The organism is Exiguobacterium sp. s70 (assembly GCF_018618315.1).
In the GTDB taxonomy this organism is placed as follows: Bacteria; Bacillota; Bacilli; order Exiguobacteriales; family Exiguobacteriaceae; genus Exiguobacterium; species Exiguobacterium chiriqhucha.
In genome coordinates, this window is the sequence record NZ_JACSLV010000002.1 from 1 (window position 1) to 56714 (window position 56714).

The following is a 56714-nucleotide window of genomic DNA, read 5'->3' on the forward strand; positions in this document are numbered from 1 at the left end:
AGACGATGAGGTAGATAGGTCATGGGTGGAAGCACGGCGACGTGTGGAGCTGAATGATACTAATCGGTCGAGGCTTTGATCTAGTCTAAGGTTTGTGTGAATTGATGAGTCTTCAGTTTTGAGAGAACAATCTCTTAAAAATTATTGACGTTATGACTAAATAATGTTAATATAATACTTGTCTGGTGGCGATAGCGAAGCGGCCACACCCGTTCCCATGCCGAACACGGAAGTTAAGCGCTTCAGCGCCGAAAGTAGTTGGGGGTCTCCCCCTGTGAGGATAGGACGCTGCCAGGCAAGATCGTTCCGCAATAGCTCAGTGGTAGAGCAACCGGCTGTTAACCGGTAGGTCGTAGGTTCAAATCCTACTTGCGGAGCCACTTTTCTCTTTTTGGAGAGCTGTCCGAGTGGCCGAAGGAGCACGATTGGAATTCGTGTAGGCGGCAAAACCGTCTCAAGGGTTCGAATCCCTTGCTCTCCGCCAGTTTTTCAATCAATAGTATGGCCCGTTGGTCAAGCGGTTAAGACACCGCCCTTTCACGGCGGTAACACGGGTTCGAATCCCGTACGGGTCACCATTTAAATTTTATATCGTCGCGGGGTGGAGCAGTCTGGTAGCTCGTCGGGCTCATAACCCGAAGGTCGTTGGTTCAAATCCAGCCCCCGCAATTAGTGTGGTCCTGTGGTGTAGCGGTTAACATGCCTGCCTGTCACGCAGGAGATCGCGGGTTCGAATCCCGTCAGGACCGCCATTTTTTAAATTAAATTACTACATACATGGCTTTGTAGCTCAGTTGGTAGAGCAAAGGACTGAAAATCCTTGTGTCGGCGGTTCGATTCCGTCCAAAGCCACCATGTGGGGGGGTAGCGAAGTGGCTAAACGCGGCGGACTGTAAATCCGCTCCCTCGGGTTCGGCGGTTCGAATCCGCCCCCCCCCACCACTTAGGGGCATAGTTTAGCGGTAGAACTACGGTCTCCAAAACCGTCAGCGCGGGTTCGATTCCTGCTGCCCCTGCTTTCTAATATAATTATGGCGATTGTGGCGAAGTGGTTAACGCACCGGATTGTGATTCCGGCATTCGAGGGTTCAATTCCCTTCAGTCGCCCCATTTTATTGGGCTGTAGCCAAGTGGTAAGGCATCGGATTTTGATTCCGACATGCGTAGGTTCGATCCCTTCCAGCCCAGCCATTATGCGGAAGTAGTTCAGTGGTAGAATACGACCTTGCCAAGGTCGGGGTCGCGGGTTCGAATCCCGTCTTCCGCTCCATTAAATTTGGCGCCATAGCCAAGTGGTAAGGCAGAGGACTGCAACTCCTCTATCGTCGGTTCGATTCCGACTGGCGCCTCCAACATAATATGCCGGTGTGGCGGAATTGGTAGACGCGCACGACTCAAAATCGTGTTCCTCTGGAGTGTCGGTTCGACTCCGACCACCGGTATCCGTAGATCCTAGCTGAGGCTAGGGTCTTTTTTTGTATGTGAAAGTTTAAAAATAAAGGGAAGTGAGCGATGCGTAAGGAATAAGCAAGGAGTGTACGATTGTGCAAGGGGACGAAGGGGGAAGTACATTGACGACAAATCAAATCGCTCAAGCTTTTATGAGGTTTGCTGCAAACGAGTGTAGAGGTTCGAGTGTTCTTTATGAATCATTGTCGAACGAGATAGCGACAGACGTATCGATTCTCACATTATGTCAGCAAGCCAATCCAGGACAGCCTATTCCGAACCTGTTGTTTGGGGCAGTCCATTATCTGCTCTTGAGTGGGCACCAGCATCCATTAGGCGACTATTACCCAAGCGTGGCCATTGAAGCGAAAGAGGTAGATGAAGGACTATTTCCGAGTTTTCAGCAATTTTGCACAACTTATGAAACTGAGTTGGTTGCTCTCTTACAGACTAGGCTCGTTCAAACGAACGAAGTGAGACGGTGTGCGTATTTATATCCAGTGTTCGGTATGATTTCTAGATACTCAAAGCAACCGTTATCTTTAGTGGAGATTGGTACGAGCGCCGGTCTACAGCTCCTATGGGATCAGTACAGCTATCGATATGGCGACAGCGAACTGGTCGGGAACGTCACGTCATCTCTCGAGATTTCAGCGGAGGTGATTGGCGAAGGAAGACCTCGACTGAATCTACCGCTTCCTCCAGTCTGGGAACGAATCGGGTTCGATTTGAATATCGTCGATTTGACCGATGCAGATGAAAAATTGTGGTTGAAGGCTCTCATCTGGCCGGAACATGAAACTCGTCTCGAGCTATTTGAACAGGCGAGTGCGTTGATCGGGTCACACCCATTGGAGTTGATTCAAGGGGATGGAGTTCAATTATTAAAAACACGAGTCGATTCGATTGAAACGGACAGCATCGTCTGTATCTTCCATACACACGTGGCGAATCAAATGCCACTTGAAACCAAGTATGAGCTTTTGCGTCAAGTCGACTGGATCGGGGAGTACCGGGACGTCTGTCACATCTATAATAATGTCCAAGACAAGCTACTCCACCTCGATCTTATTATCGACGGCAGAAAGAGTGAGTTCGTGCTCGCCGAAACGGATGGGCATGGACGTTGGTTCAACTGGTTGTTACTGCCAGAAGCGCAAGAAAGTCTTAAGCGAAGACTCAGTAAGCTCTAACCTCGGTTAGAGCTTTTTAGGATCCATGAAAAAAAGAACCATCATGGAGATGATTCTTCATATGACGTATACGTCGCTTCGTCCAAAGTATTTAAATAATCAGGTCCGAAATTGTTCAGGATAAAGAGTTCTTCTTCGTTCTCAGTCGCCAATCCGTTCGAGAATCCTCTGTTTGCTTGGAGGAAGTGCAACAAACGATCTTGTTCCTTGTCCGCTTGAGAGAAGTCACCTTGTGACCAGTGATCGAGCATCGTTTTCAATTCCGAGTACATACTGTCACCAATTTTGAATTTAGTTTTTAGGAGCTCCAAATAGTCAGTCGACTGTTGTATATTGTCTGGTGTCATTGGAATCGCACCCCATTTAGAACGGGCTGATATTTTTTGGTGTGTCATCAAGTGCATGCTTTTGATCAATTCAGTTCGACTTGGTTTCTCTTCATTGAAAGAGACCTCTAATTCAACACGAGTCTTTGCGGTGGAGTTGCCTCTCCGGTCTAATGGGTCTTCTTTAGATACTTCGATTTGTAATTCTTTGACGCGTTTGGCGTATTTGTCATCAAGATTCTCATTCTCGACACCTTGACTTAAGTTTTTATAAAACGTGTAGCTGATCCAAAAGACTGGAATGAGCAAGATGAGGACGCTCGTCGTGATGATGAGTCGCTTCGGGGTAAATACCTGTTTCAGTTTTTTGAACAATATCATTGCCTCCTATCTGTACATAGTTGGATTTTAACATACTTCAAATACCATTAATCCCATATAAGGAATTTATATGGAAAAATAGATAAAAGAAACAAAAAAATGATTTGATAACTCATTTTGAATGAACGTTTTTCCATCTGTGATGTGATATAATTACCTGGTAATAATATTTTATGATGAATAAATTCTAATGACGGTCACGTTGCTCGTCAATCTCATAGTGTATTTGGTTTCATATTTCATTTTTGTTGTCGTCATCGCTATTTGCAATTGAGGAGGAAGTTCTACATGAGTAAAGAAAAAATCGCCCAGCTCCGAAAGCATGTCTCGCCGTTTGAAAAGGCCGATGTGAAGAAGAGCGTCCGGCAGATGATCAACACGATCTTGCCATTTCTTGCCGCCTGGATTCTTGCCTATCAGGCGCTCCAAATCTCGGTCTTCTTGACCATTCCACTTGCCATCGTCGCAGCTGGCTTCGTCGTCCGGATGTTCATCATTTTCCACGACTGTACGCACGGTTCGTTTTTCAAGAATAAAAAAGCGAACGCTATCGTCGGGACGATTATGGGGATTCTAACGTTGTTCCCATATGAGAAATGGAAACGAGAGCATTCGATTCACCATGCTTCGAGTGGTAACTTGGACAAACGTGGCGTCGGTGACATTTGGGTCATGACGATTGAAGAATACGTCGAGGCATCGAGATGGACTCGATTGCAATATCGTCTATACCGTAACCCGCTCGTCATGTTCGGTCTCGGCCCGTTGTTCTTGATTCTTATCACGAGCCGTTTTAATCGGAAAGATGCGCGTAAAAAAGAACGGAACAACACATATCTCATTAACTTGTCGCTCGTCGTGCTCTATGCGCTCGTCATCGCGCTCGTCGGTTGGAAAGCGTTCTTGATCGTTCAAGGCACGACGATGTTCACAGCCGGTGTCCTTGGAATCTGGTTGTTCTACGTACAGCATACGTTCGAAGACTCATATTTCGAGGACGAGAGCGAGTGGGACTATGTGAAGGCTGCCATCGAAGGAAGCTCGTATTACGAGTTGCCGAAAGTGTTGCAGTGGGTAACCGGGAATATCGGTTTCCACCATGTTCATCACTTGAGCCCGCGTGTACCGAACTACAACCTTGAACAAGCCCATACGTCGACGCCGCCGCTCCAAAAAGCGACGACGATTGGTCTATGGTCTAGTTTGAAGTCGCTACGCTACAAACTGTACGATGCTCAGAACAAGACGTTCGTCACGTTCCGCGATATTAAGCACTTGCTTCGGGAACCGAAGACGTCATCGTTGTGACGCACATTCCTGCCGACTTTGTCGGCAGGATATTTTTATATCGCCACAGCTATCTTATATTGAGATATGATTTATAGAAGATAAATAAGGGAACTAGATGTACTCAGACAATAAACGTATAGACTTGATAAGCCATCAAAGAAATTTCTTTAAAAGTGTTGACTTCCGAAAGGTATAGATGTATATTGATTGTAGTCGCTTTTACAGCCGACTCATATGAACCATGCGGGTGTAGTTTAATGGTAAAACCTCAGCCTTCCAAGCTGATGACGAGAGTTCGATTCTCTTCACCCGCTTCATCATCTCTCTGCCGACTGGCGGGGAGATTTTTTGTATGCGAAAATAGGCATGAAAGAGGTGATTCGATGAATGGGATGACCCCGGAAACACTTAAGCAGAAGATTGTGGCGTACGCAACGACAATTGGGATTGACGAGTTGAAAGTGACGACGGCCGACCCGTTCATCGTCATGAAGCAACGTCTCGTGAAGCAGCAAGAAAAGGGATTCGCTTCGGGGTTCGAGGAGCCTGACTTGGACAAACGGACGACACCGACGCTGCTACTTGAAGAAGCGCAGTCGATTATTGCAATCGCTATCCTGTATCCGAGCAAATTGAAGGACGCGCCGCGAAGTGTGGCCGATGAGCGCCGCGGTTTGTTCGCCCGGGCATCGTGGGGGCTCGACTACCATCGCGCTGTCGGCTCGAGACTCGAACAGTTGCAGGCGTATATTGAACAGCTCGTCCCGGGCGTCCGGACACGCTCGATGGTCGATACGGGAGAGCTTGTCGATCGAGCGGTGGCCGAACGGGCCGGAATCGGCTTCAGCGGCAAGAACTGTTCCATCATTTCGCCCGAGAAGGGGTCGTACCTCTACCTAGGCGAGATGATCCTGGACACATACTTACCACCGGATGAGATGATTGAGGACGGGTGCGGAGAATGCACGAAATGCATGACGGCATGTCCGACGACGGCGCTCATCGAACCGGGTGTGCTCGACGCAAAACGTTGCATCGCCTATTTGACGCAAATGAAGACACTCATGCCACGTGAGTTCCGCTCGAAGCTCGGCGGACGGCTATACGGCTGTGACACGTGCCAACAAGTCTGTCCGTATAATCGGAAGAAGGACTGGCGTCATCATGAAGAATTGCTTCCGGAAGCGGAAATCGTCAAACCGTTGCTCGTCCCGCTCTTGAATATGAGCAATCGCGAGTTCAAAGCAAAGTTCGGTCATCTGTCTGGCGCATGGCGCGGGAAAAAACCGATTCAGCGAAATGCAATTCTAGCGTTGGCCCATTATCGGGAACCGTCAGCCGTGCCGGTGCTCGAAGACTTCATCCAACAGGATGAGCGCGAAGACATGCGGGCGACAGCCGTCTGGGCGATCGGGGCGATTCTCGGAGCCGAAGCCGAGACGATTTATCAACAGATTGAGTCGACGGAGACGTCGGAGCTCGTACATGAAGAGATTCGATTATTCCGAGAGGAGTGGAGTCATGAAGACCGTGTCATCTAAGTGGGGAACGTTAGCCTATGAATTGAACGCCGATGGAAAGCTATGTGCGTTAGACTTTGCGGAGACGGAAGCGGATGATGGTTCGGCACCAGCTTGGCTGACCGAACTGATTGAACGTGTCGAACAATACGGGCTTCAATCGTCTGACCGCGAGTGGATTGAGATGCATGGGACCGTCTTTCAGCAAGAAGTATGGGATGCGCTCTTAACGATCCCGTTCGGAGAGACGCGGACGTACAAACAAATCGCCGAACAGATCGGACGACCAAAAGCGGTTCGTGCGGTCGGTCAGGCACTGAACCGGAATCCGTTGCCTGTCATTTTCCCGTGCCACCGGGTCGTCGGTAGCGGGGGGCAATTGACCGGTTTCGCAGGCGGTATTCATCAAAAACAACGATTACTTGATCTCGAACAAGTGAAGTGAGGAGTAGATTATGGCAATCCATGTAGTAATGTTCCAACCAGAAATCCCGGCGAATACAGGTAACGTCTCGCGCACATGTGCCGCGACGAATTCGGTGCTTCATTTGATTCGTCCTTTAGGTTTTTCGACAGACGATAAAATGCTCAAACGCGCCGGGCTCGATTATTGGCAGTTCGTAGACGTACGGTATCACGATTCGCTTGACGAACTGTGGGCCAAGCACCCGGACGGAGAGTTCTTCTACATTACCAAGTACGGGGAACAGTACCCGAGTGACCTCGACGTGTCTGCGGTCGACAAAGACTATTTCTTCGTCTTCGGACGCGAAACGAAAGGGTTGCCGATGGAAGTCATCGAGAATAACCTTGACCGTTGCATCCGCTTGCCGCAATCGAACCTCGTACGATCGCTCAACGTCTCGAACACGGCGGCGATTATCGTCTATGAGGCGCTCCGCCAACAAGGATATGCTGGGTTGAAATAAAAAAGAGCCGGATTCGTGAGAATCTCGGCTCTTATTGATTACCTTCAGGTTTTCTGTTGTATCCAGCTGTAAAGATAGCTGCGAGGAAGACGACACTGATTCCGACCATTAGTAACAAACCCATCTGAAAATCCCCCTTTTGTTCTCCGTGACTACGAATATTATAATATACTTGATAATAGATTTGCACTGAATATGAGAAATTCTTGTGAAATTGGAGCCGATATGAAAACAAACGTGTACTTGTTAAGCTATGCCCCGTTGATTGGGATTATTCTGTTCTCGATGTCGCTTGCGATCGCCACGAGCGAGTATGTGATTCAATGGCTGACCCGTGTCGGTGTCTACAGCGAGATTATCGCCCTGTTGTCCGTACAGGAGTCAAAAGTGCTCGTGCTCGTCGTGTTCTTTACCATTTACTTTATGCTGTTCAGCGCCTTCAAGCTCGTGGCCGACACGTTCAATCAACTCGGATTCGCCTTCTTCGCGCGTGAGACGAACGGCAGCTCGCTTCATCGTCTCAAGCCAGGGGCGACGATTTTCTTGGTCGGATCGGGAATCAGCTTCTTGTTCCTGAACTCGCTCCTTGCCGTCATCGCGGTATTGCTCGGCACATTCGTCCTCTATTTGTTCTATTACATATGGCAAGTCAGTCAGTTGATGTCGACGTTTCGGGCAATCGGTCTGCTCTTGATTCAAGCGATGATGTGGGCCATCCTGTTGAGCGGCCTCGCTTGGGCGATGCTCCGCTTATTTAACTCGGTCGGGGACATCATCCTATGACGGTGAATGCGACGATTCCCCTCATCCCGACCGAAGAAGTCGTTCAGGCATGGATAGCGTCACTGATGCCACCGATGGACTTATTCATGGCAGATACGAGACTCGTGACGCGACTCGGTGCGGATGCGAACGTCTTGATGATCCCACGAGCAGAATTCGACGTGCATCCGTCTTATCGGGACATCCGCATGGCCAACGCCTATACGTATTGGACCATCGACCGCGAGGCTGTTGTCGTCTTGCATGCGCCACCTGGTTGGATCGCGACATTATTGCCAGAAGTGAGACGCGAGTTGCTTGCCTATCAAGTCACGGTCGGACGGGGGCTCGTTTTCCCGGCGACTGACATGGAAATCGATTCGTTGGCGACTTCGATTGTGACGGTAGACGATGTGCCGTATCTCATCTTACATCAGTCAGCCTTTCAGGTGATGCCAGACGAGATGCGTCGTCAACTGACGTTCGAGTACGCCAAAGCTTGGGACGAGTGGACGGCGAGTTCTATTCCCGATACTTGCCCTGACCATGTGCGACGCCTTGCTAACACCTTCCCGGTCACGTCAGGCAGCAATTGCCTCGCGGCCACGCTGTTCGCAGTGACAGGTGCGGAGTGGATGGCGACGCAATGGGTCCATCCTGGCACATTCCTCCAGACGCTCGGTCAGGCTGGTTACATGAGAACCGAGTCGGAACTGACCGAACGAGGGGATGTGCTCACGTTCGTCGATGAGGCAGGGCGTGTCCAACACGCGACATACTGCATCGGCGCCGGACTCTTCTTCAACAAGAACGGACAGACGCTGTTCAATCCGTGGAAACTGATTCAACAACATGAACTGTTCGAGGCATGGGGGGACTACACGTGCCAGACGTATCGACGATCATGAAAAGCCAGGGACAACGATGTCCCTGGCTTTTTAGCGATGTGCTTCCGTCCAAACGATAGCAGGATAGGCCCGGTTGGCGAGCTCCGGGAACGGCCGCGGCGTGTCGGCGCCGAGCCAGATGGCCGTGATTGACTCATCGGTCAAACCGACGTACCACATGTCTTTATGCGAGTTCGTCGTACCGGTCTTCCCGCCGATATAAGGCCCTTTGATTTGGTTGGCGTAACGTCCCGTCCCGTAAGTGGTGACAGCGGACAACGCCTCCCGCATCGTCGCGACGGTCGCTTTCGACCAGACAGCTTGCTTCGTCATGCTTGGCGTGATCGTAGCTGCGCCCGACTCGAAGCGAATCTGTTTAATCGTCTGGCCGGACACGTACACGCCTTGGTTGAGAAACGGGGTATAGGCGGCGGCAAGCTCTTTGGGCGACACGCCTTGGGTCAAACCGCCGAGTGCGCTGGCGAGACTGTTATCGCTCTTAGCGTCCCACTGGCTGAACATCATGTCCGCCGTCGTATACGCTGCCTCTTGATCGATCGCGGTGAAGGCGGCGAGCGCCGGCGTGTTGTAGGAATACGCGACCGTATCACGGAACGATACATCACCGAGGATACGATTTCCGCTGTTCGTCGGACAATACGTCCCGTAACAGACTGGCCGACCGTCGAGGATGGTATCGAGTTTCGCTCCGGTCTCTTCTATATAGGGCGCGAACACGAGGACAGGTTTGATGGCCGATCCAGGTTGGCGGAACGCTTGCGTGGCCCGATTGAATTCACCCGATTGGGTCATCTCTGAATCGACGAGGGCGATGATGCGTCCGTTCGGCGTCAGCTCGGCATAGCCGCCGTTCAAACCGTTCGGCAGTTTTGTCATGACTTGTTTCGCCTGTTGTTGCCGGGCGACGGACAGATGCGTCTCGATTGTCGCTTGATTGGTCGCCAAGTAGTCTCTGGCGGCCTCTTCATCGAGGTCGTAACGCGAGCGAACAAGTCGGATTGCCTCTTTCATGACCGTATCCATATAATCGGGATATCGGACGACGTGTTGACGATACGTCGCCGTCAGCTTCACTCCGTGATGCGTCTCATACGCTTGTCTCGATATGACGCCGGCATCGCGGAGCTGGGTGAGGATTCGATCTTTGCGCTCATAGAACGATTCCGACGGATCGAGCGGATCATATAAAGATGGATTGTTCGGGACGGTTAACAGGAACGCGATTTGATTCCAGTTCAAATCTTCGAGCGGACGAGCGAAATATGTCTCGGCCGCCGCTTGAATCCCGTAAACGTTATGTCCGAAGAAGATGACATTGCTGTATGCTGTCATAATTTCTTTTTTACTATATTGTTTTTCAAGCGCCCGGGCGAGCAATAATTCCTTTACTTTGCGCTCGTAAGTCCGCTCGTGCGTCAAATAGACGTTGCGGGCGAGCTGTTGGGTGATGGTGCTCCCGCCTTGGCGCGAGGATTCATTGGCGTTATTGATGAACGCCCGAGCGATACCGCCGAGGTCATATCCCGGATGGGCGTTAAACTTGCGGTCTTCGATGGTCATGATGGCTTCACGGAGGTGGGCCGGAAAGCGCGCGACAGAGACGTCATCGCGTCGACCGTTCAAATAGAGCCGTTCCGTCCCGCCTTTGTACGTCAACGTGACGGCATGTTTCGACGCGAGCGGGGTAGCGTTGACCGTCTTTTCACCCCACGTCATAATCTGTTTCGCTTGCTCAATCTCTTCTTTTAACGCTCCGCTAATCGTTCCGCCGACAGCTAACAGTCCTGCAAAAAATAGGGTCCCAATCCACGCTCGCATCGTCTCACCTCTCTCTTCATACATTATATCGTCAATCTTTCAAAAAAATTCAAAATGTAAACGTTATCATATAATAATTTGGGCAGGAATACATTAGGAAATAGAGAAAGAGGGTAATAGATGTTTATATTATGAATTTAGGAGGCTGTACTATGAAGCAAGAAATGGTTGCGATGCTCCTCGCAGGAGGAGAAGGGAAACGACTCGGGCCTCTCACACGGAAGACGGCAAAACCTGCTGTCAACTTTGGAGGGAAGTACCGGATCATCGATTTTCCATTATCGAACTGTACCAATTCGGGAATCACGACGGTGGGCGTGTTAACACAATATGAGCCGCTGGAATTGAACCGTTACCTAGGCATCGGGTCAGCCTGGGATTTGGACCGACGCAATGGAGGCTTGGCCATCTTACCACCATACCAAGCGCAGTCGGGGAAAAACTGGTACGAGGGTACGGCCAATGCGATTTATCGGAACTTGAGCTATATCGACGACTACGATCCGGAGTACGTGTTGATCCTATCGGGGGACCACATTTACAAGATGGACTATGAGAAGATGCTCGATTTCCATAAAGAGAAACAAGCCGATGTCACGATCTCAGTCATGGAAGTGCCATGGGACGAGGCGCCACGCTTTGGGATTTTGAATACGAGCGACGATCTTCGCATCAATGAGTTCGACGAGAAGCCAGAGAAGCCGAAGAGCAACTTGGCCTCGATGGGGATTTACATCTTCAACTGGAAAGTACTTCGGGAGCATTTGATTCAAGACGCGGAAGACGAGACATCAAGTTTCGACTTCGGGAAAAACATCATTCCGAACACGCTTCTCGACGGCTTAGACGTGTTCGCTTATAAATTCAAAGGCTACTGGAAAGACGTTGGAACGATTCAATCGCTTTGGGAAGCCAACATGGACTTGCTCGAAGAAGATCCACCGTTCGACCTTTACGATCCGAACTGGAAAATCTATTCGGTCAACCCGAACCAAACACCGCAATTCATCGGGAAAGATGCGTGTGTCGAACAGTCGGTCATTAACGAAGGCTGCCAAATCGAGGGCGAGGTCCAACATTCGGTCTTGTTCTACGATGTACGTGTCGGTGAAGGCTCGCTCGTCAAAGACTCGGTCATCATGCCGGGAGCACGGATTGGAAAAGATGTAACGATTCATCGAGCAATCGTCGCGAGCTGTGCCGTCATTCAAGACGGGGCGACAGTTGGCGAGCCGGGTGGTGAGATCGTTGTCATTGAACCACATGAAAATATCGAGAGCGGCACAGTCTTCAAACAACGTGTTTGATTTAAAAAAAGACCGACGCAAGGAGGCGTTACTGTTGACGAATGATTTGTTAGGAATCATCAACTTAGGAACTGAAGAGGGTTTATTTCCTGAATTCACGGGGCACCGCAATTTAGCGGCTGTCCCGTTCTCAGGGCGTTATCGCCTAATTGACTTTACATTGACGAACATGATCACTCAAGGCATCAACCAAGTTGGTATTTTCACACTTGATAAATACCGCTCACTCATGGACCACTTGGGATCAGGGAAAGAATGGGATTTGGACCGCTCACAAGGCGGCCTGCACATCTTCCCGCCGGCACTCAAACCTGACGGAGAAGCCTACCTCGGCGATTTGGCCAACTTCTCGATGCACCGCGAACATTTCGTGCGTAGCAAGCAACCGTATGTGGTCATCACAGGGTCGAACGTGTTGACGACGATCGATTTCCAAGACATGCTCGATCACCACAAATCGATGGGGGCGGACATCACCCTCGCCTATACAGGACATGAACAGAAATGTGGCTATTGCCGTCCAATCCGCCTCGGCGAGAATGACCGTGTCGTCGGCATCGGTGAGCGCGGATACAGCCCGAGCGATGAGTATACGTATACGGAGACGATTGTCATGTCGAAAAACCTGTTCCTTCGTCTCGTCGATGAAGCGACATCAAAAGGAGAGTACGACTTGCTCGACGGTGTCATCCGTCCGCAGCTGCACCGCCTTCACGTTCACGGGTATCACTATACTGGCAAAATGCAGGTGATTCACTCTGTGCTTTCATACTATAATGAGAGTATGCGCTTACTTCGTCATGAGGGAATCATTTACGACTTCCCGCACATCTATACGAAGATTAAACATGAGCCGCCGACGCGCTATTTGAACGGGTCGAAAGTGAATGAGGCGCTCGTCGCGAACGGGTGTAAAATCAGCGGCGAAGTCCAAAACAGTATTCTCTTCCGCGGTGTCGTCGTCAGCGAACACGCCCGCGTCAAAAATTCAATCATTCTATCCAAATCGATCATTGAAGAAGGTGCTGTCGTCGAGAACGCCATTTTAGATAAAGAAGTGGTCGTCAAACGAGGACAAGTCATTCGTGGTACGGTCGATGAGCCGATCGTAATCGGAAAACGGACAACGGTGTAAGGGGGATATTATGAAAATATGGTATGTCGCTTCAGAAGCGGCACCGTTCATGAAAACGGGGGGGCTTGCCGATGTCATCGGCTCGCTCCCTCAAGCGGTGTCTAGCCTTGGTGAAGAAGTGAGTGTCATCATGCCGAAATATGGCACGATCGCTCAAGAATACGTAGATGAGATGGAGTACATGTTCGACCTGATCGTCCCGGTCGGCTGGCGCAAGCAGTTCGGTGCCGTCCTCAAGCTTGAACGCGATGGAATCACGTATTACTTCATCGACAACGAATATTACTTCAAACGAGAAGGCGTGCTTTATGGCCATTACGATGATGCCGAGCGCTTCGCATTCTTCTCTCGTGCCGTGCTCGAGATGATCGGGAAGCTCGAAGCGGAAGACGTGCCCGACGTGCTCCACTGTCATGATTGGCAGACCGGTGTCGTCCCAGCCTTCTTGCGGATCCATTATCAACATATCGAGGCGTATCAACGCATTCGTACCGTCTTTACCATCCATAACCTGCAATACCAAGGCATCTTCCCGGAAGCGGTCCTCGGCGAGCTGTTACAGTTCGGTCCGGAACACTTCACGGCGGAAGGAATTCAACATAACGGTCTCGTCAACTACATGAAGGCGGGCATCGTCCATTCAGACCAAATCACGACGGTCAGTCCGTCGTATCGTGACGAAATCATGGAACCGTACTACGGGGAAGGGCTCGACGCGACACTCCGTTATCGGTCTGTCGACGTCCGAGGGATTTTGAACGGCCTCGATTTGGCGACGAATGACCCGAGCACGGACAAGCGCATCGCCCAGACGTACAATCTCGATACGGTCAAAGAAGGGAAGCTCGCCAACAAGCGTGTGCTCCAAGAACGGTTCGGCCTCGAGGTACGTGACGATGTCATGTTGATCGGCTTCGTCAGTCGACTCGTCGAACAAAAAGGTCTTGATTTGATTGAAGCGGTGAGTGAGGAGCTCGGGAACTTGGACTGTCAGTTCGTGTTCCTCGGATCGGGCCAACCGGAGTATGAAGGCATCGTCCATCATATGACGGCGTCACACCCTGGCAAGGTCGGGTCATATATCGGTTTCGATATCGAACTCGCCCACTTGATTTATGCCGGATCGGACGCATTCCTCATGCCATCCCGCTTCGAGCCGTGCGGTCTCAGCCAACTCATCTCGATGCGTTACGGGACGCTTCCAATCGTACGCGAAACGGGTGGACTGCGCGATACAGTCAAACCGTATAACGAATACACACAAGAAGGCACAGGTTTTGGTTTCTTGAACTATAACGCTCACGAGATGCTCGCGACGATCGAGAAATCGATTCGCGTCTTCTACGAGGACAACACGTGGAACGCGCTCGTCCACCAAGCGATGACCGCGGACTTTAGTTGGAAACAATCTGCGAAGCAATACCGTGAGTTGTATCACCTATTTGCATGACCGGAAGGAGTTTTACACACATATGTTTACAGACAAACAGAGCTTCGTCACTTCATTCCAAGAGAGATTTGTCGCATTAAACGGGAAGTCGTTTGATGAAGGGACCGAGCAGGAAGTGTATCAAACGTTGGCCACGATGGTGCGCGAGCAGGCAATTCCGAAATGGATCAACACCCGCGACAAGCATGAAGAAAAACAAAGTAAACAAGTCATTTATTTCTCACTTGAATTTTTGCTCGGTCGTTTTCTGTACAACAATTTACTCAGTATGGACGTCCTCGAAGTCGTGCAAGAGGGACTCGATGAGCTCGGATTCAATTTCACCGATATTACCGAATATGAGCCGGAACCAGGTCTCGGTAACGGCGGTCTCGGCCGCCTAGCCGCCTGCTTCCTTGACTCGCTCGCAGCGCTCAGTCTCCCAGGACACGGGAACGGAATTCGCTACCGTTACGGCTTGTTCAAACAAAAAATCGTCGACGGCTATCAAGTCGAGTTGCCAGACAACTGGCTTCGTGACGGGAACATGTGGGAAACACGCCGAGCGGATCGCGCCATCGACGTCAATTTCGGCGGCTGGATTGAGATGCGTCAAATCGGTGACCGGCTCCGGGTCGTCCACCATCCGGACGAAGTCGTAAGGGCCGTCCCTTACGATATGCCAATCATCGGGTACAAGAACGACGTCGTCAACACGCTCCGACTTTGGAACGCCGAGTCGCCGTTTGATGATGAGGAGTATATGGAACGGACGAAAGGGTCGTATAAAGATTTGTTGAAGTATAAGCAGTCGATTGCGACCATTTCTGAATTCCTGTATCCGGACGACACGACGTACGAAGGAAAAGTGCTTCGTTTGAAGCAGCAATACTTCTTCGTCTCGGCGGGCGTCCAGTCGATGATCGCGTCTTACTTACGTCATAATAAATCCTTGAAGCACTTAGGCGACCATTATGCGGTCCATATTAACGACACGCATCCGGTCGTGGCCATTCCTGAACTCATGCGGATCTTGATGGACGATCATGGTTACGGCTGGGACGAAGCGTGGCGTGTGACGAAGAGCGTCATGTCGTTCACGAACCACACACTCCTCGCCGAGGCGCTCGAGAAGTGGCCGGTCGAGATGTATGAACGGTTATTGCCACGCATTTATCAAATCATCACGGAAATCAATCGCCGTTTCTGTAAAGACGTCCTCGTCAACTATCCGCATCTCGAGCCACATATGGGCGAGATTGCAATCGTATCGAACGAACACATCAACATGGCAAACCTTGCCGTCGTCGGTTCGCACTCGACGAACGGGGTGGCCCGGATTCATACGGACATCTTGAAGCAACGCGAAATGCGTCATTTGTACGAGATGTTCCCGCTCCGGTTCAACAACAAGACGAACGGCATCACGCATCGACGCTGGCTCCTCAAGTCGAATCCACGCCTCTCGAATTTGATTACGGATGCAATTGGTCCATCATGGATTGAACATCCGAACGATCTCGAGAAGTTGATGGGTGTCTCGAAAGATGCGAGCTTCCAAGAACAGGTCATGAACGTGAAGCAACAGAACAAACTGGATTTGGCAAGTTATATCCAAGCCGAGACGGGCATCGCCGTCGACCCGGACTCGATTTTCGATGTCCAAGTCAAGCGACTGCACGCCTATAAACGTCAATTGATGAACGCGATGCACATTCACGCGCTCTATCAAAAGATTCAAGCCGATCCGACGTTCACGATGGTCCCACGTACGTTCATCTTCGGGGCGAAGGCGGCACCAGGGTATTATTATGCCAAAGAAGTCATTCGCTATATCAACGCCCTTGCGTCGATGATCAACAATGACAAACGGGCGAGCCGCTTCATCAAAATCGTTTTTCTTGAGAACTATCGCGTCTCGATGGCCGAGCGCATCTTCCCAGGTTCGGACTTGAGTGAGCAAATCTCGACAGCGAGCTACGAGGCGTCAGGTACCGGCAACATGAAGTTCATGATGAACGGGGCGCTCACAATCGGGACGCTCGACGGCGCCAATATCGAGATTCGCGACGCGGTCGGCGACGACCACATCTTCATCTTCGGATTGACGCCGCAAGAAGTCATGAACTATAAGAAGTTCGGCGGTTACCATGCGGCCGACATCTACCATGCGAACACGGACGTGCGCAACGTCGTCGACGGACTCGTCAACGGGACATTCGACAAGGTCGGGGAATACCAATTCCAAGCGATTTTCGATTCGCTTCTCGTCTATAATGACGACTTCCTCGTCTTGAAAGATTTCGCGTCATACATGCAGGCACAGCGTCGTGTCGATGAAGTATTCGCCGACAAGGCACGCTGGGCCGAGAGTTCGATCGTCAATACGGCCAAATCGGGTATCTTCTCGAGTGACCGGACGATCACAGAATATGCGAACGCCGTTTGGAACATTAAACCGACGAGCGTCAAATAAAAAAATCCACCCGTTACGGGTGGACCTTGTTTTCTGGATAACTAATCCAATCAGAGTAAGAGCCGGGGTACAGACGCACATCGTCTTTACCGAGGGCGTGTAGCGCCAAAATGTTGACGCAGGCGGTGACCCCGCTCCCGCAATAAAAGATGGGATTCGGGACATCGAGGACGTCGGCGTAATGCTCTTTCAAATCGTGGAAGTCTTGAAGCGTCCCTAAGTCGGTGACGGCCTCGGTATAGGGACAGAGCACGGCGTTCGGGATATGCCCGGGCTTGCGGTCAATCGGTTCATGGCTGCCGTCGTAACGGTCGGCCGTTCTTGAATCGTATAACCCACCAGTGACGGTGGCGGCGCGCACGTCTTCAATCGTCGCGATCATCTCGTCTTGGAAGACGGGTGTATAGTCGGAAACGGGATAGGACGGGACGTCTGTCGTCGTCTCCCCGCAGTAAGTGATGCCGGATTGGATGCCGCCTTCGAGCACGATGACGCGCTCATGGCCGGCCCACTTGAATAACCACCACGCACGAGCGGCGAACGGGAAGCCGTCGTCGTAGATGATGACCAAGTCATCGCGTTGAATCCCGATGCGGCGGAGCGTTTCGGTCCATGCCTGTTTAGACGGCAGCGGATGGCGTCCGCCGTGCTCGGACAACGGTCCGGACAAGTCTTCCATCAAATCAAGGAAGACGGCGTTAGGCAGATGTCCTTGTCGATACGCATACTTTCCGTATGAGGCGTCGTTTAATGAATAGCGGCAATCAATGAAGCGGATCGAGTCCGTATGGACGATGTGTTTCAATTCTTGGGCACGCATAGTTGGAAACATAGTATCACCTCGAAGTTTCGTTACTCCCATCGTATACAAGATGGAACAAATTGGCGAGTACTTCGATTGAATTTTTGAATGTCGAAAGGGGAACTGACCATGACATGGCAACAGACATATGACCGATGGAAACAACACGAGGCGCTCGAGCCGCATTTGCGCGCCGAACTCGAGGTGCTCGAGCAAGACGAGACATCACTCGAGGATGCCTTCTATAAGACGCTCGAATTCGGGACGGGCGGTATGCGCGGTGAAATCGGTCCAGGGGCAAACCGGATGAACATCTATACGATTCGCAAGGCATCGCAAGGCTTTGCCGATTTTATCGCCGCGTCAGGGGAAGAAGCGAAACGTCACGGCGTCGTCATCGCCCACGACTCGCGTCACTTCTCGCCAGAGTTTGCGCTCGAGGCGGCACGCACACTCGCTTCGAACGGGATTAAGACATACTTGTTCCCGAGTTTGCGGGCGACGCCAGAGTTGTCATTCGCCGTCCGTCATTTGAACGCCTTCGGCGGCATCGTCATCACGGCGAGCCACAACCCGCCGGAATATAACGGCTTCAAAGTGTATGGCGCCGACGGTGGACAATTGCCACCGGCCGAAGCCGATGAGCTCGTCTCGTACGTCAATGCCATCGAAGATGAATTGAAGATTGACGTTAAAGATGAGGCACCGCTTCGGTCCGAGGGCACACTCGTCACGGTCGATGCGTCGGTCGATGCGGCATACATGGAAGCTCTCCAATCGATTCGGATTCATACGGACGTCCAAGGCGATCCGCTCAAAATCGTCTATTCACCACTTCATGGGACGGGACGTCGCCCGGTCATGGAAGGATTGAAAGCATATGGGTTCGAACACGTCACCATCGTCGACGAACAGGCTGAGCCGGACGGGGCATTCCCGACGGTCAGTTATCCGAACCCGGAAGAACGAGCTGCCTTCGAGCTCGCGATGCAGTACGGCGACCGCGTCGGGGCCGACTTGCTCATGGCGACGGACCCAGACGCCGACCGTGTCGGCTTCACGGTCCGTGACCGCAATGGCGAATGGTTCGTTTTGACGGGGAACCAGACCGGGGCGCTTCTCATGGATTACATTCTGTCTCAAAAAGTGGAGACGGGGACGCTTCCGACGAACGGCTTCGTCGCGAAGACGATTGTCACATCGGAACTCGGGGCGGCCATCGCCAAGGCGTATGGGGTCCACCTCGAGAACACGCTCACCGGTTTCAAATTCATCGGCGAGAAAATCAAGCAGTATGAAGAGTCGGGCCAGTACCAGTTCTTATTCGGTTACGAAGAGAGCTACGGTTATTTGATTGGAGACTTCTGCCGTGACAAAGATGCCGTCCAGGCGTGCTTGCTCGGCGCCGAAATGGCGGCTTTCCATAAACAGCACGGACGCACGTTGTACGATGCCCTCCAAGCCGTCTATGAGAAGTATGGCTTCTACGAGGAGTCGCTCCAATCGATGACGTTGAAAGGGAAGGCCGGTCTCGAACAAATCGGTCGAATGATGGAGGCGTTCCGCGCCAATCCGCCACAAGAAGTCGGCGGCTACGAAGTCGTCCGCTTCGAGGATTACAAGCAACAAGTCGCGAAAAACTTGCAGCAAGGCGAGACGGAAGCGATCGAGTTGCCATCGTCGAACGTACTCAAATTCATCTTCGAGGACGGCTCATGGTTCTGCCTGCGTCCGTCTGGGACCGAACCGAAAATCAAATTCTATTTCAGTGTCCACGCCGATAGCGCGGAGAAAACGACAGTGAAACGGGAAGCGATTGAACGTGATGTTATGAAGCAAGCGAAAGCAATCGATTAATCGACGACACCGCCCTGACGAGGGTGGTGTCTTTTGTTTGACAAGATATGCCCCCCTCAGTATGATGAGTGTATTGTTCATAACCATGTAATCATATACGGATTATCAGGAAGGCGGAAATTACCATGAAAAAATCATTAACAGCAGTACTTGCAATCGGAGCATCGTTCGGGGTGCTCGCGGCTTGCGGGACAGAGACAGACAGCGGCTCAGAAGAAGCCGTCATCACAGTCGGGACAGAAGCGACGTACCCGCCATTCACGTACAAAGACAAAGGTGAAATCACAGGGTATGACATCGACGTATTGAACGAAGCGGCCGAGCGTGCCGGTTACACGGTCGAATACGAGCCAATGGACTTCAAAGGACTCGTACCGGCCCTCGACGCAGAACGCATCGACATGATTGCCAACCAAATGAGTATCACGCCAGAACGTGAAGAGAAATACGCGTTCTCAACTCCGTACGCGGTATCAGGTGCGCAAGTCATCGTCGCTTCGGACAACGAAGACATTCAAAGCATCGATGACCTCGACGGCAAAGTCGTCGGCTCGACACAAGGTTCAGTCTACGCGCAGCTCGCTGAAGAAGCCGGTGCTGAAGTGAAGTTCTACAAAGGCGCGAACCAAGTGCTCCAAGACCTTCAAGTCGGACGTCTCGATGCGGCACTCAACGACCGTCTCTTCATCTTGACAGAGCTTGAGAAGACAGGTTACGACGTGAAAGCGGTCGGAGACGTCTTCAATAAGAGTGAAGCGGGCTACATGACACGTCAAGACTCAGACGTGCTCGACAAGTTGGACGACGCGTTAGCTGAGATGCAAGAAGACGGTACGATGGCTGAAATCGGTGAGAAGTACTTCGGTGAGGACATCAGTCAATGAGTGAACTGATCACGACCGTCATCGAGAACCGTTCGGCCTATATCGAAGCCGTACAATTGACGTTGATCGCCAGTATCCTGTCGATTCTCCTCGCCTTGGTGCTCGGTCTGATCATCGCTGTCTTACACAGCAGCCCTGTCAAAGTCGTTCGTTTGTTCACTCGTACGTATATCTCGTTCTTCCGGGGCACACCGCTCCTCTTGCAACTTCTCATCCTGTACGTCGGTCTGACCGGTTTCGTCCAGTTGAGCGGGATGCAGGCACTTATCTTTGGATTAGGCCTTCACTTTGCGGCCTATATCTCGGAAGCGTTCCGCGCGGCCATCAATTCGGTCGATCGTGGGCAAGTCGAGGCGAGCGTCGCCCTCGGGATTCCGCGTGCGAAGCGCTTCAAGGATATCATCTTCCCACAGGCGTTATCGCGTGCGATCCCACCGGTGTCCAACTCGGTCATCGATATCATCAAATCGACGTCACTCGGTTCGGTCATCGCCGTCCAAGAGTTGACGTACGTGTCAGACCAAATCGCCGCGACGACGTATCTCGTCATGCCGCTCCTCTTGTTCTCGGCATCGATCTATTGGATCTTGTCGACGCTCATCCAAGCGGGGCAGCATCGTCTCGAACGTCGGTATGCGATTCGCTAACACAAAGAAATCCCTTCGATTGGTTGCAATCGAAGGGATTTTTGTATTAACGGATGACGAGTTCTGTCTCCGTGTCGAAGAAGTGAGCTTTCGTCATATCGAGCGCGAGTGTGACGTCGTCACCCATGTGGATGTTCGAACGTCCATCGATCCGTGCCGTGAACTGGTGGCCACCGAGTTCAGCGTACAAGTACGACTCAGCGCCCATGAGCTCGGCAACGTCGATGTGCGTGCGGAACGTGTGCGTCGTTGGCGAGTCGATATAGATTGGCTCATCGTGAATCGATTCTGGACGGATTCCGAGCACGAGTTCTTTGCCGACGTAACCGCGGTCACGAAGACCTTTCATTTTGCCTTCAGGGACGTTGATTTCTTCGCCGCCGACGAGGAACTTCCCATCAGCCAATTTTCCGCGGAAGAAGTTCATCGAAGGTGATCCGATGAAGCCGGCTACGAAGATGTTGTCTGGGTTTTCGTATACTTCTTTTGGCGAACCGACTTGTTGGATGATTCCGTCTTTCATGATGACGATCCGAGTCGCGAGTGTCATCGCTTCCGTTTGGTCATGGGTAACGTAAATCGTCGTCGTGTCGAGACGGTTGTGCAACTGGATGATTTCTTTACGCATTTGAACGCGAAGCTTGGCATCCAAGTTTGAGAGCGGCTCATCCATCAAGAACACTTTGGCATCACGAACGATGGCACGGCCGATGGCGACACGTTGACGCTGACCACCAGAGAGTGCTTTCGGCTTACGTTGAAGGTATTCTTCAAGTCCGAGGATACGGGCCGCATCTTGGACGCGACGGTCGATTTCATCTTTCGGGAACTTGCGAAGTTTCAAACCGAACGCCATGTTGTCATAGACACTCATGTGCGGGTAAAGTGCATAGTTTTGGAAGACCATGGCGATGTCGCGGTCTTTCGGTGCGACGTCGTTCATGCGCTTGCCGTCGATGATGAAGTCGCCGCTCGAGATTTCTTCGAGTCCTGCGATCATACGGAGCGTCGTCGATTTACCACAACCTGAAGGTCCGACGAAGACGATGAATTCGCGGTCTTTGATGTGCAAGTTGAAATCGCTGACTGCCTTCGAGTCACCACCATCGTATATTTTATCAATGTGATTTAATTGAATTTCTGCCATGTCGTTAGCCTCCTGGGAATCTGTTCTTGTATAATAGCGCTTACAAGACTGATTATACGATGAAACCGCTTGCATCGAATATGTACACGTTGCACAAAAACGATTACTCAGATTTGTGCAACGTGACAATCAATTGGAGCAGACCGGCATCGTAGAACTGCCTAGCGTCATAACCGGTCGCTTCATAGAGCCGATCGAGCCGATAGTTGAGCGTATTTCGATGCATGAATAACGCCTTGGCCGTGTGCGATACGTTCAACGAGTGGGCGAACAACGCCTCCAATAAATCGATCGTCGTCTTATCGAGTGACGCGACGACAGGGGCCGTCAGACGGGGACGTACATCAAAAGTCTCATGGCGTTGTAGTAAATAATGGTATAATAATTGACTAGCAGGGTAAGCTTTAGTAGAGAGCTTGGCGAGTGGGAGTAGCGCCTGATGCTGGTGATAAAGTGGCGCAAGGTCACCGAGCGGACGTGCGCTATAGACGACATGCGCCTCGACGTAACAATCGCTCGCGATCGCCCGTAAGACGTCTTCGAACTCGGTCAGCTCGACGAACTGATCGGTCTCAATGATTTCAACGTGAGACCGGGTCATGAGAACAATCTCTGCTTCAGGCATAAAGTCAGCTAACACGTCTAAAAATTGTTCGAGTGCCTCAGGGTCTTGATAATGCAGGACGAGCGACATGAGACGGAACGGCCGGTCGAACCGGTACGCATCGGTGAGTAGACGGTCCTGCCATTTGGCTTGTCGTGGGTCGAGTCTTGTCAGGAGTGGGGTGGCGAACCATTCAAGCAGCTGTCGCTCACGCTCCGTCAGCTCCAGTTTAGGGAGACCGAAGACCGTGCCGTCCTGGGCTTGATACCAGCGAACGTCACTGGACGCTTCTTCGGACCGATGGACAGCCATCGGGAAAATCGATTTAATTCGTTCAAACGTAGTCAACACAATCACCTCTTCAACAAATGTATCATATTTCAGATCGGAGGCAGACAGTTTGGAGAGTATAGTCAAAGTATTCATCATGATCGCCATCGGTGCGACAATCGGGGGAGTGACCAACTTCCTCGCCATCAAAATGTTATTCCGGCCCCATCACCCTAAATATATTGGGAACATGCGCGTCCCGTTCACGCCAGGCTTGATCCCGAAACGGCGCGATGAGTTGGCGACGAGCCTCGGTAAGACCGTCGTCAAACACTTGTTGACGCCGGAAGGGATGCGCAAGCGCCTGCTCGATGAACAGGTCGGCGGTCACATCACGTATTACGTCCAAGGTGAAGTGCGGACGATGCTGCGCTCGGATCAGACGATTCGATCGCTCATCGAACCACTTTATCCGGATGCCGAGACTCGTGTCTTGGCAGAAGCGGACACGAAGCTCCGCCAAGAGCTCCGGCTCGTCCTCGCAGATGTGAAGACGCGTAAACTGTATGAGATTCTCGGTGAAGACGGCATGGACCGCGTCCGGGGCATCATTCCTGAAATCGTCGACGCCTTGCTCGTCAAGTCGGAAGAATATTTCTATTCCGTTGAAGGCGAGGCCCAATTGCGGCACATGGTCGACTCGTTCGTCCAGCGTCGTCTCGGGTTCATTGCCGGGTTCGTCCAAAACTTGAATTTTGTAGAGATGATTCGTCCTGAGATTATCAATATCCTCCGTGGCGGCTCGACACGATCGGGTATGGCTGAAATGATTACACGTGAGTTCGAACGGTTCAGCGAACGGTCGGTCGACACGTTGCTTGACGACCGTCTAGAGGAACGGTTGATTGACGGTGTGACGACGGAAGTCGTCTCGCGCTTGCCGGTCGGGGAGCTGCTCGATCGGACGGTCCACTCGTACACACGGGACATTGAAGACCGCGTCGTCGACGAGCTCGTCCCGGCTGGAGTACGACTCGTCATCACGCGCTTCACGGATCAAATGGAGACAGTCATGGACCGCCTCAAAATCGACCAAATCGTGCAAGAGCAGGTGAGCTCGCTCGATACATCGTACCTCGAAGAGATTGTTCTCTCGATCTCGAAACGAGAGTTCCGGGCAATAACATGGCTTGGCGCCTTGTTAGGTGGTATGATTGGGTTGATTCAAGGGTTGATTGCCATCATTTAAGAGGCACGCCCTAATAGTATTTAGGAGGACGTCACATGTCACAAACAAACTTGTACGATCATGCTTACCAATTGGAAAAAGCACTTCGCGATTCTGAGGAGTTCACAAATCTCTCTTCACTATACGACCGTGTCAATGCGGATGCAGAAGCGAACCAGTTATTCGCTGACTTCCGTGACATCCAAATGACGCTTCAACAGAAGCAGATGCAAGGCGAAGAAATCTCTGAACAAGAGATGATGGACGCGCAAACGAAAATGATGGGCGTTCAACAGAACGAATTGATCATGGAGCTCATGCAAGAAGAGCAACGCATGCATCAACTCGTCACAGAAGTGACGAAAATTATCATGAAGCCACTTGAAGAGCTTTACGCTCCGATGGTCAATGATCACGAAGTTCAATAAGACGAGATACGGATGGCAATCGAGCCATCCGTTTTTTTGTTGCCAAGATTGTCACCCACCTTATGATAACGCTTACATGATGCGTGGTATAGTAAGCTTGTAGAAACTTTCACAAGGAAGGGTGGACGTGATGGTCACCTTGGTGATTTTAACGATCATGATTATCGGGTTTATTGGAGGCTGGCTCCGAGCCGACTTGGTTGCGCTCATCGGTCTCTTGTTGCTCGTCTTGACGAATCAATTGACGCCGGTTGAAGCAATGGCCGGTTTTTCGAATTCGGTCGTGCTCATGATTGCTGGGCTGTTCATTGTGGGGGCCGGCCTATTTCACACAGGTTTGGCCGAACGGTTAGGTGCTGCGCTTATCCCGTTCGCAAAAGGGAGTGAGGTGCGTCTTTTTCTCGTCTTGATGGTCACGGTGACCTTGTTGTCGAGTCTCATGTCGAATACGGGGACGGTCGCCCTATTGATTCCGGTCGTCCTCGCCATGTCGAGACAGATGGGGACGAGTCCTGCCAAACTGTTGATGCCGCTCGCGTTCTTCTCGAGTATCGGCGGGACGATGACGCTGATTGGGACGCCGCCGAACCTGGTGGCGGCTGAGACGTTACGGAACACGTCCGCTGGCACGCTCGGTTTTTTCGCGCTCTTACCGATTGGGCTCGTCATGGCAGTCATCGGCTTATTCTATTTCTATGTTATCGGCAATCGGCTGCTCGGTACGAGCGATGTGCGCGCCGCGACGATTCCACGCTTGGCGGTGCCGCATGTGAGCCTATTCGCCTTATCTCTTTCGAAAGGGCACCCTTTAATCGGGCGGACGCTCCGCGACGTCAATTGGTCACGAGACGGTCTAATCGTCGTCGGCGAACAACAAAAAGGCATGACGCATCGCTTTGTCATGGCACGTGCGGATACGCGTCTGATTGAAGGGCAAGTGTATGTCAGCGGAGCAGAGGCGGATGTCCGGCGAATTGCCGGAAGGGAAGGGGTGACGGTGGAACACGTCGACTTGAAGGCCGTCTACGGGAAAGATAGCGGCGTTGCCGTCTTCACCATCCCAACGGATAGCCCGCTCGTCGGTCGTTGTTTATCGGATAGTCACTTGCGCAACGAATATCGGTTGAACGTGCTTCAAGTCATCCGTCCGAACGAAGAGATTGCCATCACGCGATTGAAAGATGTTCCGCTCGAGCGCGGAGATATGCTCGTTACGCAAGGGGAGTGGAGCGATTTAGAGCGAGCTGGGGACGAGACGTCCCTGTTGCTCGCCAATGAGCGGGTGACCGATGTCGCGAACCGGGCCGTGTCCGAGCGTCATCAGCTGGCAGCGGGTCTCATCATGCTCATGATGGTCACGCTCCTCGTCTTCGAGTGGGTCGACCCGACCGTGGCGGTATGGCTCGCAGCACTGGCCATGGTGCTCACCGGAGCCGTGCGGCATATGGATGTCGCCTATGACTCGATTCAGTGGTCATCGTTGTTATTGATTGCCGCGATGATTCCCGTCGGTCAAGCACTCGACAATGCCGGGATTATGGCCTGGCTCGTCACGTGGATCAGCGACTCGTTCGGTCAAGCCGGACCGGTCTGGGTGCTCGTCGCCATCTTCCTCGCGACGATGGCGCTCAGTCAAATCATCTCGAACACGGCGACGGCCGTCTTGTTCGCACCGCTCGCCGTATCACTCGCCGCGGCACTTCAAGTGAGTCCGGTCCCATTCGTCGTCGCCGTCGCGATTGCGGCATCGCTCGCGTTCATGACCCCGTTCGGTTCGCCGACGAATGCGATGGTGTTCGGAATCGGCGGCTACCGTTTCTTCGATTTCGTCAAAGTCGGCTTGCCGTTGCAAGTGGTGACAGCGGTCATTGCGATTTTCACGATCTTACTCATCTTTCCGTTTTGAAGGACATGTTGATCTATCTGCCGAATATGTAAAAAAATGCTAAATGATGAGGTGGAGAAACGATGTGGAAACGAATCGGAATCATTGTATGTGTCATGCTGCTTGCAGCCTGCTCGAATGAGAGCGAACAGCCGGCACCGACGCTCGGGGCGGATGCCAAAGTGGCCAAGGCGTACTTAGAGGAGCAAGGCTATGACGTCGTCTCTTATGAAGGGGATCGAACGTTAAGCTTTGAGAAGGCGGATTTGCTCGAGGCGCCGGTACGTGATACGTGGGAAGTGCAGACGACGCCTCCGGATGCCTATATCGGACGCGATATTCGGCAAGAGCATTTTATCGTCCGCAACCATCCGCTTGGTCAGGCGAACGTCTTTGTGATGATGGTGGACGGTGAAATCATCGGCGGGACGTCGTTCCCGGATTCGGCCGAGCCGCTCGTCGGCAGTGCGTACTCGCTAGACGGCAAGACGGTGGAAGAGCTGCATCCCGATTACATGGAGTGGCGCAGCGAGTGGGAAGCCAAATATAGCGAATGAACAAGCGCCTCGGGATTCCCGAGGCGCTTCTGTTATGAGGCCGTGCCTTTCAGTTTTCCTGGCAGTTTACAGCGCTCGAAGTAGATCAGTTGGCCGCGACGTGCGATGCGGGCCCCTTTATGGAGGTGCCCGGCTTCCTCGAGCAACGTGAGCCCTTTCGTTTTCGCCTCGTCATCGCTTGCCGCAGTAAATGAATCGTTCAAGACGACCGTGCCGTCGTTCTCGAACGCTGTGATCGTATACTGTTCCATCCGTTCGCCCCCCTTTGCTTCCATTGTACTGAATGACCATTCATTATTCAAGCGAAGGTTTCGTCAGCTCCTCGAACGTGAGCTGACGCGCCGTCTCAGTACGGGGGATCAAATCGGACACCGTCATCCCGATCAAGCGGACCGGTTCAGTGATCGCCATCTCGTCGAACAGGCGGCGGGCGAGCCGTTTAATCTCGTCGTGGTCGTGCGTCGGATGGTTCAGTTTGATTTGGTGGCTCCGGGCCTGGAACTCGCTCGTCTTGATTTTAATCGTCACCGTCTGGCAACTGAGTTCGCGTCGGTCGAGTTGATGGAGCACGTCTTCGATTTCCGGGACGACCCGTTCATACACTTCTTCCGGGTCATCGAGGTCGAACGCGAACGTCGTCTCGGAGCCAATCGATTTTCGTTCCCGCGTCGGGACGACGGGACGGTTATCACGACCGGACGCGAGTTCATATAGTTGGCTCCCGCGGTCGAATCCGAAAATGGCCTTCAGTTGTTCAGGTTGCGCACGCTGTAAATCGGCAATCGTATGGTAGCCGTGCTTGAACAGCGTTTGGGCCGTCACTTTGCCGACCCCGTGCATCGTCGTGATCGGGAGCGGGGCGAGGAACGACTCGACATCGGCTGCTTCGACGACCGTCAGTCCGTTCGGTTTGTTGAATCCTGAGGCGATCTTGGCCACGAACTTCGACGGGGCGACTCCGGCCGAGGCCGTCAGTCCCGTCCGGCGTTTGATTTCCCCGAGGATATAGCGCGCGATATAAGGGCCGGACGTGCTCATGAGTGTGTTCTCGGTCACATCCAAATAGGCCTCGTCGAGCGAGAGCGGTTCGACGAGCGGCGTGATAGACTTGAAAATCGCCATCACTTGTTGGCTGACGTGCCGATAAACGTGAAAGCGCGGTTTGACGAACGTCGCCTGAGGACAGAGCGCAAACGCACGCCGTGACGACATGGCGCTGTGCACCCCGTATTTTCTCGCCTCATACGAACAGGTGGCGACCACACCACGGCTGTGGGGGGCGCCACCGACGATGACAGGCTTATCACGTAAATCAGGACGGTCCCGCTGTTCGACCGAGGCGTAAAACGCGTCCATATCAACGTGGATAATCAATCGTTCCATGTACATCACCTTTCTATGGCAGCTACTTCTTTCAGTATACCGAACTTTTGTTCGTTTTTTTACTATTTTCTCTTTTTCCGTTGTTTTTCTAGACGTTTTTGATTGTGGACTTGATTCGGGAACTGTAAGAGCGAACCAATCCAATTCTTCCGTTTCAACCACGCATAGACCAAGCCTGTGAAGAGCATAATCATCACCCAGGCGAACAGATAACCGAGCGGCCACTTCAGTTCAGGCATCGCTTTGAAGTTCATTCCCCAGATGGCACCGAAGGCGACGACTGGTGTCGTTAACGCCGTGAAGACGGTCAACGCCTTCATAATCTCGTTGCCACGAAAGTTCGACAGCGTCGAGGCGAGGTCGGTTAACGCGATGACATCTTCTTGGTAATGTTCGATCAGTGTCAAGAGACGGTCGACCCGATACGTGGCAAGACGATAGGCTTTCAATTCATCTAAGTCGACATCGAGGAACGCCTCACGTCCGGCCATAAGCAGTTCACGATATGGAACGACGGTGTCGGACCATCGTTCAATCTCGTTGCGGAGTCCGAAAATCTCATTCATAAATTCAGGCGGGACTTGGCCGCTCATCTCGCGCTGGGTCATCATCAAGCGTTCTTCATACTCATCGATGCCATGAAAATAATAGTCCATTTTTTCAGAGAGCAGGTCATAGAACGCCTCGATTGGCGAGTCATACTGCTTCGCGGCCACCGTCTCGCAATACAGCTCATCAAACCCGATTGTCCACAGGAAATCTCGGGTCACGAAATAGTGCCCGATTTTTTGTGGTTCGCGTTCCAACTGTTCATAATCGAGCGTGAGCGATCCGTACATATAATCGCGTTCGACGATGATTTTTGTCACTTTCGCCGTCGTCAATTGTTCGAGCCAATACGTGTACGCTTCCTCATAGTGATTGTCGACATGTACGATTTCTTCTGGTCGTGTATACCAATTCCAATTCATCTTTCATTCCCCCAATATGCTTCTCTCTCAAGTATTCCCGCTTTTCTTAGAAAGTTGGCATCTGACCTGAACTTTCGTTAAGATGTAGGTACTGACAAGAAGAGAGGTGCTTTTTTTGACGACTACTAAAATCGGTCAGCTCAAAGTGGGCGACACGTTGAACCAATATGTGATGATTAAACAATCGTATCGAGGACTCGCCGGAAACGGCAAACCATATTTGACGCTCATCCTATGCGACGAGAGCGGGGAGATTGAGACGAAAGTATGGGACAGTGCCGATACGGAAAAATATGCGACGAAAAAGATTGTCCATGCTTCCGGGGAAGTGATGGACTACCGTGGCCGGACCCAGTTGAAGTTGAAACAAATCTCCATCATCGAAGGTGAGACGGACATCGCGCCATACGTGCGCTCGGCCCCAGTGCCGAAGTCAGAACTCGAGACGGGGATTCGCGGCTATATCGAGGCGATGGAGCACGTAGGGATGAAACAACTCGTGACGGCGCTCGTCGACCGGAACGAGGAAGCGTACTTCACGTATCCGGCAGCGGTGCGCCATCACCATGCGGTCTATTCGGGACTCGCCTTCCACGTCCTGTCGATGCTGAAGCTGGCTGACACGATGTGCGACCTCTATCCGCAATTGAATCGGGACTTGCTCGTCTCGGGCGTCGTGCTCCACGACTTGGCGAAAGTGATCGAGTTATCGGACGCGATCACACCGGAGTATACGCTCGAAGGCAAGCTGCTCGGTCACTTGTCGCTCATGGCATCTGAAATCGAAGTCGTGGCCCGAGAGCTCGGCACCGACCGTGAAGTCGTGACGTTGCTCCAACACCTCGTCCTCAGCCATCACGGGAAACCGGAATGGGGATCGGCGAACGCGCCGCAGCTCCCTGAAGCCGAGATGCTCTTCTTCATCGACAACATCGACGCCCGGATGAACATGTTCGATAAGGCGTTCGAAGGGGTCGAACCTGGTACGTTCACAGAACGGGTCATGGCGCTCGATAACCGGGCGTTCTATAAACCAAAGTTATGAAGGCATATAAAAAGACGTCCCGCGGGACGTCTTTTGTTTATTGCTGCTCTGTCGATTCCTCGGCTGGAGCTTCTTCTGTACCTTCTTCTTCCGCTTTAAGAGCGTCTTTCACAGCATCGAACTGTGTCGATGCTTTCGCATCTTTCACATCGACGTTATATTTCTCGATCAACTCAGCATAGATCTTATTCGCGTCGACAGAAGCGGCTTTTTCAGTTGCCAATGCTTCACGGATGCGATCTTTCTCGTCTTCGAGTTTAAGGTCTTTTTCTTTACGGTCCATGACTTTGATGACGTGGAAGCCGAACTGTGACTGAACCGGGTCAGAAACTTTGCCAACGACGTCTTCTTGGAACGCGTACTCTTCAAATTCAGGGACCATGGCGCCGGCTGAGAAGTAACCGAGGTCGCCACCTTTTTCACCAGAACCTGTGTCTGTCGATTTTTCTTTCGCGATGTCAGCGAAGTCGCCACCGTCGTTCAATTCTTTAATAATCGCTTGGGCTTCTTCTTCTGTCTCGACAAGGATATGGCTCGCCTTGACTTCGACGTTTTCTTTCGCGAACTGTGCTTCGATATCTTCGTCTGTGACTTCAACGAGTTCTGATTTCGCAGCATCGACGAGCATTTGACCGCGGAGCGCTTCTTTGAACTCGTCCGTGTTCGTCATGCCGGCTTGTTGAATCGCTTGCTCAAACTCTTCTTTCGAGTTGAACTGTTCTTCGGTCTTGCTGAACTCTTCGTCGACTTTTTCTTGCTCGACTTTATCGCCGTACTCTTTTTCAAGCAATTCGTTCATCGTTTCTTGGAACGCAAGTTGTGGGACCATGCGGTCGTAGCTCATGTCGGCGATTTCGCCGCGCGTCACTTCGCCGCCTTCAAATGAAACAACTGTAGAGTTGTCAGAAGACCCGCCGCTTGTCGCCGCGTACGTGCCGCCGACACCGATGAGAAGTGCAATCGCTGATGCGCCGACGAGGGCGCCTGTTGAAAACTTCTTATTCTGTTTGTTCGGTTCATTCGTCATTCCGTTTGACATATATTCCACCCCTATAAATCTATAAGTTTCTAAATCCGACTATACCACATTTTGTTAATGATAACAGCTGTTCTCTTGCCTGTGTAGTATCATAGCACAGAAACGTGTCGTATAATGATGAAAGAGAATGTGAAATGATGGGGTGGAGAACGTGTCGTTAGAAGAGAAAATCAATCAATTATCGTTTCAAATGGAACTGTTGCTCGGGGCGGTCGATTGGTCGGAGCGGCCCTTTGAACATGAGGTGCTCAAGGCGAATCTGACACGGCAAGAAGTCGTTGCGTTTTTCGCATTGCTTGATGATATCCGAGAACGACAAAACGAGCAAATGCGCTACGGGCTGTCGTCCGTGGAGCCTTTGCTCGTTCATTTCGTCGGGATGCTTCATCCTCATTTAGAGGCCGAGACGATTCTCGCGGCGTGTGTGCGCCAAGGGATGGCGTTAGACGTCACGGAACCGCTGTATCGGCAGGTCAAGCTTCTTTACTGATCTCGTCGTCCTCAGGGCGACGTCCGGCTTCTTCCGTGATCATCTTCGACGTTTCTGCAAAGATGTCCATGAAGTTGTCGCCATACAAGCGGCGAACGATTGCGGTGATGTCCGTCAAGTCCGGGAATTTCCCGTACAATTCTTGGAGCGGGAGCGAGGCGCGGAAGACGCCGTTCTCTTCCGGATCGAACGCATGAATCGTCTCGAGCAAGAGCGCCTCACCTTCAGGCGTCAATTGGACGTACGTATTTCGTTTGTCCGTCTCCTTTTTCGAGAACGTGAGCAAACCGCGGTCTTCTAACTTCTTCGAGAAGTTGAAGGCCGTCGATACGTGCATAACCCCATATTTGGCGATCTCTGAGATCGAGGCGCCGCCGAGGGCGTGAGCGATCCATAAAATATGGTGCTCGTTTATGTTCAAGTCGAACGGTTTAATCCAATTTTGCCAGTCTTTCTCGACCGTCTTCCACAGTGCCTTACTAAGCTGAATGATTTTATGACTATAGAGCATGGCCTCAGGGCCAGTGAATTCTTTTTCGTGTTCCATGTCGATCCATCCTTTCCGATACAATGTGACTAAAACGACGGGCGATGACGACAGACCGGTCAGTTGGCCTTTTCCGCTTTCGCTTCGGTCGCATCTGACTGTACGTTCGAAAGCTCGTTTAGGTTTCCTTGGATCCGCTCGATTGAAGGCTGAATGTCTTGTTGATAGCGTTCGACTTCGGCTTTCACTTGATCTGTCAATTCTTTTCCTTGTAACTTACCTGCCGCCGCAACTTGCGACGCATCTTTAGCGACTTTTTGGAATTGTTCTTTCAACGTAGTGATTGTAGACGCTCGGTGTTGATTGGCCGCCGCGTCATTCGCCGTTCCACGGGCGAGTTTTTTCACGGTCACAGCTCCTAGAAACGCTACGACAAAGCCGAAAGCAACCCAATCGCGACGATTGTGATTCGACAATACATTCCCCTCCTCGAGCACACTGATACTAGAATACATTCTTTTCATATTATTTTACCAAAAAAGAGAGATTAAAAACCTATATCTTAAATAAAATTTTTCAGAACATTCAATTTTGACCGAAAAATCATTTTATTTTAAACTGTAGGTAAAGGAAGGTGACCTCCAGTGAATATGCAAAAGCGTTGGGTTGATGACATGTTAGACCTGTATAACGCGGCCAAGCGACTGGGAGATGACCCTTGGGCACAGACAATAATGGAAGCACTCGAGGCGGGATATGAAGCGTCGGAACATAATGAACAGACGCGGAAACAAACTTTGCTTGAAAAGCGACTGATTGAAATAGACGCCCGTCTAAATTTGTTAAGAAAAGAATTCGAACAAGCGGAATCTGTCAAATCGCGGCAACAGTTATACGAGCAGGCGATTAAATTACAAGTCGAGCGTGCCCAAATCGAAGAGGAGCGGAAACGCCATCTCGATTCAATCAACTCGTCATGAGGTGCAAGACAAAAAATGGACCGGTCGCTCAACAGGCGGCGGTCCATTTGTTCGTTACAGGTTTGCTTTGATGCCGGCGGCGATCGCCTGCATGTCGTCAGATGAGTACGCGTCTTGATGCGTTTCCCACTTGGCGCCAAACCCGTCCGCCTCGCCGTAGCGCGGCAAGAGGTGGATGTGGAAGTGATAGACGGTCTGTCCGGCAATCGCTTCGGCGTTAGACAACACGTTCATCCCGATGGCACCTGTTTCACGCTGAATCGCGTTCGCGACGGCAGGAACGGCTTGGAAGACGTCACGGGCCACATCGGTCGGCAATTCATAGATGTTACGGGCATGATGTTTCGGAATGACGAGCGTATGCCCTTTCGTGACTTGAGAGATATCGAGGAACGCGACGACGGCGTCATCCTCGTATACCTTATACGACGGGATGTCGTTGTTGACGATTTTACAAAAGATACAGTTGTCCTCAGTGTGCATGCTGACTCCTCCATTCATGAATGACTAATCCATCTCATCATAACATGGAAATTCAGGCGGAAGAACGATTGTCCGGACAGACAATTCACCCTACACTGAAATCAATAGTAAGTAGAGAGAGGAAGGGAACGGATGGCGTATGTACGATCGAAAAAACCGTCACGGCGACGAAACATTTACCTCGGGCTGCTCGTGACGCTCGGGATTGGCCTCGCGGTCGGTGCGTTCTATCAATGGGGATATAAACCAGCTGCCGCCAACGACAAGATTCACGTCCGCTTCAAGGACGCCTTGTTGACCGAAGACGTCAGCTTCTTCCAGGAGAACGTCGAATATGAAGCGGAACCGCTCACGCGAGCCGAAGCACTCCGGTTCATGGGGTGGTTGAATGAAGAAAAGTCGATTCGCGGCGAGGCCATTTCGGAAGTGGCACAGGATCGGTCCGATCGGGCACAAGGCATGGAGACGGACGGGTTGTTCCGGCTCGTTGATACGGGCGAAGGGCGGTTCGGCTTTGCAGATTATCGGATTGAGTTGTTGCCAAAGACGTTGCGGACGTCTGCAGACGTTCCGCTGACGAATATTTGGATCGACGGGGTGCAGGCGGGACGGATTGATGAGGCCGGCACGACGATTGAGATTGTTCGCATGCCGGGCCGCTACGACGTCAAAGCCGTCGCCGTCGTCGATGGAGAAACGGTGACCGAAACCGAGGCCGTGACGTTGACGGAAGATGTGCAACTGGCGTTTGGGTTATTGCCGGACCAGGACGAGACGGTGGCCGGACAATTCGACCTCGAGCGGGCCGAATTGATTGAAATCGAGGTCGAAGCGCAAACCGGTCATTCGATTGAGACGCTTGAGGCACTCATGAACAAACGGGAACAGACAGTCGTCGACGAGATTGGTGAACCGATGGAACGGGGAGACGTCTGGCGCTATGATGGGATGGAACTCCGGTTTGTCGACGGCCGGGTCGATCGCATTGATATCGATTTACAGAAGCGGCCCGACGATCTGCTCGCGCTCTTGGGCGAACCGAATGAAAAAGTCGAGACGGACCTCGGCCTCGAATGGCGCTACGACCGGACGTTGCTCGAGTCGATTTTCACGTTCTTGCGCTTACAGAGCGAGAAACGGTTCATCGAGCGGGATGAAGCCATCTATCTCATTTTGACATGACAAAAAAGGGACCCTCGGCGAGGGTCCCTTTTACGTGAGCCGTAGATTAACGTTTACGGTTCATTGATTTCATAACGAACGATACGATCAAGATCAAGATAATCGCACCGAGAAGTGCTGGGATAATCGCGATGCCGCCAACTGCAGGACCGAAGTCTCCGAAGATGAGGCCACCGAGCCAAGCACCGATGATACCAGCAATGATGTTCCCGATGACGCCACCTGGTACATCCTTACCTAAAATAAGACCTGCTAACCAACCGATAATACCCCCGACGATTAAAGTGATAATCCAACCCATAAAAACATTCTCCTTTCTGTTTTGTCCATTGTTCTCACTAACAATTTTATGGAACAATGGAAGTAATGAATAAGTTTTAAAATGCCTTACAGTTCAGATTATTCCCATGTGACAGCTTTTAAAACATATATCACAAAAAAAAGTTGAAAATGAGGGGTGGAGTTTTCATGTTGCACGTCGACCATTTGAATGGCGGTTATATAGGTAAACAAGTGTTACACGATATTTCGTTTGATGTAAAAAAAGGTGAGCTCGTCGGGCTGATAGGGCTAAACGGAGCCGGAAAATCGACAACGATCAAACATATTTTAGGATTGCTTGATCCGATTTCAGGATCGGTCGAAGTCGATAGTCAAACACTCAGCTCGTCAGAAAAGAATTATCGTAAGAAAATAAGCTATATACCCGAGACCCCTATTTTGTATGACACGCTGACGTTACGTGAACATTTGACGTTGATTGGAAAAGCATATGACATTGATGCGGCAGATTTAACGAACCGGACCGAACGATTGGCAAGAGATATGCGGATGGAGAAGCAACTGGACTGGTTCCCGTCCGTCTTTTCGAAAGGAATGCGTCAAAAAGCGATGATTCTCTGTGCGCTCGTGACGAAGTCACCGCTCCTCATCGTCGATGAACCGTTCGTCGGACTCGATCCACTCGCGATTCGTCAACTGTTGCGATTGTTTGACGAGTATAAGGAAGATTGCGCCATCTTAATGTCGACACACATTTTAGAGACGGCCGAGCGCCACTGCGACCGTTTCGTCTTCTTGCACCAAGGGGCGGTCATCGCGACCGGGACGGCCGCGCAACTGCGCGAGACATACGGTCTGCGTCCGGACGCCACGCTCGATGACATCTATGTCGAGGCGATTGAGGCCGAGGAGCGGAAACGATGAACGTATTCAAACAACGATTTGGCGTCTGGGTGGAAGACGTCGTGAAATACAGTCGCTACGTCGCGAACGGTGGCTTGTTATTCACGCTTTATTTCACGCTCATCTACGGGGCGTTCGTGTATAACCAATTTTTGACGGATTTGGACCCGGCTTTTCCGAGTGAATGGATCGTGGCGCTGATTTGGTTGCTCCTTCCGCTCGGTCATCGTCCCCGAACGTTGATTCAAGAAGCGGATCAAGTCTTCCTATTGCCGCGTCTCGGTGAGATTCAAGCGTTCATGACAGGCATCCGCCTGTTCAATGTCGTCTTTGCCGCCGTCCGCGCCATCCTCGTCATGCTTGTCGTGTTGCCGCTGCTCGTCCGGACGCAAGCGCTCACGTCGGTCGAAGTCGGAGCCATCCTCGCCACGAGTGTACTCATTTCAGCCGCGGGTCGTCTCGCCAAGTTGGAGGGGATTAAATACGTCGTCTTGCCGAGCGCACTCGCCAGCGGCTTCCTCATGCTGTTCAGTGTGCCGTTGTTGACGCCAGTGCCCGCACTCGTCCCGTTTGTCCTGCTCCACGTGCGACGGAATCGGCGCATCCCGCTGCTTGACTGGCTCACGCTCGAAGAAAAGAGCAAAGCCCAGTTCAACCGGGTCGTCAGTTGGTTCGTCGATGTGCCGACGATGCGGGAAGACGTGCGGGAACGGTCGTTCATCGTGAGCCTGCTCGAGCGGTCGGTGTTGAAACAGGCCGATGCCGCCCGATACGTGTACGGGCTCCGGGTCATGCGGTCGAACGATTCGCTCGATCTCGTGTTGCGTCTTTCCGCCGTCGCGCTCGTTGTCATGTGGCTCTCGGGTGGATGGTATGTCGGGTTGGTCGTCCCGCTTTTCGTCGGGTTGACGGCGCTCCAGCTCGTACCATTATTTAAACGGCTCGACACCGTGTCGATGGCGTCGTGGTTGCCAATCACACGTACCGAGCGGCTCGTCGCCTATAAATGGTGGGCGACGCGGCTGTTGTTCGCGCAACTGCTCGCCCTCGGCGTTGCCTCGCTCTTGTTTGGGGCGACGTGGGACGCGCTCGTCGGTCTCGGACTCGCGTACCTGGTCGTCCGATACTACTTGAGTCGATTGACATGAAACAGGGACACCCGCATTGGGTGTCCCTGACTGTTGTCGTTATTTTTTTGGTGACATGACCGATACGCTCGACCCGAGAATTTTCGGGAGACGTGCCGGAGTTTCAGGTTCTGTCTCGACTTCACCGTATGCGGATACACCGTGCTCGGCGATGTCGAGGCCGATATCTTCTTGTTCTTCCGTGACACGAAGACCGATCGTGACGTCGAGGAGTTTCAAGAAGGCGTAGCTACCGCCACCGGCGATGACCATCGCAATCAAGACGCCGAGTGCTTGCACGCCGAGTTGAGTCAAGCCGCCGCCGTAGAAGAGGCCGGCCGAACCGATGCCTGTGATCTCGACCAAGCGAGGCGAGGCGAAGAATCCGAGCGCGAGCGTCCCGATGATTCCCGCGACACCGTGCACCGAGAAGGCGCAGAGCGGATCGTCGATATATTTCGCCATGAGGATGCTCGTACCGTACGTGGCGATCGAAGCGAGGGCACCGATGACGATGGCGGCCCAAGGTTCGACGAAGGCGCAGGCAGCGGTGATGGCGACGAGTGCCCCGAGGACACCGTTGACGATTGTCGGGATGTCGGCCGTTTTCTTGTGAATCATGACGATGGCGAGAGCGCCGAGAGCGCCGGCAGCCGTGGCGAGCATCGTCGTAAGAGCGACGTAACCGAAGAAGCCGTCCGCGACCGACATCGTCGATCCGGCATTGAAACCGAACCAGCAGAGCCAGAGCACGAGTCCACCGACGACCGTCAAGACGTGGTTATGACCGGCGAGTGATTCCGTTTTACGACGTGGTTTTAAGATGATGGTGGCCATAAGGGCAGCCATTCCGCCTTGAAGGTGGACGACAGCCGAACCGGCGAAGTCTTGCATGCCCATCGTCCCGAGAAGTCCACCAGCCCATACAGAGCGGGCGACGATTGGATACAGGATGGCGACGAAGAAGACGCCGAACAAGACGTATGCAGACAGTTTAGCCCGTTCTGCGAACCCGCCCCAGGCGATGGCGAGCGCTACGGCGACGAATGACAACTGGAACAAGAATTTGATGTCGATTGAGACATTGGCCCAATCGAGGCTCGTGAACGATCCGTTCATGAAGAATCCTTCCGTCCCGAACCAGCGGGTCCCGTCCCCGAATGAGAGGCCGAAGCCGACAGCCCAAAAGGCGAGTGCCGCCACAGAGAGGCTGATGATTTGTTTGACTGCGACGTGCCCGGCGTTTTTAGCGCGGAGCGTCCCCGTCTCGAGCAACCCAAATCCAAGTTGCATCGTCAAGACGAGCAAAGCGGCGATGAGTACGAACAGCGTGTCCATATAATATAAGATGTCTTCCATGTTGCGATTCCTCCTTTTTTTCGATTGGTGATTCAAAAGTTGTTTTCAGTGTAAGACGAAAAATTCGACTTGGATTGCAATTTGTCAGATTATCTGACATAGTTTTTTGTGAGGGAGGAGGACGAGCGATGGACTATAAGTCTAAGAAAGTGATTGGAATGGGCGTCATTACTGAATTGACGGGACTTTCGGAACGACAAGTCCGCTATTATGAGTCAAAAGGGCTCGTCTTTCCAGAACGGACAAAAGGCGGGTCACGTAAATATTCTTTCCATGATGTGGAACGATTAATTGATGTGGCCTCGAAGCTTGAAGACGGGTGGCGGATTCAAGACATTAAAGATCGCGAGAAGCGTTTGTCGACGAAACAGCGTGACGATTTGATTCGTGGTCAGCTCAATTCGGCATTCCGCACGTATCCGCCAAAGAAATGACACAAAGAAAACACAATGAAAATGCTTCACATTAGCATTATTCTAATTAATTTCTGTATAATGTTTTTGAGTTCACATACCTATAGAAGAAGAGTGTAGGAGAATTATAGAGGGGAATGACGCGACGTATGAACGATACTATTTTGAAGGCGTTTAAAGGAGAGGCGACAGACTATGTGCCCGTCTGGTACATGCGCCAAGCCGGACGCTACCAACCAGAATATCGTGAGATCAAAAAAACGAGGACATTATTCGAAATCACGCATGATGCCGAATTGTGTGCCTACGTGACAGAGCTCCCGGTAAAACAACTAGGAGTCGACGCGGCCATTCTGTATAAAGATATTATGACGCCACTCCCGTCGATGGGCGTGGATGTGGAAATCAAGAGCGGCATCGGTCCGGTCATTGATAACCCGTACCGGACGATGGAAGACGTGGAACGCTTAAAACCGCTCAACACGGACGACATCTCGTACGTGTTCGAGACGATCCGTTTGCTTCGGGAACGTTTGGAAGTCCCGCTCATCGGCTTCTCGGGTGCGCCGTTCACACTCGCGAGTTATATGATTGAAGGCGGACCATCGAAGAGTTACCATCGGACGAAAGCGCTCATGTACGCTGAGCCGGACGTATGGAACGCACTTATGGAGAAGCTTGGCGACATGGTCATCACGTATGCGACGGCGCAGGCGGAGGCTGGCATCCAAGCGTTCCAGTTGTTCGACTCATGGGTCGGGACGCTTAGCCGCAAAGATTATGTTCGTTATATTAAACCAACGACAGAACGGATCTTCACCGAGTTGCGCAAGCTCGACATTCCGCTCATCATGCACGGTGTTGGAGCGAGCCATCTCGTTGAAGAGTGGCAAGACCAGCCGCTCGACGTCGTCGGACTCGACTGGCGTCTGTCGATTCAAGAAGCGCGCGACCGCGGCATCACGAAAGCAGTCCAAGGTAACCTTGACCCGTCATTCTTGCTGGCTCCGTGGCCGATCATCGAAGCGAAAGTGAAAGAAATCCTCGATGAGGGGATGAAACAACCTGGATACGTCTTCAACTTGGGACATGGGGTGTTCCCGGAAGTCGATCCGTCTGTGCTCGTCAAATTGACAGCATTTATCCATGACTACTCACGTGAAAAAATGGGAGGCAAATCATTATGAAAACCGTCGGATTACTCGTAATGGCTTATGGGACACCGTACAAACCTGAAGATATCGAGCGCTACTATACGCACATTCGTTATGGCCGCAAGCCTTCGCCGGAAGCACTCCAAGACTTGACGGAGCGCTATGAGGCCATCGGTGGCGTGTCGCCGCTCGCGAAAATCACAATCGATCAAGCGGAGACGCTCCGTGACATCTTGAACGAGCGCCACGTGGGCGAAATCGACTTCAAGCTCTATATCGGGCTCAAGCACATCGAACCGTTCGTAGAAGACGCGGTCGCGCAAATGGCGAACGACGGCATCAAAGAAGCGGTCTCGGTCGTATTGGCCCCGCACTACTCGTCATACAGCGTCAAGTCGTACAACGGACGGGCGCATGAAGAAGCCGCGAAATACGGCATCGAGATCCGTTCGGTCGAATCGTGGTACGATGAGCCGAAATTCATCAATTGGTGGGCGGAAGCCATCAAAACGACGTTCGCGAACTTGCCGGTGCCGGCTGAGAAGGCTTGCTTGATCGTCTCGGCGCACAGTCTGCCAGAGAAGATTTTGGCAGGTGGCGACCCGTATCCGGATCAATTGAAAGAAACGGCTGACAAAATCGCCCAAGCGGCGGGCGTACCGAACTATGAGGTTGGTTGGCAGTCGGAAGGCAACACGCCTGACCCGTGGATCGGGCCGGACGTCCAAGATTTGACGGCTGAACTTTATGAAAAGCATGGCTATGAAGCGTTCGTTTACACGCCGGTCGGATTTGTCGCGGATCACCTCGAGGTGCTCTTCGATAACGACGTGGAATGTAAAGTCGTCTGTGACCGCCTCGGCGTTCACTACGCGCGTCCTAACATGCCAAACGCGGAGCGGAGCTTCATTGAAGCCATCGCCGATCGCATGGAAAGCGTGATTGTACATCATGCGTAATGTAACGATTGTCGGTGGTGGGATCACAGGTCTCACCGCCGCTTTTTATGCCGAGCGCTATTTACCGAACGACGTTACGATCAAGCTCGTCGAGACGAGCGGACGGTTAGGCGGAAAAATCGATACGTTTGAAACGGGGGAATTTGCGGTCGAACGAGGGCCCGACTCGTACGTGTTCCGCAAGACAGCGATGACGGATTTGATTCATGACGTCGGTCTCGGTGATGAAATCGTCCGAAACGGGGTCGGTCAAGCGTACGTGCTCCATCATGACGGGCTGCATCCGATTCCGAAACAGACGGTCATGGGCATCCCGCTCGACGTCGATGCGTTCAAGGACACGACACTCTTATCGGACGAAGAACATGCCGCACTCCGGGCGATGCTCTTATCGCCACCGGACGTCGAAGCACCGGAAACGGACGTCTCCCTTGGCTTGTACTTGCGTGAACGGGTCGGGGACCCAATCGTCGACCGGCTGATTGAACCGCTTCTTTCCGGGATTTACGCGGGAGACATCGATCAAATGAGCGCCTTGTCGACGTTCCCACAGTTTATCGAAGGCGAGAAGAAACATGGGAACTTGTATGAAGGGATGCGTCACTTCCGTCCTGAACAACGGGTCGCGGAAGTCGGCGCCAAGAAAGTTGGACAGTTCGCTTCACTCAAGCGAGGCTTGAAGTCGCTCACTGATCGTCTTGCCGAGCGACTAGAGCGCACCGAAATCATCTTGAACTGTTCGGTCGAACAAGTCGAGGAGATTGAAGGCGGCTATCGCCTGCTGACGAATCGAGGCGATATCGAGTCCGACCACCTCATCTTGACGGTCCCGCCTCGGCTCATCCGTCAGTTCTTACCGAAAGTCGACAGTAATTTTCTCGCAGATATGAAACCGCACGCGACAGCGACGTGTTCGCTCGTATTCAAAGAAGACGATATTGAGCTGCCGTTCGTCGGGACGGGCTTCGTCACGAGCCAAGAGGCGGATGTGACGATTACGGCGTGCACGTTCATCGACCAAAAATGGCCGCATGCCGTGCCGGAAGGGTATCACGTCCTGCGCGTCTTTCTCGGACGTCCGGGCGCCGATGAGATTGTCGATGCGTCCGATGAGGAGATTGTCGCGACGGCGTTACGTGACCTTGGCGGCTTGATGACGATTAAAGCAGCACCGCTCGAGACGGTCGTCAGCCGGCTCCGGGACGGGTTGCCACCTTACGCCGTCTTCCATTCCGATCGGGTCCGCGCGTTGCGCGCCGAGATGGGCCGCGTCTATCCAGGCATCTTGCTCGCAGGCATCGCCTATGACGGAATCGGCATGCCAGACTGCATCAAGAGCGTCCATGAACAAATCAAAGCGCTCGCAGAAGAAGGGTAAAGATTCGTGAAGGGAGGTGTCGGATTATTCCGATGGCCTCTCTTTTTGTTATAGTTATAAGCGAAACAGAAAAAGAGGAGTGGATGTTGATGACAACGTACAAATTGTTCGTATCCGATATGGATGGCACGATCCTGCACAACCACACGAAAATTGCACCCGAGACGGCAGAAATCGTCCGTGCGGCAGAAGCACAAGGGATTCGCTTTGCGATTGCGACGGGACGCAATTACTTCAACGCGAAAGAGATTCTCGACGAGGTGGGCCTCACGTGCCCGATCGTCTCTTCGAACGGCGGTCGCGTGCTGACGGAAACGGGTGAAGTGCTACATGAAATCGATTTGACGACAGAAGAGGCGCTCGAAGTCGTGTCGGTGTTGCATCAAGACCACAAATATTCGGACGTCTTCTATGAAATGTATTCAGAGGCGGGCCTCGTCGCGAGCCGACTCGATTTGATTGATGCGACGATGGAGAACTTGAAGCAGAACGGCGATGAGCGGTCGCTCGAGATGTATGAGTTCTTCCAAAAACGTTATTACGTCAACGAGGACGTCCGTCTCGTCGAAGACATCGAAGACTTTATCAAGAATGAGGCCGGACGCGTCTATAAATTCATCGCCTTTTCGAGTCATTTCGAGAAGATGTCCTCACTATGGACGGAAATCGATGAGCGCGTGGAAGGCGTTTACGTCACGTCTTCAGGCAATGACAATATCGAAGTCATGGCGAACGGGGCTGATAAAGGGCACGGCGTCAAAAAATTGGCCGAGCATTTCGGCGTCGATTTATCGGAAGTCGTCGTCATCGGGGACAACTTGAACGATGTCCCGATGTTTGAGGTGGCCGGTAAAGCAATCGCGATGGGCAATAGTCACGAAGACTTGATTGCCATTAGCCACCACGTCACAGAGCGTCATGACGAATACGGCGTCGCGAACGCATTGAAGCGCGTCATGAACGGGGAATGGAAGTAAACAAGTTGTAGCGCCGGGCCGCCGTCTCGTATAATACAATTAACGATTATCCTTAGGAGGAACCTACTGTGAAATTTATTTTCAACCCGGATATCCGGGACCCGAAACTCAACTTGGCGGTCGAGGAGTATATCCTCAAACATTTGAACGTCGAGCATGAGGATTATTTCTTGTTCTATATTAACGGCCCGTCGATCATCATCGGCAAGAACCAGAACACATCAGAAGAAGTTAACTTGAAGTATATCGAAGAGAACGGCATCGACGTCGTCCGTCGTTTGTCAGGCGGCGGTGCTGTCTATCATGATGAGGGCAACTTGAACTTCAGCTTCATCACAAAAGATGACGGCAACTCGTTCAACAACTATAAGAAGTTCACGCAACCGATTGTCGACGCCTTGAAGCAGCTCGGCGTCGAGGCAGAGTTGACGGGACGTAACGATATCCAAGTCGGCGAACGGAAAATCAGCGGGAACGCCCAGTTCACGACGCGCGGCCGTATGTTCAGCCACGGAACACTCATGTTCAACTCGAACATCGAGGAAGTCGTCAACTCGCTCAACGTCTCGGAAGAGAAGATGCGTTCAAAAGGCATCAAGTCGGTCCGTAGCCGTGTCGCTAACATCACGGAGTTCTTAGAAGAAGAGATGGCGATGGAGCACTTTGTCGAGGCGCTGCTTCATTCCATTTATGACGGACAGGAACCAGAACGTTACGTGCTTCGCGATGAGGACTGGGAAATCGTTCAAGATATCTCGAAAGAGCGCTATGCGAACTGGGACTGGAACTTCGGAAAATCGCCGAAGTTTGATGTCGAGTCGAAACGTCGATTCCCGATCGGTACGATCGACGTCCGCTTGAACGTCAACAAGGGCACAATCACGGAAGCGAAAATCTATGGGGACTTCTTCGGTGTCGGGGATATTCATGACGTTGAACAAGCCCTCGTCGGAACGCGGTTCGAACGCGGCGCGATTCGGGAACAATTGTCACAGCTTGACGTCAAACATTACTTCGGCAACGTCGAGCTCGAAGAACTCGTCGATCTCATTAGCTGAAGCGGGTTTTCATGCAGAAGGGCCTCCCTACAGAGGTCCTTCTTTTTGGCGTTTTCGTGACAGGTTGTCTGGACCGTTGCGTGTCGTTCCGGCGAGGCGTATCATAATCAGTGCAAGCGCTTTCGTGAGATGGAGTCAACCAATGGGAGGAAACGATATGTATCGATTTATCACTGAATGGATGGACACGAATTTGATGTGGGTGACGGAGCAACCGACATTTGATCTCGCCGTCCAAGCGATTGGACTTGAACTCGAAGGTCGAGGTATCGTCAATGACACGTTCGCTCGCGTCGTGACGGAGCAAGAGCGGACGATCCCGTCGGGCGTTACCGATGTCGCCGTACCGGTCGCTGTCGTCGATGTACCGCTTCACGTCGCAAAACAAGACGGCATCACCTTGTTGCATCTCAATCAACCGTTTGCGATGCAGACGATTGCGGGAGAGAGTATTCGGGCCGAAGCGATTTTCTTCATCACGGCGACGACGGAAGCGAAACAGTCGGCGCTCCATAAGTTGATGGACGACTTGCTCATGGACGATGAGACGTTACAGGCGCTCGTGCACGTACAGAGCCGGACCGGATTGTATCATTTGCAGACGATGGACTTGAAAGCGTTTTCTTATTGAGGCGTTTCATGTACAATGAAGATAACTGAAAAAGAGCGCGGCTGCCGTGCTCTTTTTTACGGCTCAAAAGTGAATAGTCATTCATTTTCAAAGGGGGATTATCATGGCAAACTTAGTCACGGCACTACAAGGCGTGGTGGCCGCGCATCCGAACAAGGCGGCCTACGTGTTTGGGGAAGACACGGTCAGCTACGGACAGTTCTATGGACAAGTCGAGGCGATGGCGGCGACGCTCGAGCAAAAAGGCATCGGTCAAGGCGACCACGTCGCGCTCGTCCTCGGCAACAGCCCCGCGTTCTTGGTTTCGTATTTCGCGGTGCTCGCCCGAGGTGGGGTCGTCATTCCGATCAACCCTACATACACACCGGACGAGATGGCCTACATCTTGCTCGATGGCGACGTGAAAGCGATTGTCGCGTTGTCGCCGCTCGTCGCGCAAGCGGAAGCCGCACTCACGAAATTACCGCAACTCCGACTCGTCATCTCGGTCCCGTATGCAGACGTACCGGCGTTGAAGCGGGATGGGGACATCGAGTTCTTATCGTTCAGCGAGGCGTTCGCGACGACGAAAGTTGAAGTGGTCGAAGTCGATGAGGAAGAGGTCGCTGTCATCCTGTATACGAGCGGGACGACCGGGAAACCGAAAGGCGCCTTGTTGACACATCTCAACTTGTTCTCGAACGCCCATTCGATCGGGGAGTATTTGGAGATCACGCCGGAAGACAAAGCGCTCGCCGCCTTGCCGATGTTCCACGTCTTCTGTTTGACGGTCATCGTCAACGCACCGCTCCTGCGCGGGGCGACGATTGTCATCTTGCCAAAATTCTCACCGCAGGACGTGTTCGACCTCGTCCCAAAACATCGCGTCAGCATTTTTGCCGGTGTCCCGACGATGTACAACTTCCTGTTGCAGACGGCGATGAAAGTTCCAGCATACGCTTCGGCGCTCAAGCACGTCCGCGTCTTCGTATCCGGTGGAGCGAGTCTGCCGGTACAGTTGCTCGAATCGTTCGAGCAAAAGTTCGAGTGTAAGATTCTCGAAGGATACGGTCTGTCCGAGGCGTCACCGGTCACGTGTTTCAATCCGCTCCACGGCGAGCGGAAAGCCGGATCGATCGGTCCGTCAATCGTCCACGTCGAGAACAAGGTCGTCGACGAACTCGGCGAAGAGGTCGGGATCGACGAGGTCGGTGAACTGATCGTCCGTGGACCGAACGTGATGAAAGGCTATTATAAACTTCCGGAAGAGACGTCGATGACGCTTCGCGACGGGTGGCTCTATACAGGCGACTTGGCGAAACGTGACAAAGACGGTTACTTTTATATCGTCGACCGGAAGAAGGACATGGTCATCGTCGGTGGCTATAACGTCTATCCGCGCGAAGTCGAAGAAGTGCTCTATCAACATCCGGGCATCGTCGAAGCAGCCGTCATCGGGGTACCGGATGCCGAACAAGGGGAAGCGGTCAAAGCGTTCATCGTCACGCGAGACGAACGGGTGACGCTCGACGAGATCCGAGCGTTCGCGGCGACGAAACTGGCGAAGTACAAACAGCCGACGCACATCGAGATCATCGAGGAGCTGCCGCGGAACACGACCGGGAAGATTTTACGGACCGTCTTGAAGAGCGAGCAATTCCAACGCAATTGACGGGAGAGAAGGACGACGAAATCAGTCGTCCTTTTTTTGTTCAAAAGATTTGACACCGTTACCGGGTAGGGGTATATTGGTGGTGAGGTGATAATCATGGAAGAATTCATGCATGACCAACCAATCGTTCCGCGTGAAGACGCAGAACGTGAAGCGCTCAGCAAACGGCTGCGCCGGATCGAAGGACAAGTACGTGGGATTCAAAAGATGGTCGAGAGCGACCGCTACTGCGTCGACATTTTGACCCAGACGTCAGCCATTCAAGCGGCACTCAAACAAGTCGAGATGCAACTGCTCGAACGTCACATGCGTAAATGTTTAGTCCATGCGAGTGAAACGGAAGACATGGACCCGTACATTGACGAATTGATGACAATCGTCAGCCGCATCAAGAAGTAAGGAGGTGCTCGAATGAAAACCGTCGAACTGTCGATTCAAGGGATGACATGCGCCGCATGCTCGGCCCGCATCGAGAAAGTGTTAAATAAAATGGACGGTGTCGAAGCGACCGTCAACTTGCCGCTCGAGACGGCGACGATTCGCGTCGACGATGGCATCACCGAAGACGAACTGATCGCCCGCATCGAAAAAATCGGTTACGGCGCAGAACGAAAGGCGGAACTGACGCCAAAACACGACCTGCGCCCGCTCGAGCGAAAAGTGCTCATCTCGGCGCTGTTGTCGGCACCGCTTCTGCTCGTCATGATTACGCACATCCCAGGTGTGACGTTCCAGGCCGATTGGCTGATGAGCCCGTGGTGGCAATTCGCACTCGCCACGCCGGTCCAGTTTTGGATTGGGGCCCAGTTTTATAAGGGTGCTTATAAGAGTTTGAAGAGCGGCGCGGCCAATATGGACGTGCTCGTGGCGACCGGGACGTCGGCAGCTTATTTTTACTCAGTCTTCGAGATGCTCGCCCATCCGATGCATCCGTCACTTTATTTTGAGACGAGTGCCGTCCTAATCACGCTCGTATTGCTCGGGAAATGGTTAGAGGCCCGAGCGAAAGAGAAAACGACGGACGCGCTCAAATCGCTCCTGTCGTTACAGGCAAAAGAGGCGATTTTACTCGTCGATGGTGTCGAACGCTCGGTCGCGATCGATTTGGTCAAAGCCGGTGACGTCATCGTCGTTCGTCCAGGTGAGAAAGTGCCGGTCGATGGGAAAATCGTCGAAGGAGAGACGGTCATCGATGAGTCGATGCTGACCGGGGAGTCAATCCCATCCGAGAAAACTGTCGGAGCTGACGTCGTCGGCGGAACGATTAACCGTTCACATCGGGTGTTGATGGTCGCCGAACGTGTCGGTAGCGAGACGATGCTCGCTCAAATTGTCCGCGTCGTCGAACAGGCCCAAACGGACAAGGCGCCGATTCAACGGCAGGCCGACCGGATTTCGGGTGTGTTCGTCCCGATCGTCGTCGCCATCAGCGCCTTGACGTTCGCGGTGTGGACACTCGGGTTCAACGATTTAGATATGGCAATTCGGGCCTCGATCGCCGTCCTCGTCATCGCCTGTCCGTGTGCGCTCGGTTTGGCGACCCCGACATCGATTATGGTCGGGACAGGCCGTGCCGCCGAACAAGGCGTCTTATTTAAAGGTGGTGGCCAACTCGAATCGTTGAACGGTGTCGACATCGTTGTCTTCGATAAGACGGGGACACTCACGAAAGGGACGCCGGAAGTGGTGGCGACGTTCGGAGACGCGGCGTTCTTGAAGTTGGCCATCATGGCCGAACGCCAGTCGACACATCCGCTCGCCGAGGCAATCGGTCGTGGTGAAGGAAGCGGCCAGGTTGAACGTGTCGAAGAGTTGGCCGGTCGAGGATTGAAAGCGGTCGTGGATGGGAAACCTCTACGTATCGGTTCGGTCCGCATGATGCAAGAAGCCGGATTCGCCTTACCGGACTGGGACATGCAGGCGATGACGCCTGTCTATGTGGCCGACGAGTCTGGAATCGTCGCGGCGTTCGGTCTACAAGATCAATTGAAAGAGCGGAGCCGTGCCGTCGTGCAACATCTAGCCTTGACGAGACAAGTGTACGTCTTGACCGGTGACCGCAAAGAAGTCGCATTCGATATCGCCCGTCAACTCGGGATTCCCGAAACGAACGTCATCGCCGAGGTGCTACCGGTCGAGAAAGCGGATCACGTCGAAGCGTTGAAGCGCCAAGGACGTGTCGCCATGGTCGGGGACGGCATGAATGATGCGCCGGCTCTCGCCGTCGCGGATGTCGGCATCGCGTTCGGAAGCGGGACGGATGTCGCGTTAGAAGCGGCTGACGTCACAGTGATGGGACAAGACATCGAGGGCGTGAACCGTGCCATCGAAATGAGTTCATTGACGATGCGCAACATTCGGCAAAACCTGTTCTGGGCGCTGGCCTATAACAGTCTGGGCATCCCGATTGCAGCGGCGGGTCTACTCGCCCCTTGGATTGCTGGGGCAGCGATGGCGTTCAGTTCGGTCTCTGTCGTCTTGAATGCGTTACGATTGAAAACACAAGGAGGAAAATCAACATGAATGAAACGACTTTAAAAGTAGAAGGTATGACATGCAACCATTGCAAAGCAGCGGTCGAAGGGGCGCTGACGGAATTAGACGGCGTCGAATCAGCAATCGTCTCGCTCCAGGACCATCGGGTCGATGTCATCCATAACGATAAAATCTCGAAACAAGCGATGATTGAAGCCATCGAAGAACAAGGCTACGACGTCAACGCATGATTCAAAGTTCTCGCCTGACGGCGGGAGCTTTTTTTGTGATGTTCAAGCGAGTCAAAACATGCTATATTATAGGTGATAATGAGAATCGATATCAATGGGGAGGGTGGGGACAAGATGGAACTCGTAATGATTAGCGGCGTACTGGCCTTACTAAGTGGAGGCACAGTATTCCTCGCGCAACAGATGCGCACTCGGCCGACACGGTAAGGAAGGGGAGACCCTTCTTTTTTTGTCGATTCGTTGACGTGTGGCGAGCACATTCAGCGCCCAAGAAACGACCCCATTCCCATCTTTTGTCCATAATTGTTTGATATGATATGTAAAAACGTTGCAGAGGTGACTCGAATGTACACAATTTATTTAGTGGATGACGAAATCAATTTGAACAAAATGCTCGTCACATATTTGGAGCAGGAAGGGTATCGCGTTCGGTCGTTCACGGACGGAATCTCGGCTCAAGCTGCCATCAAGGACGAGCCGGATCTATGGGTGCTCGATATCATGCTTCCAGACTTGGACGGGTTCCAACTGTTGAAACAAATCAAGGCGACGAACGCCTTCACGCCGACGATCTTTATTTCGGCACGTGACGAAGACATCGATAAAATCATCGGGCTCGAGATGGGGTCTGACGATTACATCGCCAAACCGTTCTTGCCGCGCGAGCTTGTCATCCGGGTGAAGAAGTTGATTGACCGGGTATACGGCTCAAAATCGAACGAACATATCGAGTATGGGGAATATACGATTTATCCCGAGAAACGTCTCATCCGACACGAACAGGATGAAATCGATTTGACGTCGAAAGAGTTCGACTTATTGCTCCTCTTCCTCGAACACCCGGGTTCGGCGTTGTCGCGTGAACAGATTCTCGAAGGCGTCTGGGGCCATGACTATTTCGGTTCGGACCGCGTCGTCGATGATTTGGTGCGGCGCCTGCGGAAGAAATTGCATCGCTTGGAGCTCGAGACGCTTTATGGCGTCGGTTATCGACTCGTTAAGCCATGAAGCTCAATCACCTTCAGCCGAAGCGGCTCATGTGGAAAATCTGGGTGTTGATTCTCCTCATCATCGTGACGCTCGCCTTGATGATTTTATTGACGATTCGTTCCTCAATCACGCAGTTTATCGATGAACAAGTGTATGAGACGTTACAAGATGTCGATTATTACCTGGGTAATACGAACGAGTTGGAAAATATCCCGCAAAATCCGATTGAATATGACCGTCGCCAACAAGAGTCCCGTTCGGTCAACCAGCTCATCTTTCTGCCGAACGGACGAATCATTTATGGGTCGGCCCCACTCGAACTGACGAACCGGATGTATCAAGAGGCGATCGAACAGACGAGCGAGGTCGCTAAATATCAGACGACGATTGACGGAGAGGATGTCTACTATATCATCCGTCAAAACGAATACGACGGGGAGCTCATCTATCAGGCATCTTATGCGTGGGACGCCTATCGCCGTGAGCTCGTCTCGACGCTCTACTGGCGCATCTCGATTTTAATCGGGGTCATCAGCTTGCTGTCGTTGATTCCAGCCTTATGGATGTCGCGTGAGCTGACGAAGCCGATCGTCGAGATGGAACGGGCGGTCGAAAAAATCTCGAACCGTCAATGGGAGACGGTGCTCCCGCTCGCCCGTCAAGACGAGCTCGGCCAATTGGCCCGCTCGATTGACGCGATGCGTCAAGAGTTGCAAGAGCAGGACGTGGCCCAACAGGCGTTGCTTCAAAACATCTCCCACGACTTGAAGACGCCGATCATGGTCATCCGTGGTTACGCCCAATCGATCGGGGACGGCATCTATCCGACCGGAGACTTGAAAGGGTCGGCCGAAGTCATTGATGAAGAGGCATCGCGTCTCGAGAAGAAAGTCGTCGATTTGTTGTACGTCACCAAGCTGGAATATTTCAAAGGCCAAGAGATGCGACTTGAACCAATCAATCTCGATAAATTGGTGGAGCTGCTCGTCAGCCGGTTCAAATTGCGTGGCAACTTGGACTGGACGGTCGAAGGGCATGCCGGTGAGATGCTCGGTGATGGGGAACAGATTCGCGTCGCGTTCGAGAACGTGCTCGATAACGCCTTGCGCTACGCCGAATCGAGGATTCATATCCGTCTGTCTCACACTGAGGCAGGCGTCGAGATTACGATTGAGAACGATGGTCCACCGGTCGATGAGAACCTCGATTTGTTCCATCAATTCTCACGCGGAAAACAAGGAAAGTTTGGGCTCGGTCTCTTCATCGTTCAACGGATTGTGACGCTCCACGAGGGGACGGTCGCCTTGGGAAATACGAGTGACGGAGTTGCTGTACATTTTCACTTTCCGCCATCGAATTCGAATCCAAAACTAAAGTTAGATTATCGAAATTAAAAAATCAGCCACTCGTTGGCTGATTTTTTTAGTGGGAAATGTTTGAGCTCGATTTGTGGAAACGGTGACTCCTTGGTATGAATGAGAGGTAAGGCAATACATCCATGATGGAGGCAGATCAGATGACTCAGTTGACGAATGAAACAAGAGCTTTGATTCCGGTGTTTAATGAGTACGGGGAGGCGGAGACGCTCGTCTATCAATCCGACGGGGTCCGACGCTTGAAAGGCTCACCCCTTCACTTACTCGAATCCGCCTGTCTGTATTACGGTTCAAGTATCCAAGGACGGATTGAAGCGGCCCGTGACGTACTCGGACCGCACCGGAAAACGCCCGTCATCATGGATTGGCATGCAGATGCCGTATTTTTCCCGACCATTGCCAAAGAAAGCCCCGACTGTGCTTGGATCAACTTCTCTCAAGTCTATGATGCGGAGAAGAGCGGAAAAGGGAGCCGAATTATCTTTCATTCAGGTGAATCGGTCGAAGTGCCGGTGTCGAATCATACCGTCTATAAGCAGAAGCAGCGTTCCATCGAGTTATCGTATTCGTTTCAAAAACGCTTTCACTGAAACACATTCAATCAGGTTTAAAGATTGAAATCGATGACGAACCCCTCTATGATGAAGAAGAATAGTTCATATGTGTATTTGCACATCATCTGAAAGTGAGGGGTCAACATGTTTTTTCAAAAAATGATTGAACGAGGAAAACTGGTCATCGTGTTTTTACTCGTCGCAGTCGTCGTCGGGGTGCTCACGTTCTTCCAACTTCCGAAGCGTGAAATTCCGGAGACGAGTGTCAATATCATCTTGATTCAGACGCCATATCCAGGCGCGACCGCAGAGACGGTCGAACGGAACGTCACGAATATTTTGGAGACTGAATTGAGAGGACTCGAAGGAATCGAGAAAGTGTCATCATTATCCGCATCCGAGTTCTCAAACATCACAGTCGAGTATGAAGACGGCTTCGACCGAAGTGAGCTCCAGGCGAACGTGCGCCAAGCCATCTCGGATGCCGCACCGCGCTTGCCTGAGAATGCGCTGGCACCGACCGTCAATGATTCAATCGGACAATTGCCGGTCGCTTCATATTTGTTGACTTCGGACGACCGCGAAACGTTGCAAGCGGCTCGAGAAGATGTCGAGCGGTTGGAGGAACGATTGTTGCGGACCGAAGGCGTGACCGGTGTGACAATCAAAGGATTGCCAGAAACCGAATTCGTCGTCTCGCTCGACTCGGCCGAACTCGGGGAGCGTCAACTCGCCTTCCCGGACGTTTTGACGGCCATCAATGAAGAATATAAAACGACACCGCTCGGACGCCAGTCGACGGAAGAGGGCATCTATCAGTTGGCGATCGACAGTTTGACGAACGTCAATGATATGGGCCAAGTCGTCGTCGGATCGGTAGACGGGACGCCCGTTCTACTCGAAGACGTCGGTACGGTCGAAGAGACGGAAAAAGCGGTCACCGACCTCGTCTCGCTCGATGGGATGCCCGCCATTTCCTTGACGGTCACAATCGAGTCGGGACAAGATATCCCGACGCTGCAAGAACGCGTCGATGAAGTCGTCGCCGCAGAAGTCGGAGACGTCTCTGGCGTCGAGCTCGTCCCTTATTACGAGCAGGCCAAAGCGGTCGACGCGATCTTCTCGTCGTTGACAAAAGAGTTCATCGTCGCCATGATTGCCGTCATCGTCGTCACGACGATTGGATTGACGGTATCAGGATCCATCATCGTCAGCTTAGCGATTCCATTATCGTTCTTGCTCGCGTTAATCCCGCTTCGCTTCACGGGGGTCGACTTGAACCAAATCTCCATCATCGGTGCCATCATCGCCCTCGGGATTCTCGTCGATGACGCCATCGTCGTCAACGACAACATCCTGCGTCGTTACCGGAAAGGGGATACGGCGATGGGAGGTGCCGTACGCGGGACGAAAGAAGTGTGGGGCTCGATCGTCACTTCGACGCTCGCCGTCGTCTTCGCTTTCTTGCCATTGACCCTCTTGTCAGGTGCGAACGGGAACTTTATCCGCGCCTTGCCGACCGTATTGGCGTTATCGGTGCTCGCTTCGATGGTCATCAGTTTGACTCTCGTCCCGATTGCCCAATACTGGTTGAACCGGAAACAAGTCAAAGTCTCGAAACGAGAGCCGGGTTGGTTAGGGAAACCACTCAACCGTCTCAGTAATTTCTATGCGGACACGTTGTTGCCAAAAGTTGCGAAGCGTCCATGGACGTTCGGACTCGTCGGTTTCGTCATCACGACCGCCTTGTACGGATTGATTCTATTGACACCATTCGAATTTTTCCCGGCCGCGAACCGACCAGAAGTCGTGACGAGCGTCACATTACCGGTCCAGACCGACTTGGAAGAGACGGAACGGAGACTTCAAGCCATCGAGGAAGAGTTCCAAAGCATCGATGGCGTCACCGAGACGTCCATCTTTGCCGGGGGCGGGTTACCGAGCCTGTTCACGGGTGGTCTCGACCAAACAGGTGACAACACCGGCCAAATCGTCGTCCGTGTCGATAACGAGACAATCGATGCGATTCAATTGATTGATGAGTATACGACACAAATCCGGGAAAACAACCCGGATGCTGAAATCTTCTTGGATACGCAACAACAAGGACCGCCGACTTCAGCACCTGTCGAGTTCACGATGCGCGGCGAGACAATCGACGAGCTCGTGGCGGCACGGGATACCGTGAAAGCAGACCTCGAAGAGATTGACGGCGCACTCGTCCTCGATAACATTAAAGAGCCGTTCCAAACACTCACGTATGAGCTCGACCGTGACGCGATGGCGGCCGCTGGCGTGACCGCGAAAGCGATCAGTGACCAGATTCGCCTCGTCACGGACGGGATTCCGATCGGAACGTTCGATGATGGTGTCGAACAGCGCGATGTGAAAATTGTCGTCGATGCGGAAGCAAACCGTGAGGCGCTCGCTTTAGACGATATTCTCGTCCCAGTCGAAACGGAAGCCGGCCCACCGGTCGCACCGCTCAGCACGTTCGTCACCGAAACGACGACGGAACAGATTCAACAGATTCCGCGTGAAAACGGAGAACGGACCGTGACGCTCCAAATCTTTGCGAGCGAAGGTATGGACGAGGAAGCGTTCAAACAAGACGTCGACCGCGTGCTCGCCGATGCGGAGTCTGCATTGACCGATGACGGGATCGCCTTTGATCAATCGGGGGCAAGTGACACACAAAACGAGTTCTTCCTTGAACTCGCCACGTTGTTCGTCGTCGTCTTGTTCTTAATCTTCTTGATTATCGCATTCCAGTTCAATTCATTGTCACTACCGATGCTCGTCCTGTTCACGATTTACTTGGCGATTGCCGGAGCTGTCGTCGGACTGTTCATCACACAGACGCCATTTAGCTTCATGGCTTCGATGGGGATTGTCTCGCTCGCCGGAATCGTCGTGCGGAACGCCGTCGTCTTGTTCGAGTTCATCGAGCAAGGGATTCGGGACGGCATGGCTGTCACGACCGCTGTCTATGAGGCAGGGCGGGCCCGGATTCGTCCGATCCTGTTGACGGCCTTGACCGCCGTCGTCGCCCTCTTGCCGGTCGCGTTCGGACAAGACCCGCTCTTCAAACCACTTGCCATCTGTATCGTGTCAGGGATTCTGTTCTCGACGGTACTGACGCTCGTGCTCGTCCCGGCCTACTACTTGATTTTGGCGAAACGTCGCCACCGGGATAAACCGTTCACAGAGTAATTGCATGACGACAAAGGATGGCCCGAGGTGGGCCATCCTTTGTTCGTTTACGTCGGGAGACGTATGTTTTTGTGAGATGCTCTATGGGTATAATAAGAGAAGGACTTCACAATATTGGAGGGAATCAACGATGAATGATTCATACACATGGTTAAATCGCCGGACAATTCGCCCGGCTTACAGTGCGACAGGGGGACGAGCGTGGACGAGCGAACGCGTCGTCCGTCCGGATGCAGCCCGTGGGAAGACGGTTCGCGGTGTCAAACGCGTACGTCGTCCGTATACGGATGAGCATGGAAATCGCCGTTATACGACGGGGCGCGTCGTCATCACCGATGCGGCACGCAAAGCGCGGGCCAACGGTCATGGTGAGTCGGCCGTTCAACTCGAGTTGTCGGTGCCGACACCGTACGAACGGGTCAAAGAGATGATTCCGACGAAGAAAATCCTCGTGCCTGCCATGGCCGGGATTGCCGTCGCTGGTGGGATTGCCGGAGTCATTTATGCACTGCGCAAGAAAAAGCGGAACAAAGGAAAATAAAAAAATCGCCCAACTCGGGCGATTTTTTTATTTGAGACGATCCGCAAGAATCCGTTCGAGCTGTTGCTCGCCGAGTTCGCGCATCTCTGCTTCATTCTCTTCATCGTATGCCTCGTCAGTGAAACGTCCG

General features: G+C 52.4%; 55 protein-coding genes, 14 tRNA genes and 2 rRNA genes (1 of these 71 running past the window's edge). 56 read left to right on the forward strand and 15 right to left on the reverse strand.

The features are described from left to right. The 16 genes from KNP84_RS04625 to KNP84_RS04700 all read left to right on the forward strand — a co-directional run. Nucleotides 1–83: ribosomal RNA gene (locus KNP84_RS04625) — 23S ribosomal RNA — on the forward strand; the annotation flags it as partial. Nucleotides 84–181: 98 nt separating this feature from the next. After that, nucleotides 182–297, forward strand: a 5S ribosomal RNA gene (gene rrf / locus KNP84_RS04630). A gap of 8 nt (nucleotides 298–305) precedes the next feature. Continuing rightward, nucleotides 306–380: transfer RNA gene (locus KNP84_RS04635), tRNA-Asn, on the forward strand. Nucleotides 381–393: 13 nt separating this feature from the next. After that, nucleotides 394–484, forward strand: a tRNA-Ser gene (locus KNP84_RS04640). Nucleotides 485–503: 19 nt separating this feature from the next. Continuing rightward, nucleotides 504–578: transfer RNA gene (locus KNP84_RS04645), tRNA-Glu, on the forward strand. Between the two features lie 17 nt (nucleotides 579–595). Further along, nucleotides 596–669 (forward strand) — tRNA-Met (locus KNP84_RS04650). A gap of 7 nt (nucleotides 670–676) precedes the next feature. After that, nucleotides 677–752: transfer RNA gene (locus KNP84_RS04655), tRNA-Asp, on the forward strand. 27 nt (nucleotides 753–779) lie between these two features. After that, a tRNA-Phe gene (locus tag KNP84_RS04660) sits at nucleotides 780–855 on the forward strand. Nucleotides 856–858: 3 nt separating this feature from the next. Continuing rightward, nucleotides 859–942, forward strand: a tRNA-Tyr gene (locus KNP84_RS04665). Nucleotides 943–945: 3 nt separating this feature from the next. Beyond that, nucleotides 946–1016, forward strand: a tRNA-Trp gene (locus KNP84_RS04670). Between the two features lie 18 nt (nucleotides 1017–1034). Next, nucleotides 1035–1110: transfer RNA gene (locus tag KNP84_RS04675), tRNA-His, on the forward strand. Between the two features lie 6 nt (nucleotides 1111–1116). Continuing rightward, nucleotides 1117–1191, forward strand: a tRNA-Gln gene (locus tag KNP84_RS04680). 4 nt (nucleotides 1192–1195) lie between these two features. Then, nucleotides 1196–1270: transfer RNA gene (locus tag KNP84_RS04685), tRNA-Gly, on the forward strand. Between the two features lie 8 nt (nucleotides 1271–1278). Then, nucleotides 1279–1352, forward strand: a tRNA-Cys gene (locus tag KNP84_RS04690). Between the two features lie 9 nt (nucleotides 1353–1361). Continuing rightward, nucleotides 1362–1442: transfer RNA gene (locus KNP84_RS04695), tRNA-Leu, on the forward strand. Between the two features lie 159 nt (nucleotides 1443–1601). Further along, on the forward strand, nucleotides 1602–2642 hold the full coding sequence (locus KNP84_RS04700) for a DUF2332 domain-containing protein (protein WP_215114606.1): 1041 nt from the start codon (nucleotides 1602–1604) through the stop codon (nucleotides 2640–2642). A gap of 41 nt (nucleotides 2643–2683) precedes the next feature. On the opposite strand, the gene KNP84_RS04705 is transcribed toward KNP84_RS04700, so the two are convergent. Further along, nucleotides 2684–3343, reverse strand: coding sequence for a DUF6241 domain-containing protein (locus tag KNP84_RS04705; protein WP_214714064.1), 660 nt, complete (start codon nucleotides 3341–3343; stop codon nucleotides 2684–2686). A gap of 294 nt (nucleotides 3344–3637) precedes the next feature. On the opposite strand from KNP84_RS04705, the gene desA reads away from it, so the two are divergent. The 7 genes from desA (at nucleotide 3638) to KNP84_RS04740 (ending at nucleotide 8758) form a co-directional block, all read left to right on the forward strand. Further along, nucleotides 3638–4657, forward strand: a complete 1020-nt coding sequence (gene desA, locus KNP84_RS04710; protein WP_214720467.1) for a Delta(5) desaturase DesA — start codon at nucleotides 3638–3640, stop codon at nucleotides 4655–4657. Nucleotides 4658–4882: 225 nt separating this feature from the next. After that, nucleotides 4883–4953 (forward strand) — tRNA-Gly (locus KNP84_RS04715). 78 nt (nucleotides 4954–5031) lie between these two features. Next, complete coding sequence (gene queG, locus KNP84_RS04720; protein WP_214832619.1) at nucleotides 5032–6180, forward strand: tRNA epoxyqueuosine(34) reductase QueG; 1149 nt, start codon at nucleotides 5032–5034, stop codon at nucleotides 6178–6180. Further along, nucleotides 6161–6604, forward strand: coding sequence for a methylated-DNA--[protein]-cysteine S-methyltransferase (locus KNP84_RS04725; RefSeq protein ID WP_214720468.1), 444 nt, complete (start codon nucleotides 6161–6163; stop codon nucleotides 6602–6604). The genes queG and KNP84_RS04725 overlap by 20 nt, the downstream gene beginning before the upstream one ends. Nucleotides 6605–6614: 10 nt before the next feature. Next, nucleotides 6615–7088, forward strand: a complete 474-nt coding sequence (gene trmL, locus KNP84_RS04730; RefSeq protein WP_021066740.1) for a tRNA (uridine(34)/cytosine(34)/5-carboxymethylaminomethyluridine(34)-2'-O)-methyltransferase TrmL — start codon at nucleotides 6615–6617, stop codon at nucleotides 7086–7088. 225 nt (nucleotides 7089–7313) lie between these two features. Then, nucleotides 7314–7871: a DUF5366 family protein gene (locus KNP84_RS04735; protein ID WP_021066738.1), complete on the forward strand. Its 558-nt coding sequence runs from the start codon at nucleotides 7314–7316 to the stop codon at nucleotides 7869–7871. Continuing rightward, nucleotides 7868–8758, forward strand: a complete 891-nt coding sequence (locus KNP84_RS04740; protein WP_215114407.1) for a hypothetical protein — start codon at nucleotides 7868–7870, stop codon at nucleotides 8756–8758. The genes KNP84_RS04735 and KNP84_RS04740 overlap by 4 nt, the downstream gene beginning before the upstream one ends. A gap of 30 nt (nucleotides 8759–8788) precedes the next feature. Here KNP84_RS04740 and KNP84_RS04745 read toward each other — a convergent pair whose 3' ends face one another. Beyond that, nucleotides 8789–10600 carry a transglycosylase domain-containing protein gene (locus KNP84_RS04745; protein ID WP_215114408.1) on the reverse strand — a complete coding sequence of 604 codons (1812 nt, stop codon included), beginning with the start codon at nucleotides 10598–10600 and terminating at the stop codon, nucleotides 8789–8791. A 128-nt stretch (nucleotides 10601–10728) separates the two neighbouring features. Between KNP84_RS04745 and KNP84_RS04750 the strand changes: the two genes are divergently transcribed. From KNP84_RS04750 to KNP84_RS04765, 4 genes are read left to right on the forward strand one after another with little or no spacing between them, the layout of a single operon-like run. Then, nucleotides 10729–11883, forward strand: a complete 1155-nt coding sequence (locus KNP84_RS04750; protein ID WP_029595994.1) for a glucose-1-phosphate adenylyltransferase — start codon at nucleotides 10729–10731, stop codon at nucleotides 11881–11883. Between the two features lie 34 nt (nucleotides 11884–11917). Then, complete coding sequence (gene glgD / locus KNP84_RS04755; protein WP_058765772.1) at nucleotides 11918–13018, forward strand: glucose-1-phosphate adenylyltransferase subunit GlgD; 1101 nt, start codon at nucleotides 11918–11920, stop codon at nucleotides 13016–13018. Nucleotides 13019–13028: 10 nt separating this feature from the next. After that, nucleotides 13029–14468, forward strand: coding sequence for a glycogen synthase GlgA (gene glgA / locus KNP84_RS04760; protein ID WP_029595993.1), 1440 nt, complete (start codon nucleotides 13029–13031; stop codon nucleotides 14466–14468). A 22-nt stretch (nucleotides 14469–14490) separates the two neighbouring features. Further along, the gene (locus KNP84_RS04765; protein ID WP_029595992.1) at nucleotides 14491–16923 is read left to right on the forward strand and encodes a glycogen/starch/alpha-glucan phosphorylase; all 2433 of its coding nucleotides are present in this window, start codon (nucleotides 14491–14493) and stop codon (nucleotides 16921–16923) included. 13 nt (nucleotides 16924–16936) lie between these two features. Here the strand turns inward: KNP84_RS04765 and KNP84_RS04770 are convergent, their stop codons facing one another. After that, entirely contained in the window at nucleotides 16937–17755 is an 819-nt protein-coding gene (locus tag KNP84_RS04770) for a sulfurtransferase (RefSeq protein ID WP_029595991.1), read from the reverse strand. Nucleotides 17756–17854: 99 nt separating this feature from the next. Here KNP84_RS04770 and KNP84_RS04775 point away from each other — a divergent pair, with 99 nt between their 5' ends. The 3 genes from KNP84_RS04775 to KNP84_RS04785 all read left to right on the forward strand — a co-directional run bounded on the left by KNP84_RS04775 (nucleotide 17855) and on the right by KNP84_RS04785 (nucleotide 21113). Then, nucleotides 17855–19582 (forward strand): phospho-sugar mutase, encoded by a 1728-nt coding sequence (locus KNP84_RS04775; RefSeq protein ID WP_029595990.1) that lies wholly within the window; start codon nucleotides 17855–17857, stop codon nucleotides 19580–19582. A 125-nt stretch (nucleotides 19583–19707) separates the two neighbouring features. Then, a complete protein-coding gene (locus tag KNP84_RS04780) occupies nucleotides 19708–20466 on the forward strand; it encodes a transporter substrate-binding domain-containing protein (protein WP_215114409.1) in 759 nt (252 codons plus the stop codon). Beyond that, complete coding sequence (locus tag KNP84_RS04785; RefSeq protein ID WP_021066728.1) at nucleotides 20463–21113, forward strand: amino acid ABC transporter permease; 651 nt, start codon at nucleotides 20463–20465, stop codon at nucleotides 21111–21113. The genes KNP84_RS04780 and KNP84_RS04785 overlap by 4 nt, the downstream gene beginning before the upstream one ends. A gap of 46 nt (nucleotides 21114–21159) precedes the next feature. On the opposite strand, the gene KNP84_RS04790 is transcribed toward KNP84_RS04785, so the two are convergent. Then, nucleotides 21160–22260 carry an ABC transporter ATP-binding protein gene (locus KNP84_RS04790; RefSeq protein WP_021066727.1) on the reverse strand — a complete coding sequence of 367 codons (1101 nt, stop codon included), beginning with the start codon at nucleotides 22258–22260 and terminating at the stop codon, nucleotides 21160–21162. A 103-nt stretch (nucleotides 22261–22363) separates the two neighbouring features. Then, a complete protein-coding gene (locus KNP84_RS04795; protein ID WP_214755679.1) occupies nucleotides 22364–23215 on the reverse strand; it encodes a PucR family transcriptional regulator in 852 nt (283 codons plus the stop codon). Between the two features lie 76 nt (nucleotides 23216–23291). Here KNP84_RS04795 and KNP84_RS04800 point away from each other — a divergent pair, with 76 nt between their 5' ends. From KNP84_RS04800 to KNP84_RS04815, 4 genes are all read left to right on the forward strand, one after another. Then, on the forward strand, nucleotides 23292–24383 hold the full coding sequence (locus tag KNP84_RS04800; protein ID WP_215114607.1) for a DUF445 family protein: 1092 nt from the start codon (nucleotides 23292–23294) through the stop codon (nucleotides 24381–24383). A gap of 35 nt (nucleotides 24384–24418) precedes the next feature. Further along, a complete protein-coding gene (locus KNP84_RS04805; RefSeq protein WP_021066724.1) occupies nucleotides 24419–24790 on the forward strand; it encodes a YlbF/YmcA family competence regulator in 372 nt (123 codons plus the stop codon). 130 nt (nucleotides 24791–24920) lie between these two features. Next, a complete protein-coding gene (locus tag KNP84_RS04810; protein ID WP_251131161.1) occupies nucleotides 24921–26696 on the forward strand; it encodes an SLC13 family permease in 1776 nt (591 codons plus the stop codon). Between the two features lie 62 nt (nucleotides 26697–26758). After that, nucleotides 26759–27232 (forward strand): hypothetical protein, encoded by a 474-nt coding sequence (locus KNP84_RS04815; RefSeq protein WP_215114411.1) that lies wholly within the window; start codon nucleotides 26759–26761, stop codon nucleotides 27230–27232. A 32-nt stretch (nucleotides 27233–27264) separates the two neighbouring features. On the opposite strand, the gene KNP84_RS04820 is transcribed toward KNP84_RS04815, so the two are convergent. The 3 genes from KNP84_RS04820 to KNP84_RS04830 all read right to left on the reverse strand — a co-directional run bounded on the left by KNP84_RS04820 (nucleotide 27265) and on the right by KNP84_RS04830 (nucleotide 29586). Continuing rightward, entirely contained in the window at nucleotides 27265–27483 is a 219-nt protein-coding gene (locus tag KNP84_RS04820) for a YhzD family protein (protein WP_021066721.1), read from the reverse strand. A gap of 43 nt (nucleotides 27484–27526) precedes the next feature. Next, complete coding sequence (gene dinB, locus KNP84_RS04825; protein WP_021066720.1) at nucleotides 27527–28615, reverse strand: DNA polymerase IV; 1089 nt, start codon at nucleotides 28613–28615, stop codon at nucleotides 27527–27529. Nucleotides 28616–28677: 62 nt separating this feature from the next. After that, nucleotides 28678–29586: a magnesium transporter CorA family protein gene (locus KNP84_RS04830; RefSeq protein WP_215114412.1), complete on the reverse strand. Its 909-nt coding sequence runs from the start codon at nucleotides 29584–29586 to the stop codon at nucleotides 28678–28680. 172 nt (nucleotides 29587–29758) lie between these two features. Here KNP84_RS04830 and KNP84_RS04835 point away from each other — a divergent pair, with 172 nt between their 5' ends. Then, the gene (locus tag KNP84_RS04835; protein WP_052013676.1) at nucleotides 29759–30631 is read left to right on the forward strand and encodes an HD domain-containing protein; all 873 of its coding nucleotides are present in this window, start codon (nucleotides 29759–29761) and stop codon (nucleotides 30629–30631) included. A gap of 37 nt (nucleotides 30632–30668) precedes the next feature. On the opposite strand, the gene KNP84_RS04840 is transcribed toward KNP84_RS04835, so the two are convergent. After that, nucleotides 30669–31670 (reverse strand): peptidylprolyl isomerase, encoded by a 1002-nt coding sequence (locus KNP84_RS04840; RefSeq protein ID WP_021066717.1) that lies wholly within the window; start codon nucleotides 31668–31670, stop codon nucleotides 30669–30671. Nucleotides 31671–31821: 151 nt separating this feature from the next. Between KNP84_RS04840 and KNP84_RS04845 the strand changes: the two genes are divergently transcribed. Beyond that, complete coding sequence (locus KNP84_RS04845) at nucleotides 31822–32160, forward strand: DUF1878 family protein (RefSeq protein WP_021066716.1); 339 nt, start codon at nucleotides 31822–31824, stop codon at nucleotides 32158–32160. On the opposite strand, the gene KNP84_RS04850 is transcribed toward KNP84_RS04845, so the two are convergent. Together KNP84_RS04850 and KNP84_RS04855 are read right to left on the reverse strand one after the other, a co-directional pair. Then, nucleotides 32144–32707, reverse strand: coding sequence for an HTH-type transcriptional regulator Hpr (locus KNP84_RS04850; RefSeq protein WP_021066715.1), 564 nt, complete (start codon nucleotides 32705–32707; stop codon nucleotides 32144–32146). The genes KNP84_RS04845 and KNP84_RS04850 overlap by 17 nt on opposite strands. Before the next feature lie 59 nt (nucleotides 32708–32766). Then, complete coding sequence (locus KNP84_RS04855) at nucleotides 32767–33123, reverse strand: hypothetical protein (protein ID WP_021066714.1); 357 nt, start codon at nucleotides 33121–33123, stop codon at nucleotides 32767–32769. Between the two features lie 174 nt (nucleotides 33124–33297). On the opposite strand from KNP84_RS04855, the gene KNP84_RS04860 reads away from it, so the two are divergent. Continuing rightward, the gene (locus tag KNP84_RS04860) at nucleotides 33298–33627 is read left to right on the forward strand and encodes a hypothetical protein (protein ID WP_235045179.1); all 330 of its coding nucleotides are present in this window, start codon (nucleotides 33298–33300) and stop codon (nucleotides 33625–33627) included. 54 nt (nucleotides 33628–33681) lie between these two features. Here KNP84_RS04860 and KNP84_RS04865 read toward each other — a convergent pair whose 3' ends face one another. Next, entirely contained in the window at nucleotides 33682–34110 is a 429-nt protein-coding gene (locus tag KNP84_RS04865; protein WP_021066712.1) for an HIT family protein, read from the reverse strand. Between the two features lie 132 nt (nucleotides 34111–34242). On the opposite strand from KNP84_RS04865, the gene KNP84_RS04870 reads away from it, so the two are divergent. Beyond that, complete coding sequence (locus KNP84_RS04870; protein WP_215114413.1) at nucleotides 34243–35292, forward strand: hypothetical protein; 1050 nt, start codon at nucleotides 34243–34245, stop codon at nucleotides 35290–35292. A 46-nt stretch (nucleotides 35293–35338) separates the two neighbouring features. Here KNP84_RS04870 and KNP84_RS04875 read toward each other — a convergent pair whose 3' ends face one another. After that, the gene (locus KNP84_RS04875) at nucleotides 35339–35593 is read right to left on the reverse strand and encodes a GlsB/YeaQ/YmgE family stress response membrane protein (protein WP_021066710.1); all 255 of its coding nucleotides are present in this window, start codon (nucleotides 35591–35593) and stop codon (nucleotides 35339–35341) included. 167 nt (nucleotides 35594–35760) lie between these two features. On the opposite strand from KNP84_RS04875, the gene KNP84_RS04880 reads away from it, so the two are divergent. Together KNP84_RS04880 and KNP84_RS04885 are read left to right on the forward strand one after the other, a co-directional pair. Beyond that, nucleotides 35761–36498 (forward strand): ABC transporter ATP-binding protein, encoded by a 738-nt coding sequence (locus tag KNP84_RS04880; RefSeq protein WP_029595973.1) that lies wholly within the window; start codon nucleotides 35761–35763, stop codon nucleotides 36496–36498. Continuing rightward, nucleotides 36495–37625 (forward strand): ABC transporter permease, encoded by a 1131-nt coding sequence (locus tag KNP84_RS04885; protein WP_215114414.1) that lies wholly within the window; start codon nucleotides 36495–36497, stop codon nucleotides 37623–37625. Before KNP84_RS04880 ends, KNP84_RS04885 begins: the two co-directional genes overlap by 4 nt. A gap of 39 nt (nucleotides 37626–37664) precedes the next feature. On the opposite strand, the gene KNP84_RS04890 is transcribed toward KNP84_RS04885, so the two are convergent. Next, nucleotides 37665–38963 carry an ammonium transporter gene (locus tag KNP84_RS04890; protein ID WP_021066707.1) on the reverse strand — a complete coding sequence of 433 codons (1299 nt, stop codon included), beginning with the start codon at nucleotides 38961–38963 and terminating at the stop codon, nucleotides 37665–37667. A gap of 128 nt (nucleotides 38964–39091) precedes the next feature. Here KNP84_RS04890 and KNP84_RS04895 point away from each other — a divergent pair, with 128 nt between their 5' ends. The 16 genes from KNP84_RS04895 to KNP84_RS04970 all read left to right on the forward strand — a co-directional run bounded on the left by KNP84_RS04895 (nucleotide 39092) and on the right by KNP84_RS04970 (nucleotide 56584). Next, nucleotides 39092–39397 carry a MerR family transcriptional regulator gene (locus KNP84_RS04895; RefSeq protein ID WP_021066706.1) on the forward strand — a complete coding sequence of 102 codons (306 nt, stop codon included), beginning with the start codon at nucleotides 39092–39094 and terminating at the stop codon, nucleotides 39395–39397. Between the two features lie 116 nt (nucleotides 39398–39513). Next, nucleotides 39514–40563: a uroporphyrinogen decarboxylase gene (hemE, locus tag KNP84_RS04900; RefSeq protein ID WP_021066705.1), complete on the forward strand. Its 1050-nt coding sequence runs from the start codon at nucleotides 39514–39516 to the stop codon at nucleotides 40561–40563. After that, nucleotides 40560–41489: a ferrochelatase gene (hemH, locus tag KNP84_RS04905; RefSeq protein WP_021066704.1), complete on the forward strand. Its 930-nt coding sequence runs from the start codon at nucleotides 40560–40562 to the stop codon at nucleotides 41487–41489. Before hemE ends, hemH begins: the two co-directional genes overlap by 4 nt. Continuing rightward, nucleotides 41482–42867 (forward strand): protoporphyrinogen oxidase, encoded by a 1386-nt coding sequence (gene hemG / locus KNP84_RS04910; RefSeq protein ID WP_215114415.1) that lies wholly within the window; start codon nucleotides 41482–41484, stop codon nucleotides 42865–42867. The genes hemH and hemG overlap by 8 nt, the downstream gene beginning before the upstream one ends. 89 nt (nucleotides 42868–42956) lie before the next feature. After that, entirely contained in the window at nucleotides 42957–43844 is an 888-nt protein-coding gene (locus KNP84_RS04915; RefSeq protein WP_241764605.1) for a Cof-type HAD-IIB family hydrolase, read from the forward strand. A 68-nt stretch (nucleotides 43845–43912) separates the two neighbouring features. After that, entirely contained in the window at nucleotides 43913–44902 is a 990-nt protein-coding gene (gene lplA / locus KNP84_RS04920; protein ID WP_021066701.1) for a lipoate--protein ligase, read from the forward strand. A gap of 157 nt (nucleotides 44903–45059) precedes the next feature. Further along, the gene (locus KNP84_RS04925; protein WP_131472251.1) at nucleotides 45060–45533 is read left to right on the forward strand and encodes a PTS sugar transporter subunit IIA; all 474 of its coding nucleotides are present in this window, start codon (nucleotides 45060–45062) and stop codon (nucleotides 45531–45533) included. Between the two features lie 103 nt (nucleotides 45534–45636). After that, nucleotides 45637–47184, forward strand: coding sequence for a long-chain-fatty-acid--CoA ligase (locus tag KNP84_RS04930; RefSeq protein WP_215114416.1), 1548 nt, complete (start codon nucleotides 45637–45639; stop codon nucleotides 47182–47184). A 96-nt stretch (nucleotides 47185–47280) separates the two neighbouring features. After that, a complete protein-coding gene (locus KNP84_RS04935; protein WP_021066698.1) occupies nucleotides 47281–47583 on the forward strand; it encodes a metal-sensitive transcriptional regulator in 303 nt (100 codons plus the stop codon). 12 nt (nucleotides 47584–47595) lie between these two features. Then, nucleotides 47596–49707, forward strand: a complete 2112-nt coding sequence (locus tag KNP84_RS04940) for a heavy metal translocating P-type ATPase (protein ID WP_214803350.1) — start codon at nucleotides 47596–47598, stop codon at nucleotides 49705–49707. Then, a complete protein-coding gene (gene copZ / locus KNP84_RS04945; protein WP_021066696.1) occupies nucleotides 49704–49910 on the forward strand; it encodes a copper chaperone CopZ in 207 nt (68 codons plus the stop codon). The genes KNP84_RS04940 and copZ overlap by 4 nt, the downstream gene beginning before the upstream one ends. A gap of 345 nt (nucleotides 49911–50255) precedes the next feature. Beyond that, nucleotides 50256–50918: a response regulator transcription factor gene (locus tag KNP84_RS04950; protein WP_021066695.1), complete on the forward strand. Its 663-nt coding sequence runs from the start codon at nucleotides 50256–50258 to the stop codon at nucleotides 50916–50918. Next, on the forward strand, nucleotides 50915–52294 hold the full coding sequence (locus KNP84_RS04955; protein WP_215114417.1) for a sensor histidine kinase: 1380 nt from the start codon (nucleotides 50915–50917) through the stop codon (nucleotides 52292–52294). The genes KNP84_RS04950 and KNP84_RS04955 overlap by 4 nt, the downstream gene beginning before the upstream one ends. A 122-nt stretch (nucleotides 52295–52416) precedes the next feature. After that, nucleotides 52417–52866, forward strand: coding sequence for a competence protein ComK (locus KNP84_RS04960; RefSeq protein ID WP_021066693.1), 450 nt, complete (start codon nucleotides 52417–52419; stop codon nucleotides 52864–52866). Between the two features lie 108 nt (nucleotides 52867–52974). Beyond that, a complete protein-coding gene (locus KNP84_RS04965; RefSeq protein WP_215114418.1) occupies nucleotides 52975–56043 on the forward strand; it encodes an efflux RND transporter permease subunit in 3069 nt (1022 codons plus the stop codon). Nucleotides 56044–56173: 130 nt separating this feature from the next. Beyond that, nucleotides 56174–56584 (forward strand): hypothetical protein, encoded by a 411-nt coding sequence (locus KNP84_RS04970; RefSeq protein ID WP_021066691.1) that lies wholly within the window; start codon nucleotides 56174–56176, stop codon nucleotides 56582–56584. A gap of 27 nt (nucleotides 56585–56611) precedes the next feature. Here KNP84_RS04970 and KNP84_RS04975 read toward each other — a convergent pair whose 3' ends face one another. Beyond that, on the reverse strand, nucleotides 56612–56714 hold the 3' end of the coding sequence (locus tag KNP84_RS04975) for a hypothetical protein (RefSeq protein ID WP_021066690.1). It continues 254 nt past the right edge of the window; only the last 103 of its 357 coding nucleotides appear in the window; its start codon lies off the right edge, out of view; its stop codon occupies nucleotides 56612–56614.

Coding starts and splice junctions, on each gene's coding strand:
- KNP84_RS04700 (WP_215114606.1), top strand. CDS start 1,602: ATGAGGTTTGCTGCAAACGAGTGTAGAGGTTCGAGTGTTCTTTATGAA.
- desA (WP_214720467.1), top strand. CDS start 3,638: ATGAGTAAAGAAAAAATCGCCCAGCTCCGAAAGCATGTCTCGCCGTTT.
- queG (WP_214832619.1), top strand. CDS start 5,032: ATGACCCCGGAAACACTTAAGCAGAAGATTGTGGCGTACGCAACGACA.
- KNP84_RS04725 (WP_214720468.1), top strand. CDS start 6,161: ATGAAGACCGTGTCATCTAAGTGGGGAACGTTAGCCTATGAATTGAAC.
- trmL (WP_021066740.1), top strand. CDS start 6,615: ATGGCAATCCATGTAGTAATGTTCCAACCAGAAATCCCGGCGAATACA.
- KNP84_RS04735 (WP_021066738.1), top strand. CDS start 7,314: ATGAAAACAAACGTGTACTTGTTAAGCTATGCCCCGTTGATTGGGATT.
- KNP84_RS04740 (WP_215114407.1), top strand. CDS start 7,868: ATGACGGTGAATGCGACGATTCCCCTCATCCCGACCGAAGAAGTCGTT.
- KNP84_RS04745 (WP_215114408.1), bottom strand. CDS start 10,600: ATGTATGAAGAGAGAGGTGAGACGATGCGAGCGTGGATTGGGACCCTA.
- KNP84_RS04750 (WP_029595994.1), top strand. CDS start 10,729: ATGAAGCAAGAAATGGTTGCGATGCTCCTCGCAGGAGGAGAAGGGAAA.
- glgA (WP_029595993.1), top strand. CDS start 13,029: ATGAAAATATGGTATGTCGCTTCAGAAGCGGCACCGTTCATGAAAACG.
- KNP84_RS04765 (WP_029595992.1), top strand. CDS start 14,491: ATGTTTACAGACAAACAGAGCTTCGTCACTTCATTCCAAGAGAGATTT.
- KNP84_RS04770 (WP_029595991.1), bottom strand. CDS start 17,755: ATGTTTCCAACTATGCGTGCCCAAGAATTGAAACACATCGTCCATACG.
- KNP84_RS04775 (WP_029595990.1), top strand. CDS start 17,855: ATGACATGGCAACAGACATATGACCGATGGAAACAACACGAGGCGCTC.
- KNP84_RS04780 (WP_215114409.1), top strand. CDS start 19,708: ATGAAAAAATCATTAACAGCAGTACTTGCAATCGGAGCATCGTTCGGG.
- KNP84_RS04785 (WP_021066728.1), top strand. CDS start 20,463: ATGAGTGAACTGATCACGACCGTCATCGAGAACCGTTCGGCCTATATC.
- KNP84_RS04790 (WP_021066727.1), bottom strand. CDS start 22,260: ATGGCAGAAATTCAATTAAATCACATTGATAAAATATACGATGGTGGT.
- KNP84_RS04800 (WP_215114607.1), top strand. CDS start 23,292: ATGATCGCCATCGGTGCGACAATCGGGGGAGTGACCAACTTCCTCGCC.
- KNP84_RS04805 (WP_021066724.1), top strand. CDS start 24,419: ATGTCACAAACAAACTTGTACGATCATGCTTACCAATTGGAAAAAGCA.
- KNP84_RS04810 (WP_251131161.1), top strand. CDS start 24,921: ATGGTCACCTTGGTGATTTTAACGATCATGATTATCGGGTTTATTGGA.
- KNP84_RS04815 (WP_215114411.1), top strand. CDS start 26,759: ATGTGGAAACGAATCGGAATCATTGTATGTGTCATGCTGCTTGCAGCC.
- KNP84_RS04820 (WP_021066721.1), bottom strand. CDS start 27,483: ATGGAACAGTATACGATCACAGCGTTCGAGAACGACGGCACGGTCGTC.
- dinB (WP_021066720.1), bottom strand. CDS start 28,615: ATGGAACGATTGATTATCCACGTTGATATGGACGCGTTTTACGCCTCG.
- KNP84_RS04830 (WP_215114412.1), bottom strand. CDS start 29,586: ATGAATTGGAATTGGTATACACGACCAGAAGAAATCGTACATGTCGAC.
- KNP84_RS04835 (WP_052013676.1), top strand. CDS start 29,759: ATGATTAAACAATCGTATCGAGGACTCGCCGGAAACGGCAAACCATAT.
- KNP84_RS04840 (WP_021066717.1), bottom strand. CDS start 31,670: ATGTCAAACGGAATGACGAATGAACCGAACAAACAGAATAAGAAGTTT.
- KNP84_RS04850 (WP_021066715.1), bottom strand. CDS start 32,707: ATGGAACACGAAAAAGAATTCACTGGCCCTGAGGCCATGCTCTATAGT.
- KNP84_RS04860 (WP_235045179.1), top strand. CDS start 33,298: ATGCAAAAGCGTTGGGTTGATGACATGTTAGACCTGTATAACGCGGCC.
- KNP84_RS04865 (WP_021066712.1), bottom strand. CDS start 34,110: ATGCACACTGAGGACAACTGTATCTTTTGTAAAATCGTCAACAACGAC.
- KNP84_RS04870 (WP_215114413.1), top strand. CDS start 34,243: ATGGCGTATGTACGATCGAAAAAACCGTCACGGCGACGAAACATTTAC.
- KNP84_RS04875 (WP_021066710.1), bottom strand. CDS start 35,593: ATGGGTTGGATTATCACTTTAATCGTCGGGGGTATTATCGGTTGGTTA.
- KNP84_RS04880 (WP_029595973.1), top strand. CDS start 35,761: ATGTTGCACGTCGACCATTTGAATGGCGGTTATATAGGTAAACAAGTG.
- KNP84_RS04885 (WP_215114414.1), top strand. CDS start 36,495: ATGAACGTATTCAAACAACGATTTGGCGTCTGGGTGGAAGACGTCGTG.
- KNP84_RS04890 (WP_021066707.1), bottom strand. CDS start 38,963: ATGGAAGACATCTTATATTATATGGACACGCTGTTCGTACTCATCGCC.
- KNP84_RS04895 (WP_021066706.1), top strand. CDS start 39,092: ATGGACTATAAGTCTAAGAAAGTGATTGGAATGGGCGTCATTACTGAA.
- hemE (WP_021066705.1), top strand. CDS start 39,514: ATGACGCGACGTATGAACGATACTATTTTGAAGGCGTTTAAAGGAGAG.
- hemH (WP_021066704.1), top strand. CDS start 40,560: ATGAAAACCGTCGGATTACTCGTAATGGCTTATGGGACACCGTACAAA.
- hemG (WP_215114415.1), top strand. CDS start 41,482: ATGCGTAATGTAACGATTGTCGGTGGTGGGATCACAGGTCTCACCGCC.
- KNP84_RS04915 (WP_241764605.1), top strand. CDS start 42,957: ATGACAACGTACAAATTGTTCGTATCCGATATGGATGGCACGATCCTG.
- KNP84_RS04925 (WP_131472251.1), top strand. CDS start 45,060: ATGTATCGATTTATCACTGAATGGATGGACACGAATTTGATGTGGGTG.
- KNP84_RS04930 (WP_215114416.1), top strand. CDS start 45,637: ATGGCAAACTTAGTCACGGCACTACAAGGCGTGGTGGCCGCGCATCCG.
- KNP84_RS04935 (WP_021066698.1), top strand. CDS start 47,281: ATGGAAGAATTCATGCATGACCAACCAATCGTTCCGCGTGAAGACGCA.
- KNP84_RS04940 (WP_214803350.1), top strand. CDS start 47,596: ATGAAAACCGTCGAACTGTCGATTCAAGGGATGACATGCGCCGCATGC.
- copZ (WP_021066696.1), top strand. CDS start 49,704: ATGAATGAAACGACTTTAAAAGTAGAAGGTATGACATGCAACCATTGC.
- KNP84_RS04950 (WP_021066695.1), top strand. CDS start 50,256: ATGTACACAATTTATTTAGTGGATGACGAAATCAATTTGAACAAAATG.
- KNP84_RS04955 (WP_215114417.1), top strand. CDS start 50,915: ATGAAGCTCAATCACCTTCAGCCGAAGCGGCTCATGTGGAAAATCTGG.
- KNP84_RS04960 (WP_021066693.1), top strand. CDS start 52,417: ATGACTCAGTTGACGAATGAAACAAGAGCTTTGATTCCGGTGTTTAAT.
- KNP84_RS04965 (WP_215114418.1), top strand. CDS start 52,975: ATGTTTTTTCAAAAAATGATTGAACGAGGAAAACTGGTCATCGTGTTT.
- KNP84_RS04970 (WP_021066691.1), top strand. CDS start 56,174: ATGAATGATTCATACACATGGTTAAATCGCCGGACAATTCGCCCGGCT.